The following is a 57,671-nucleotide window of genomic DNA, read 5'->3' on the forward strand; positions in this document are numbered from 1 at the left end:
CCGGGCACACCACGTTGACGCGGATATTGTCGCCGGCCAGCGCCAGCGCGAGGCTCTTGCCGAGACCCACTACGCCCCATTTCGCCGCCGAATAGATCGGGCTCATCATCGAGCCGACCAGGCCCGAGATCGACGAGGTGAAGATGATCGAGCCGCCGCCGCGCGCGCGCATGTGCGGCGCGACCTGCCCAGCGCCGAGCGCTGCGGACGTGATGTTGAGGTCGATCGCCTTGCGATAGGCATCCATGTCGAGATCCTCGACCGAGGCGGGCCCGGGCATGCCGGCATGCGCCCACAGGATGTCGGCGCCGCCCAGTGCTTCCACGGCCTGGTCGATGCTGCCGCGTGCGCCCTCGGGGGTCGAGAGGTCCGCAACGATCGGCGTCACCTTGTCCGATCCGAACTCGGCGACCAGCGCGTTGAGCGCCTCCGAGCTGATGTCGATCGCGGCAACGCGCGCACCTTCGCGCACGAAGCGGCGGACGCCCTCGCGGCCCATGCCCGATGCGGCGGCGGTGACGATGGCGAGCTTGCCCTGCAAACGCATGACTTCAGTTCCTCAATTGGCGAAGGGATCGGCAAACTTGCCGGTGGTGGAAATGACGGTGGTCTTGGTCTCGAGATAGGAATCGAGCGCCTCGATCCCGTTCTCCCGGCCCCAGCCGCTCGACTTCACCCCGCCATAGGGGGTGGACCAGCGGATATAGCGATAGGTGTTGACCCAGACGATGCCCGCCTCGATCCGGTTGGCCACCCGGTGGGCGCGGCCGACATCGCCAGTCCACAGGCCGGCAGCCAGGCCATATTGCGTGCCATTGGCGATCGCGACCGCTTCTTCCTCGCCGTCGAACGGGATAATCGCGGCGACGGGCCCGAAGATCTCCTCCTGCGCGATCCGCATTTCCGGCGCTACCCCGGCAAACACGGTCGGCGCGACGAAATAGCCGTCCCCGTCCAGCCGCGCGCCGCCGGACACCAGCTCGGCACCCTCCTCCTTGCCGATCGCGACATAGGAGAGCGTCTTGTCGAGCTGCTGCTGGTGCGCTTGCGGGCCCATATGCGTCGCCTGGTCGAGCGGATTGCCCACCCGTACCCGCGCGGCATTACGGCGGAAGCCTTCGACGACCTGCTCATAGATCGGCCGCTCGACCAGGATGCGGCTGCCTAGCGCGCAGCTCTGGCCGCACAGCGCCCATGCCGATCCGGTCGCGGCGTTGAGCGCATTCTCCACGTCGCAGTCCGCGAACAGGATATGCGGCGCCTTGCCGCCCAGCTCGAACGAGAAGCGCTTGAGCGTGTCGGCCCCGGTCTTGAGGATCGTCTTGGCAGTCGCGCCTTCGCCGGTGAACGCGATCTTGTCCACGTCCGGGTGCGAAACGAGATGGGCGCCGGCGACCGGCCCGTCGCCTGGCACGACATTGACCACGCCCGGCGGGAAGCCGGCTTCTTCGAACAGCTTCGCTAGTGCCAGCGACGAGGCCGGAGTTTGCTCGGCAGGCTTGAGGACCAGCGTGCAGCCGGCGGCGAGGGCAGGGCCCAGCTTCCAGGCAGCGGCCATCAGCGGCACGTTCCACGGGGTGATCGTGCCGACAACGCCCACCGGAAGCCGGGTGGTGAAGGCATGGACGCTGTCGTCCATCGGGATCGTACGCCCCCCCAGCTTGTCGGCCAGCGAGGCGAACCAGTGATAATATTGGGAATGCAGCCCGATATCGCCGCGCGATTCCCGGATCGCCCGGCCATTGTCCTGTGATTCGATGCGGGCGAGCGCATCGACCTGCGTCGCGTAGAGGTCGGCGAACTTGCGGATCAGCGCCGCGCGCTCCCACGGCGCCATCTTGCGCCACGGTCCTTCAAAGGCTTCGCGCGCCGCCGCGACGGCCCGGTCGATATCCTTTTGGCCGCCATAGGCGACCTTGCCCCAGGGCTTGCCGGTGGCAGGATCCAGGCTGTTGCGAACGCCCCCGTCCAGGGGGTCGACCCATTCGCCGCCGATGAACAGGCGGTCGAAGCTATATTCCATGGCGACCTCTCAAGTTTCTAATGCTGGACTAAGTTGTCCACATATGGAAATTTGAGTCAAACGAATTTGTGGAGAGTTGCCGTGCTTCCCCTGCTCGAAGGCGTACGTGTGATCGAAGTCGGCGCGGTAGTGCTTGGCCCCTATGCGGGCCAGATCCTCGCCGATCTCGGGGCCGAGGTGATCAAGGTCGAGCCGCACGAGGGCGACATCGCTCGCCACGCCCATCCGCAGGGGCCGGGGGGCGGGGCACTGTTCGTCAACAATAACCGCAATAAGCGGATGCTGGCACTCGACCTCAAAAAGCCCGAGGGGCGGGCGGCGCTGGCAAGGCTGGTTGAGAGCGCCGACGTGCTGTTCCACAATATGCGACTGGACGCTTCCGAACGACTTGGACTCGGATATGAACAGGTCACCGCGATCAACCCGAACATCGTCCATTGCGCGGCCACCGGTTTCGGGCGCGGCGGGCAATATCGCGACCGTCCCGCCTTTGACGACATCATCCAGGCGGCGAGCGGTCTGGCCGGGCTCGCGGCCCTGCAAAGCGGCACACCCGCCTTCGCGCCGACCATCGTCGCGGACAAGGTCGCTGCCTTGCACGTGGTATACGGTATAGTTTCGGCGCTGTACGCGCGCGAAAGGGGACGGCCGGGACCCTTCCGCGTGGAGGTGCCGATGTTCGAGGTGATGGTCGCCTTCCTGATGAACGAACATCTCTCCGGCGCAACCTTTGTCAACAACGGCGTACCGGGCTATCCGCGCCTGCTCTCCCCCGATCGCCGGCCCTTCCGCACTGCCGATGGCTGGATCGCGGTGCTCCCTTATACCGAGCCGCAATGGCGCCGCTTCCTCGCCGCGATCGGCCGTGCAGAGGTCTGCGAGGAGGGCTGGTTCCGCGCCCCGGCCGAGCGGCAGGCCCATATTGGGGAGCTCTACGCGATCGTAGCTGCCAGCCTCGAGGCGCGCGGCACGGATGCGTGGATCGGAGCGCTGGAGGCGATCGACATACCCTGCTCGCGCGTACCGATGCCCTTGGAATTGCTCGAAGATCCGCACCTGAAGGAGATCGGCTTCTTCGACGTGCCCGAGGGTTTCCCGGTCGCGCGGATGATCCCCCAGCCGGTCCAGTTCACCGGCATCCTCCAGAGCCCCGACACCCCGCCCCATGCCCTGGGCGAGGACAGCCGAGCGGTGCTGCTGGGCTGCGGATATGACGACGCCGAGATTGATGCGCTTGTCGCCGCGGGGGTGGTGGCGGTCTAGCCGGCTTCCTCGTTGGCGAGCGCATCGAGCCAGGCCTTTGCTTGCTTGGGCTCGCCGACCGCATCCGCCTTGACCCTGCCGCGCGCAGCCAGGAAACGCTGCTGCAGCTCGAAAACAGGCAGGCCAAGCTGCGCACGCAGGCTGTCGATCGTCTTCCCGATCTCCGCCAGATTAGCGATGACGGGTGCGAACGCCGCTCGGGTCGCGCGATCGCCATTGTGATCGAACAGGCCCCATTTCCCCGCAGCGGTGACCTGCAGTGCGGTGATCAGCTCGGCGCGATACTCAGCTTCGAGTTCCGCGCGGCGCAGGTCCATTTTCTCAAGTCGATCCGCTTTGGCCATATGCTGGCCTATCTCGCAAACGGGCGGACAGCTACCCGAAATCCCTGGCCACCTTACCCATGGCCGCGCTGGCGGTTCGGCACCCCGGATAGTTCAATCCTGCCCAAAACCAGGAGGACAGGATGCCCAGATTGCTCGCCACCAGTGCCCTCGCGCTCTGCCTGCTGGCCTGCGCGCCAGCCATGGCCCAGACCGCACCGCCGGCGCCCGGCTATGTCCTCCCCGATACCCAGACCTGGGAGCTGAAGGGCCCCGATGGCTATCCCTATCAGATCTTCGTCTCCAAGCCCGCCGGCCCGGCCCCTGAAGGCGGCTGGCCCGTCCTCCTTGTCCTTGATGGCAATGCGATGTTTGCCGGCTTCGCCGAGACCCGGCGGATGCACGAATACATGAAGGCCGATCCCGGCAAGACGATCATCGTCGGCGTGGGGTACAAGACCGACAAGGCCTATGACATCCGCCGCATCCGCGACTTCACCGGCGGCCCGCCGCCGCCGCCCTGGGACGTCTCGCTCGCCAAGGCGCCCTATGGCGGCTGGGACCCGTTCCTCGATTTCCTCACCGGCCCGCTGCGCAGCGAGCTCGACCGTCGCTACACGATCAACCGCGATCGCCAGGCGCTGTTCGGCCATTCGCTGGGCGGCCTGTTCGCGATCCACACGCTGTTCACCCGGCCGAGCGCCTTCCACGCGCTGATCGCCGCCAGCCCCTCGCTGTTCTGGCATGACCGCGAGATGCAGCAGGAGGAACGCGCCTTCGCCACCGCGCTGCAATCGGGCAAGACCCCTAAGGTCGGCCGGCTGATGGTCGTCTGGGGCGAGCGCGAGGAGACGATCCTTGAGCGCTGGGATGCCGAGGCGTTCGTCCGCCGGATGGACCCGCTATCGGCCTATGGCCTGCGCCTTCGCCACGAAGCTTATGACGACGAAGTCCACATCACCGTGCCTGCGCGCGCGGTGACCTCTACGCTGCGCTTCGCGTTCGCCTGGCCTTGAGCAGCACCCCGTAGATCGCCGCGGCGACGATCGTCGCGTCGAGCGCCGGCACGGTGGTGAGCGTCCAGCCCTTATAGGCGCCGAGCACGCCCACCACCACCGAGATCCCCCAGGTCGCGATCGCCCGCCAGTCGAACCTGGGAAGACCGAGCAGCGATTCCGCCGCGTCGGCAGTGCGGTAGCGCGTCCAGGCGTCGATCACGTAGATCGCGGCGATCGGCGGGATGATCAGACCGAGGAACAGCACGAAGGGAATGAACGCCTCGAGGATGCCCATCAGCGCCAGGATCGTGCCGATCACACCGCCCGCCACGGTGAACACCCATTGCCGCACCTTGGGAAAGGTGCTGCCGAGCGACAGGCTCGACGAATAGAGGTTGAGCGCGTTGATCGTCCAGGTCGGCAGCAGCAGCAGGAACAGCACCGGGGTACCGAAGCCATAGGCAGTCACCAGCTTCATCACGCTGGTCTCGTGCGTTGCCAGTGCCGGGATCGCGGCGGCGGTCATCATCAGCGGCGTCGCGATCGGGAAGGACAGCGCCATGCTGGCAATCGCCCCGCGCCGGGTGCGGGTGAAGCGCGACAGGTCGGGCATCGTCGCCACCGCGAGCATGTACGCGCCGATCAGCGCCGAGATCGCGATGCCGAGCGTCATCGGCTCGGGCGGATTGGGATCGGCCGCGGTGACGAAGCCGTGCGTCTGCAGCGTCATCACCACTACCGCCAGCAGGATCGCGGCCAGCACGGGTACCGCGACCAGCGCCAGCCGGTCGAGCGCACGGAAGCCGATTACGGTCGATCCCATCATCAGCACGCTGCCGAGGATGACGAAGGCAGTGAAATTGCCCGGCAGGCCATTGGCCTTTGCCGCCTCGACCATCGCCTCGCCGAAGAAGGAGGCGTTCACCCCGAACCAGCAGAAATGGATCAGCGCGATCACCGTGTTGATCAGCGCCGCCCCGCCGGTGCCGAACGAGCGGCGGACGAGGAGGTAGGTGGAGAGCCGGGTGCGGACGCTGACGATCGCGGTCATCGAGCCGCCGACGCACAGGATGAGGCCCGCGATCACCGCGGCGATCACCGCGCCGGAAAAGCCCAGCGCCAGCGCGTTATGCGAGCCGTTGAGGAAGTCCGGCAGGCCGATCGAGAAGCTGGCGACGATCAAGCCCACGCGCCATCCGGGAACGGTGATGCCCTGGGGCACCGGCGAATGGGCATAGGCGTCGTCAGCTTCGTGGCTCATCCGCGGTTCCAGCCGTTGAGGTCCTCAATGGGACGATAGGGTTCGCTAAAGCCGAAGGCACTCGGTCCGACAAAGGTCAGCGCCCGCTCGGCACGCAGCACCGCCGGCGCGGCGGCGCCGACCACCTTGACGCGCTGGCCGAATTTCAGCCGCTCGGTGACGATGCTGTCGGCGGTCTCGCGGTCCATCACGGTGATCAGGTCGGGCACCAACGCGCGGACCTCGCCATTCACCCGGGCGATCAGGTTTTCGTTCTGGAACTCCAGATCCATCCGCCCTTCGCCCCCGAACCCCTCGATCACGACATGGCCGACCGAGAAGCCGCCCTTGGTCTCGCGCTCGACATCGACGACCTTGCCGTCGAAGATCGTGCCGGCAAAGGGATAAAGCCCGCTGGCTATCAGCGCCTTGTGCAGCGCCTCGAATGGATCGTCGCCCGCCGTGCGGGCGATGCGCACTGCTGCGCCGATCGCTACCGCGGCCGAGATGCTGCCGCCGATCGCATGGCGCTTCGCCTGCGCGCCGTTCAGCGGATATTCGACCATATGGGCGTTGCCGCCGAACTCGATCGAGAGCTGCCGCGCCACGCGCTCATGCTCCAGATTGTCGTCGGTCTCGATCAGCCGCAGCTCGCCATTGGCCGAAGTGACAACGGAGGGGCAGGCGGAGAGCCCGTCGACGCTGAACACCGTCATCTGCGATTCCGGGAAGGCCCGGCCCATGCCGTCGGCATCGACTACCGGGATGCCGAGCTCGGCCGCGGCGAGCAAAGGCGCCAGGCCGTTGCCGCCACCGATCTCGATCGGCATCACCGCATCAATCGGGCGGCCGTAGATCCGCTCCAGCTCGCGCAGGCCGAGCAGGGCTTCCCGGCCATTCGGCAGTTTCTCGGCCGACACCGTAGGCGCGCCGATCCAGCCGCACGGTGCGATCAGCGCATCATCGGCCAGTGCATCGAGCGCGACCAGGTTGAACGGCCCCCGCCGCGCGATCTCGGCCTCGCCGAGCAGCTGCGAATAATAGGGGTCGCCGCCGCCGCCCGAGCCGAGGAAGGCGGCGCCGGTGGCGAGGTCGAGCAGCGCCTGGCGATCAATGCGCATGGGCGGCCAAGGCAGGGGTGCCGGCAAGGTCTGCGACGGCGCGGACACGGACCTGCGCGGCGCGGCCGGGCAGATAGCTGAGATACACTTCGTCCATCTCCACGATTTCTACGGTCTCGGGAATGCCGCCGGCTGCGATCGCCTGGTCGCGCGCTTCGGTCTGCAGCCGTTCCAGCGCAGCCTCGCGCGGCTCGCGATCGAACGACACGACCTGGTCGACCATCGCGCCGACCTGGGCGATCGCCGCACCCACGGCATTGGCGACGGCGGCGTGCGGCGGGCGCACCACCCGGGTGGCGCCGTGCAGGCTGTCGGGCACCAGGAAATTGCCGCCGCCCACGGCCAGGAGCACGACTTCGCCGCGGCTGGTCTTCATCCGGTCGACCGCTTCCTCGAGCATTGCCTGCATCCGCGCCCACACTGCGTCGCGCATGCCCTCGGAGAGCGCCGGCAGCTTGGCCGGATCGCCGAAGCGCGCGCGCCCGGCGGCGACCGCGACATCGCTGGCGGTAAGCGTGGTGCCGCCGAACAGCCGGGCCTGCTCGGTGATGCGGAAGCCCACCGAGTCCGGCCCGACGCGCAGCTCCTCCGCGTCGATCCCCTCGGCGCCATAGCGTGCCGGGTCGAGATGGATGCGCGTGCCGCCGCCCAGGCCGAGCGCCAGGATGTCCGGCATGCGGAAGTTGATCCGCACCCCGCCGATATCGACCGCGACCGAGGATTCGCGCGGAAAGCCATTGGCCAGCACGCCCAGATCGGTGGTGGTGCCGCCGACATCGAGCACGATCGCGTCGCGCACCCCGGTGAGGAACGCCGCGCCGCGCATCGAGTTTGTCGGCCCCGATCCGATCGTCAGCACCGGATAGGCCGCGGCATGCGAGGCGGAGATTAGCGTGCCATCATTCTGCGAGAGATAGAGCGGCGCATCGATGCCGATCTCGGCCAGCGCCCGCTCGAACGAAGCGACGACATGCGCCGCGAGGCTTCCCAGCGCGGCGTTGAGGATCGCGGCATTCTCGCGCTCGACAAAGCCGATCCGGCCCAGCGTATGCGACACGGTGACCCGTGCCTCCGGATGCTCTTCCGCTACCAGCGCGGCGGCACGTTCCTCCATCGACGGGTTCACCGGCGCGAATACGCTGCTGATCGCGATCGAGTCGATGCCCATCGCGCGCAGCTCGCGTGCCGCATTCCGCACCGCCGACTTGTCGAGCGGCGCGATCTCGCGCCCGTCGAACTCGAAGCCGCCGGGCAGGAGATAGGTCTTCGCGTCGATCTGTGCGGACAGTGCCTCGGGCCAGCCAGTCATCGGCGGCAGCGCTTCGCCGGCGGGGCTGGCGAGCCGCAATATGCCCACCCGGTCGAGCTTGTTGCGCTCCACCAGCGCGTTGGTGAAATGGGTGGTGCCGATCATCACCGACGCCACTGCCTCTGGGGCGACACGCCCATCGGCCAGCACCGCGCGGATCGCGGCGGCAACGCCCGATCCGACGTCGGCCGTCGTCGGCTGCTTGGTCCAGGCGACCACCTCAGCCCCGTTCATCAGCACGGCGTCGGTATTCGTTCCCCCGACATCGACCCCAATTCGCACGCTACACCAATCCTTTGGCACGCCCCATAATCCTTGCGAGCTAAGGGCCGGCAGCTTCGCCGCGCAATGCGGGAAACGGGTGCGCGGGGTCGGCGAACGGGTAATCGGGGCGCCCGGACGGGTAAGTCGCTCCCGCGCCTGCCATCTTCTTGTACCGTCTTCGGTCTAGCGAATCGGCATGGGTGGAGTAGCCGCGATAGACGAACTGATTCCGACCAAGGTCGCGCCGCCATTGTGGATGGGCGACCAGATCCGCCGCGATGCGCTGCTTGACCGGCTCGACGGCGCGCTCGGGCGGCGGCTCACGCTCATCCATGCGCCGGCGGGTTATGGCAAGACCAGCCTGCTCGCCCAGTGGCGCCGCCGTTTCGAAGGTGGCGACCGGCTCGTCGCCTGGCTCACGCTCGAGCGCGACGATGCCGATGCCAAGCGCTTGGCGCAGTACATCAGCTATGCGATCAGCGGCGAAGGCGAGGAGGAAGGCGAGCCCGCTTCCTCCGGCATGCCCGCGCGTGCGGCGCTGTCGGCGATCATCAATCGGCTGGCCCGCGATCCGCGCCAGGCGGTGCTGATCCTCGACGATCTCCACTGCGCGGAAAGTGTCGAAGTGCTCGATTTCCTCCAGTCGCTGATCCGGCTGGCGCCGCGCAACTGCCACTTCATCATCGCCTCGCGCGATTATCCTCGGCTCGGCCAGGCGATGCTCGCCGCCGAGGGGCAACTGCTCGAACTCTCCGCCGAGGACCTGAAATTCTCCAGCCCCGAGGCGGAGGAGATGCTCGCCCGCGCCGAGGGCATGCCGCTGGGCGACGACGATGTCCGCAGCCTGATCGAGCGCACCGAAGGCTGGCCGATCGCGCTCCAGCTCACCCTGTTCTCGCTCAAGCGCGGCATCGACCGGAGCAGCTTTGTTGGCGGGGCAGGGGGCTCCGGCTCGGAACTGGCCGGCTATCTCTCCGAACAGGTACTGATGTCGCTGCCCGAGGATGTGCAGGAAGTGGTGTTGCGCACGTCGCTGCTCGGCCAGGTGACCGGTGAGGCGCTCAACCTGATCTGCGATCGCCAGGATGGCGGGCTGCTGCTCGAGCGGCTGGAGCAGCAGGGCGTGCTGCTTTCCCCGCTGTCGCCAGCTCGCGATGCCTGGCGCTATCACCAGCTCTTCGCCGAATATCTCCGCCAGCGCCTCGCACGGCGCGACATCGGCCAATATCGCATGCTCCATCAGCGGCTGGCGCTGTGGTTCGATGCGCGCGGCGAGACCGCGGACGCGATCAGCCACGCGATCGAAGCGGAGGACAGCGCGCTGCTCGCCGGGGTGCTGGAGGATGCCGGCGGCTGGCGGCTGATCCCGCAGGGACAGCTCAACCTGGTCGAGCGCGGCCTTGCCCGGCTGAGTGCCGCCGAGATCGATGCCAGCCCGGCGCTGGTGCTGGCCAGGCTCTATCTCGACATGAAATGCGGCCGGATGGACGCGGCGCGCCTCGCCTATGATCGCCAGGTCGCGCGATCGGAGCAGGAGGACACTTCGCCCGATCTGTGGACCGAGATCCGCGTCGTCGGCGATATCCTGGCCGAATATGAGAACCAGCCGATGGTGCTGGAAGACCTGCTCGCCCGCGAGGCGCTGCTGCGCACTCTGCCGGCCGACGATCACCTGATCCTTGCCAATGTCAGCGAATCGCTGGCGTCCAAATATTATGAGGGCGGCTGGCTGGAGCGCGCGATGGAGCCGACGCTGGCGGCCCGCGCGCATTACCAGGCGATGGGCTCGCCCTATAGCGAGCTGTTCACCCGCTTCCACGAAGCGCGCATCCGCGAAGCGCAGGGGCGGCTGAAGGATGCGGTGACGGTGCTCGCGGTGGCGCGCGGCGAGATCGAGGCGGATTTCGGCGCGCGCTCCGATCTCGCCGCCAATTGCGCCGCGTTCGAAGCGGAGCTGCTCTACGAGCAGGACCGCGCCGGCGAGGCCAATGCGCTGCTCGAATGGGCGCTGCCGCACATGGAGCAGTCGGACGGCTGGGTGGACGTCTATGCCGCCGCCTATTTCACTGCGGCGCACAGCGCGGCCGATGAGGGTTCGCTCGATGTCGCCCGTGCGCTGCTCGCCCGTGCTCGCGGCGTCGCCCAGCGCCGTCGCCTGCGCCAGTTGGAATTGCTCGCCGAGCTGTGCGAGCTCGAACTGCTACTGCGCGACCCGGCCTCGCTCGGCGAAGCCCGCGCCTTCGCCGCCACGATCGGCCTCGATGCCCAGGCCGATGCGATGGCCGAGGAATCGCCGATCTATCGCCCGGTGGCCGTCGCCGCCGCGCTCTGCCGGGTCCGCCTCCAGCTGTTCGCCGGCGCCCACCACAGCGCGCTCGACGAGCTGGTCGTGATGGGCCGCTGGGCTCGCCAGCATGGTGCCGGCCGGCTGCTGATCGATCTCAACCTGCTCAAGGCCGAGGGCTATCGCGCCATCGGCGAAGCGGGGAAGGCGCAGGCCTGTTTCGACGAGGCCGTAGGCACCGCGATGTTCCAGGGCATCGTGCGCCCGTTCCTCAATGCGCGCGCCTTCGTCCAGCGGGCGCTGGAGGAAGCGCTCGCGGCCACGCCCGACCGGTTCCGCGCCCAGTTCCTCAAGACCCTGTCCAAGACGATGGGCAGCGCCCGCGCGCCCGCGCCGGCCCCCGACGCGCTCAACGATGCCGAAGCGGCGATCCTGCGCCATCTCAGCCAGGGCTACTCCAACAAGGAGATTGCCCGGCTGATCGGCATGTCGCCCGATACGGTGAAATATCGGCTCAAGGCGGTGTTCCGGAAGATCGGGGTCAACAAGCGGCGTGATGCGGTTCGGGTGTCGCACGAGCGCGGGCTGATCGACGGGGGCGATGTGGGCTCGGGCGCGTTCTGATCGGGCCGTTCCTCCAGACAGGGTAAAGCCTTACCCGTCTTGTGCCCGGAATTACCCTGAAAACCGCGTGACGGTTTTGCGACGCTGGCTGTTCAATGTCCCTGCAAACAAGCCGGCTGTCGTCACGGGAGGCGACATCCACGAGGCCGGCGCAAAGAGCAAAGGGTGGGCGGCCATGACACACGAACTTTCAGGGAAACTGGTAAAGCAGACGCGGCTCGCGCTGCTCTCGGCATGCGCGGTGATCGGCTGGTCCGGCGCGGCGATGGCGCAGGACAGCGATGCGGCGCCGAAGGAAGACGAAACGATCGTCGTCACCGGCGAGCGCGCGCTTTCGGGCACCAAGACGGATACGCCGGTCACGGAGATCCCGCAGTCGGTGAGCGTCATCACTGCCGAGGAGTTCCACGATCGCGCGGCGGTCAATCTCCAGGACGTCATCCGCTACAGCGCGGGCGCCTCGAGCGAGCTGAACGGCGTCGATACGCGCGGTGACTTCCTCGCGGTGCGCGGCACCGGCGCCGAGCAGTATCTCGACGGTCTCAACCGCATGCCTGGCTTTATCTATGGCGGCCGTCTCGAGATCTTCACCGTCGAGCGCGCCGAGCTGCTGCGCGGCCCGTCCTCGACGCTGTACGGCGGCGGCGGCGCCGGCGGCATCCTCAATTCGATCAGCAAACGCCCGCGCAAAAGCTTCGGCGGCGAAGTCGGCGTCACCTACGGCACCGACGACTACAAGCAGTTCCAGCTCGATGTGACCGGCCCGATCGTCGACGGCGTCTCGGCGCGCCTCGTCGGCCTCGTCCGCGATGCGGACCTGCAGCAGAAGGGCCAGAAGAACGATCGCATCGTGGTGATGCCGGCAGTCACGCTCAAGCCGGGCCCGGACACCGAAGTCACCTTCATCGGCCTGTACCAGCGCGACCATCTCGGCAGCCAGACCTATCTGCCGACCAGCAAGACGGTCGACGGCAGCGGCGCGACCAAGATCTCGGACGATTTCTACCTGGGCGAGCCGGGCTTCAACCACACGCTGGCCAGCCATTATGCGCTTTCGCTGCTGGTGACGCATCGCTTCGGCGACAACCTGACCTTCAGCAGCCGCAACCGCGCGTTCGAGCAGGATACCGACTATCAGGAGGTGTTCGGCTATACCGGCTTCGGCGGCGCCTATGCCGATGCCGGCCGCACCATCGCCAACCGCGCCTGGTATCTGAACCGCGCCAAGTACACCGGGCTCAACAGCGACAACAACCTGGTGCTGAGCTTCGCCACCGGGCCGCTGGAGCATCAGATCCTGGCGGGCTTCGACTATACCGAGTTCCGCGAGGACAAGCAGGAAGGCTTCGGTCAGGCGCCGGGGCTCAACCTCTACAATCCGGTGTACGGGGTGCCGTTCGCGTACGGCGTGGGCTGGACGACCGACACCAAGAACTCGCAGACCGGCTTCTATGTCCAGGACCAGATTCGTGCCTGGGATCGCGTCTCGCTGGTGTTCGGCGCGCGGCACGACAATGTGAAGTCGAACGTCAACGGCACTGAGCTGGCGGCCAACAAGGCCTGGACCTTCCGCGCCGGCATCATCGCCGACGTCGTGAAGGGCGTGTCGCCCTATTTCAACTATTCGGAATCGTTCCTGCCGGTGTTCGGCTCGAACTTCTTCGGCGTCGCCTATGTGCCGCGCACCGGCCGGCAGTACGAGGCGGGCATCAAGTTCCAGCCCTCGAAGCGCATGCTGTTCACGATCGCGGCCTATGACATCAAGGAACAGAATGTCCTGATCGCCGATCCGAACGAGCTGCAGAACTTCATCCAGGGCGGCTCCACCGGCTCGCGCGGGATCGAGGCGGAAGCCAATGTGAAGCTGCCCGGCGACTTGGACCTGACCGCGGCGTACAGCTACACGCGCGCGCAATATCTCAAGGTTGATGGCCGCCAGCGCGGCGACCGGCGTGAGAACCTGCCCGAGCACCAGGCCTCGGTCTGGGCCTCGAAGCGGTTCGACCTGGGCGGCGAGCTCGGCCTCAAGCTCGGCGCGGGCGTGCGCTACCAGAGCGACAAGGTCAGCTTCGACCAGCTCTACCGCATCGCGCCGGTCACCTTGGCCGATGCGATGGCTGAGCTGAGCTACGGCAAATGGTCGCTGTCGGTGAACGGCGCGAACATCTTCAACGAGCGCGTCTACACCAATTGCACCTACAGCGCCGCGGTGGCCGAGGGCTATTGCTATCTCGGCAAGGATCGCACCGTGCTCGCCACGCTGCGCCGCCGCTTCTAACCTTGCCTCATGGGGCCGGAAGGGAAGACCCTCCGGCCCCCTTATTGTTCAAGCTTGCACAGGAATTGCCCCTCATGGCCCCTCGGTTCGCTCGTCATTCCCTGTTCCTCCGCTCCGCGACCGCCGGGTTGCTCCTTGCCGCCACTGCCAACAGCGCGCCGGCGCTGCCGGCACCCGAGGCGGCGGACCTGATCCTCACCAATGGCCGGGTCTATACGGTGGAGGAGGGCAAGCCCTGGGCGCAGGCCGTGGCGATCAAGGATGGCCGCATCCTCGCCGTCGGCAGCGTCGCCGAGATCGCGAAGCGCAAGGGCGCGAAGACCCAGGTCGTCGATCTCCACGGCCGCTTCCTGATGCCCGCCTTTGGCGATGCGCATGCCCACCCGATCTTCGGCGGGATGAGCCATGCCCGCTGCTCGCTCCACGCCGGCAAGACGCTCGACGATTATCGCTGGATCATCGCCGAGTGCGTGAAGAAGAACTCGGGCACCGGCACGATCTTCGGCTCGGGCTTCAACCAGACCCTGTTCCCGCCCAACGGCATCCCCAACAAGCAGCTGCTCGACGAGATCTCGAAGGATCGCCCGCTGATCTTCGAGTCCGACGGGCACACGCTCTGGGTCAACTCCAAGGCGCTGGAGCTGGCCGGCATCACCAAGGATACGCCCGACCCCAAGAACGGGACGATCGACCGCGATCCGAAGACCGGCGAGCCGGTTGGCGGGCTCGAGGAATCGGCGATGGCGCTGGTCGACAAGCTCGTGCCCGCACCCACCGACGCAGATCTGCAGGGCGCAATCCGCTACACGGTCAGGTTCTTCAACTCGATGGGCATCACTTCGTGGCACGATGCCGCGGTCGAGTGGGACAAGGGCGGCACCAGCCGTGCGATCGACGCGTACGAGGCCGTGAAGGCCCGTGGCGAGCTCACCATGCACACCGCGATGGACCTGCGCTGGAACAATGAGCGCGGCATCGAGCAGATGGGCGACATCCTCAAGCTCTCCGCCCGCGCGAAGCAGATCGGGCTCGCCGCCAACGGCGTGAAGTTCTTCATCGACGGCGTGATCCCGCAGCGCACCGCCGCGATGCTCAAGCCCTATGAGGGCACCAGCGAGAGGGGCGCCCCCCAGATTGGCCTCGACACCCTGTCCGAAGCCGTGGCGGCGCTCGATGCCAGGGGCATGCAGTCGCATTTCCACACGATCGGCGACGCTGCCGTGCGCGAGGCGCTGGACGCCGTCGAGCGCACCCGCGGCAAGGACGGCATGACCGATACTCGCCCGATGATGTCGCACATGAACGTCATCGATCCGGCCGACCAGCCGCGCTTCGGCAAGCTCAACGTCACGGCAGTGTTCCAGCCGCTCTGGGCCTGCAACGAAGCCTATATGGACCTCACCAAGGAGCAGATCGGCCCGCTCCGCTCGACCTATATCTATCCGGCGGGGAGCGTGCTGCGCGCCGGCGGTCGGCTGGCCTATGGCGCCGACTGGTCGGTCGCCTCCGCCAACCCGTTCGAGGGGATCGAAGTCGCGCTCACCCGCGTTGGGCCCGAAGGCGACAGGCTGCCGCTTGAGCCAAACGAGGCCGTCACGCTCGCCCAGGCACTCAAGGCCTATACGCTCAACGTGGCCTATGTGAACCACCTCGAGAAGGAGACTGGCTCCATCCTGCCGGGCAAGAGTGCTGACCTGATCGTGCTCGATCAGGACCTGTTCAAAGTGCCCGCCAGGCGCATCCACGCAACCCGGGTGGTGCTGACCATGTTCCGGGGGCGGACAGTCCATGGCAGCCTTGACGGGCTAGGGCGCTAGGATCTGGTGCGACGATGAGCCGTTTTGCGCCGCGCCGTAGCGGAGACGTCGCGAGGATGGTGCGGCAAGAAGTGCTGGGCCTCGTTACGACGCATGACTGCGGAGGCTTCATCTCGACCCCTTTGCCGCTGTTCGCGGAGCTGGACGAAGCGGGGGAGGTTCGCATGCTGGTCGGGCATTTCGCAAAGGCCAATCCGCATGTTGCACGCGTGGTTACGACGCCGCGCGCCCATGTCAGCTTCTTCGGCCCGCATGCCTATATCTCGCCTTCGATGGTTTCGAAGACTGATTGGGGACCGACTTGGAACTATCGCCTGGCGCAGTTCGAAGTCGATATCATGTTGGAGCCTGGCAACGAGGATCGTGTGATCCGCACGCTTGCCACCCTATTGGAGGGAACCGAAGAGGGAGGATGGACGGTCGAACGGATGGGCCCGCGTTATGCAGACCTCGTCGCACACGTCGTTGCCTTCCGGGCCAAGGTGGTGCGATCGAGCGCGCGCTTCAAGCTCGGACAGGATGAGAGCATGACATCCTTCCAAGAGGTCCTTGCCGCACTTGGAGATACGCCTCTTTCGAGGGCGATGCGCGAACAGCGTGATTGACGACGAGGTTAATGCAATGTCGGCGCTCGCCTATAGAGGAAATCAGCAGGGCTCAGACAGTGAAGATCTCGATGGAAGCTGAAACCAGAAGTCACGCCTCGGCGGTGCCTGGCGGGCGTTCTCGGGCAGCCCTGATCATCGGAGTGGAAGATGAAGGCATCGTTTTCCTATCAAGCGCTGCTCCTGGTGCTGATGTCGACAGCCGTGCATGTCGACGTTTCGTCGGCAAAGTCTGGTAACAATGGCGATCCGCGCACCTGGAGTGTCAGCGGTGCTGAACTGATCGAAGCGCTCGAAGGAAAGTCCGATACGGGCGAATTGGGAGGCGAGGCGGATCGCATCAAATTGGCCATCAAGGCGAGCGCCTATATAGCCGGAGTGGCGGATGCTACCAGCGCGACGGCCTGGTGCGGAGCGGGATCGATCCTTCCCCATGAACTCGCCGATCGGGTCTACACCTATCTTCGCAGTGCCCCGCCAGAGCTGCTCAAGGGGAGAGCATCGACCTTAGTGATCAAGGGGCTCGCCAAAAGCTTCCCTTGTGCTGGTCAGAGATGAGCGTTTTCGAGCCGACTAGGAGAAAAGCTGTGGTGCGTTCGACTGATGATATCGTGCCGCTGGGATAACAAGACGTGGGAATTGGCTTTCGGGGCACGCGTCGAGTGATTCATATTCCGAGCCCTTCCGGTCGTCCTCGACGGCAATATCCAACGGTGCCGCGCCCGTCTTCGGGACCACGGACGCTTGAGGCTGCAGGAGTCGAGCATGTGACGCGGTTCGACGGAGTCTGGAGTCGGTGCGGCGGTATTGCCTTTGCCTAGCGCACGAGTACAATCGAGCCATTCTGATCGCGGTGACCTGCGGGACATGCGCGAGCGCCTCACAGCCGATGCGCGCGAACGGCAGGCCGTACCAGTGGCCGGTATTATACCGCTGCTCCCGCCCGCCCACCCAACCAAGGGATAGCCTAACATCGACAGGTCGGGCGCGAGCGGAAGCGCAGCGAACAGCCCCCGTCCAGATCGGCGTAAGCCGTCAGTGCGACGACGGCGAGCGGTAGGCTTTAGTGCGCGGTAGGCACTCGGGGCACTCCGGTGACGATGCCAGGCATGGTATCCTTTGAGATTCTGTTTGCGTACATCAGGTCGCCACTTGTGCAGGACTCAAGTGATTGCAGCAATCGATGCTGCTGTCGGGTGACCTCACATTTGGACACCTCGAAAAGACCAGTGGTGCTTGATGGGGCGAGTAATTCATTGAAGTGCGCCGGGATATTGCTGGCGCCTCTCCCGGATCTGGTCGACGAACCAAGCGAGCATGGGGTCTCGACGATGTCTTGGCCATTGCGCCACAATCTGGTTCGGACGTCTGGCAAAGGGCGCCGTGACAACCTTCAGAGGCATCATCGATGCATAATGTTGGAACAGCCACATGCTGCCGGTCGCCACCAGATCGCTGCCTATTATGATAGCGGGCAGTGTCGCCTGCGAACTCGCGCGGATGCAGATATGGCGGGCACGCAGCATTTCGGCGCCAGCTGCGTCAAGCGGGAAGCTTTCCGTCAGCTCGCCGCGTGCGACGATGTGCCGCGCGGCACGATACTGCGCTTCGGTCAGGTCATCGCAATCCTGGAGCATTGGATGCTTGGCCCAGATCATGCACGAGGCCTGGTCGTTCAGGATCGGCAATGACTCAAGGCGCTCGAGAGTTCGTTCGCCGGGGAGCAACAGCAAATCGGCCCCGTCATCCAGTGCGCGCTCAGGTCGCGCAACATCGAGCGGACAAATGCTGATGTTCAAACCGGGGGCAGCTGTGGAAAGATTGCCAAGGACGGGCCCGAGCAGCATCTGCTCTACTGCCTCGGATGCGGCAACAGTGAGGGTGCCGCTGGAAGTCATTGGATCGAAGGCAAGCGAGAAGTTGAGGGCGCCGTCCACCTCACGCATCACGCGCTGCACTTCGGGGCGCAACGCCAGGCCAAGGGGCGTGAGTTGCTGCTCTCCGCCCACATGAATGACCAGATCATCACCGAAATGCTCTCGAAGGCGGCGCAGTGCGTGGCTCATTGCCGACTGGCTTAGTCGCACTTCCCGACCCGCTTCGGTCAAGTTCCGCGCGCGCAGGATCGCATCCAGAGGGTAGAGCAGGTTCAAATTGAGTTTGCGTAGAGGCGCAGCGCTGGGGAAGGGAGCCGTACCGGGTTTTACTTCAGATTGCTTGGCGTCCATTCCGTGCATACCCCTGATAAACCTACCAGCTCTGCTACCTCTCGACAATCTTCCAGATACAGAACTTTGCCCGCGGCTGACGCCCGCTCACCCGGCGGCTCCATCCGTCCCCGTAAGCGCGAGCAGTGCAAAGGTGGCCAGCCAATGTTCCCCCATATAGTCACCGGAGACTTCGTTGATTGCGGCCGCAAGATGCTCGCCAGCACTTGTTTCCAGCGTCTTTCCACCACGGCTCGGTACATGGGGCGAGAGGCTACGCATTGCCCAGGCGCGGCTGAGGTTCAGGCCGTCGAGATGTGCGAGCTTCCCGTCGGAACGATCGCTGACCTGCGCGGGGATGAAAAGTGCGGCGGGCTGGCGGGCGGTGAGATCGGGCAGGAAGGCAGCGAACCAAGGGGCGAAATCCTCAGGCGGCAGCAGGACCTGCATCGCGAGTGCTTCCATGAGCGTAGGGGACAGGAAATCTTCGCCGCCGGGTTCCCAGGCCTGGGCTGCGCAGTCGCGCGCAAACCAGTCGCAGGCACGCGTCCGGAGCAGTGTGCGAAACGCTTCGTCGCCGGCGACGCGGGCGTAGCGATCGGCCAGCACCAGCGCGAACGCGGTGTTTGCGTGGAAGCCCGCGCGGACCGGATAAAGGAGCTTTGGCAGGAAATCGCGGAAGCGCTCGACAAAGGCATCCGCCAGCGGCTGTAGCGTCGCGGCATGGGTGTTGCTACCACCGACGCTCAGCTCGCTGGCCAGCATCAAGGCCCAGGCCCAGCCATAAGGGCGCTCGAAGCCGCGCGCGCTCGGGCGATCGATATAGGCCCGCTCCACCTCCACATTTTCGGAGGTAAAGCTCTGGGCAAACAATGCATCGATCGCCGCCGTCTCGGCGAGCTGCGGGAACAGCCGCCGAATCCGTGCGAGCAGCCAAAAGCCATGAACGCAGCTGTGCCAGTCGAAGCTGCCATAGAAGATCGGATGCATCGTGCGTGGGCTATAGGCGTCGCCATCCGCCTCCAGCACATGATCGGGCTTGTGGGGATATTCGCGCGTGACATGGCCCAGCGCGATGCGCCCGAAGCGGGCGGCGAGCTCCGGGGTCATCATGGATTTCCTGTAAAGGCAAAGACCAGCATTGCCGGCGCGCTTAGAGCGTCGCGGCGGCGCGGGCCGCCTGGTTGTATTGGCCTGACAGGCGGCGGAGCAGCGCCGCCGCCTGCGCCAGTGCGGTTGCCTCAGGTCCGTCCGCAGCGATCGGCTCGGTGAGCACGGCTTCGCGGATCGCGCGATACGCGGCGCAGAAATCGATCCCTGCGTCGGTCGCGCCGATCAGCTTCTCCTTGCCGGACCGGCGTGTCGCCACCAGCCCGGCCTTTTCCAGCTTGCGCACGGCATAGGTTATGAGATGCGTGTCTTCCACATCGAGGACCAATGCGATGTCCGCGAGCCGCTTGGGACGATCGCGGTGGCGGACGGTATGCAGGATCAGCACTTCCAAGGGCGCCAGCGCGATGCCAGTGGCGGCGGCGCACCGGGCGATCCAGCGATGATAGGCGGTGGCGGCGAGCGTCAGGCTGAACTCCAGCTCTGACAGCGCCGGTGCCGCGCCGTCGGCAAGATGGGCCGACGACACGATTGCATTCCCAGTTCGCTGCCCTGCCATCTCGTCTTCTCCTCACTGCTGGAAGGTTGAGCTATACAAGCGAAGTGTCAACATTTAGAAGATGATTCATCGATAAATTATCAGTGAGGATGTGCTGCGTGGGTGGATGGCGCTTCTGGATCGATCGCGGCGGTACCTTCACCGACATCGTCGCGCGGGCACCTGATGGCGCGCTGTCGACTGCCAAATTGCTGAGCGAGAATCCCGAGCGGTATGCCGATGCCGCGATCGCTGGCATTCGCCAGATCCTGGGGCTGGGAGACGACGATCCATGGCCGGCGGACGCGATCGCCGAAGTGAAGATGGGTACTACGGTCGCCACCAATGCGCTGCTGGAACGAAAGGGTGCGCGCACGCTGCTGGTCGTCGATCGCGGCTTTGCCGACCTGCTGGCGATCGGCAATCAGGCGCGCCCAGCGCTGTTCGATCTGGCGATCCGGCCGGCACTGCCCTTGCACGAGCAGGTTCTCGAGATCGGCGGGCGTATCGATCGCGCTGGCGGCCTTGTAGCGCTTCTCGATGAGGGCGCCGTGTTGGCCGCCTTGCAGGCCGCGCGCGAGGAAGGGTTCGAAGCGGTGGCCATCGCGCTCACGCATGCCTGGGCGCACCCTTCCACCGAAGACCGGGTGGCGGCACTGGCGCGCGCCGCTGGCTTCCCGCAAGTCTCCGCCAGCCATGTCGTCAGTCCGCTGATCGGGCTGGTCGCGCGCGGGCGGACCAGCGTCGTCGATGCCTATCTGTCGCCCGTGCTGCGGCGTTACGTCGATCGCGTCGCCGGAGCGCTGGGCGATACGCCGCTGCACTTCATGCAATCGAACGGCGGGCTCGCCGACGCAGCGCATTTCCAAGGCAAGGACGCGATCCTCTCGGGGCCGGCAGGCGGCGTGGTTGCGGCGGCGCGCACGGCCGAACGCGTCGGGTTCGATCGGGTGATCGGCTTCGACATGGGTGGCACCTCGACCGACGTCGCGCTCTATGCCAGCGCCTTCGAGCGGGTATTCGATGCCGAGGTGGCGGGCGTCGAGATGCGCGTGCCGATGATGGCGATCGAGACAGTGGCGGCCGGCGGCGGGTCGATCTTGCATTTTGACGGCGCCCGATACCGGGTGGGTCCGGGCAGCGCCGGGGCCAATCCGGGGCCGGCCTGTTACCGGCGCGGCGGCCCATTGACCGTGACCGATGCCAATGTGCTGGTCGGCAAGGTCCGTCCAGAGCATTTTCCCGCGGTGTTCGGCTCCGGCGGTGATCAGGCCCTGGACCGGGCGATCGTGGAGCAGCGTTTCGCCGAACTCGCGGACAGGATCGCGGCAGCGACAAAATCACCCCAGGATCCGCGGGCAGTGGCGGAAGGGTTCCTGTCGATCGCCGTCGCCAACATGGCGGCGGCGATCAAGCGAGTCGCGTTGGAGCACGGCGAGGACGTGACCAGCTTCGTACTGCAATGCTTTGGTGGCGCAGGCGGGCAGCATGCCTGCCGGGTGGCGGAACTGCTGGGAATGACGCGCGTGCTGATCCATCCGCTCGCGGGGGTGCTGTCGGCCTATGGTATGGGGCTGGCCGATCGCGCATCTCTGCGCCAGCGCTCGGTCGAGCAGGCCTTCACCCCGCAAGCAATCGCGGATCTCCCCGGCCTCGCCGACGCGCTGGGGGCGGATGCCGCGGCGGATCTGGGCGGCGATGCGGCCGTTCGGCGCACCGCGATGGTGCATCTGCGCTATGCCGGTACCGATACCGCGCTGCCGGTGCCGCTCGGTGAGGTGGCAGCGATGCGGGATGCCTTCGAGGGCGCGCATCGCGCGCGGTTCGGCTTCGTCAGCCCGGATCGTGGCATCGTGATCGAAAGCATGATGGTGGAGGCAGTGCTGCCCGGCGACCCGGTGGAGGTGCCTGCCGGCGCGACACGGGTGGGCGAGGGGCCCGTGTCGCTGGACCGGGTGTCCGTCTGGACCGGCGGTGCCGAGCACGCCGTGCCGGTATTCGATCGAGCCATGCTTTGCCCCGGCGACCGGCTGACAGGACCGGCGCTGATCCGGGAAGCGACCGCGACCACGATGGTCGAGCCGGGTTGGGCGTTGAACGTGGGCGATGGCGGCGAATTGCTGCTGGAGCACATCGGCGCGGCGCCGCGGACCGAGCCTGACCCCGCTATCGCGGATCCCGTGCAACTGGAGCTGTTCAACACGCAGTTCATGGGCATCGCCGAGCAAATGGGCGTGGTGCTGCGCAACACTTCCAGCAGCGTCAACATGAAGGAGCGGCTGGATTTCTCCTGCGCCCTGTTCGATGCGGAAGGGCGGCTGGTGGCGAATGCGCCGCATGTGCCCGTGCATTTAGGCGCGATGAGCGACAGTGTGCGCGCCGTGTTGGTGCGTCGAGGGGCGAGGCTGAAGCCGGGGGATGCGATCGCGCTTAACGATCCGTTCCATGGTGGCACCCATCTGCCGGACGTGACGGTGATCACGCCGGTGTTCGATGAGGATGGGCGCAAGCTGCGCTTCTTCGTCGCCAATCGGGGCCATCATGCCGATATCGGCGGGACGACGCCGGGGTCTACGCCGCCGGACTCCGCGCGCCTTAGCGAGGAAGGCGTGGTGATCGACGATTTCCTGCTGGTCGATGGCGGCGTCTTTCAGGAGGCTGCGTTCCGGCGCCTGCTGACCGAGGCCGAATGGCCGGCCCGCAACCCCGACGTCAATATCGCCGACATCAAGGCGCAGCTTGCCGCCAATGCAAACGGCGTTGCCGAGCTGCAGGCGCTGGCGGCGGCACGCGGCTGGCCGATGGTCCGCGCCTATATGGGGCATGTGATGGCGAATGCGGAGGAGAATATCCGCCGCGTCATCGCCGGTCTGTCCGATGGCGTGTTCGAGGATCGGCTGGACGATGGCGCGCCGCTGAAGGTGGCGGTCACGATCGACAGGGAGGCGCGCGAGGCGGTGGTCGACTTCACCGGTACTGGTCCCGCCAGCGCGGGCAATTTCAACGCGCCCCCCTCCGTGACCCGTGCCGTGGTGCTTTACGCCTTTCGCTGTCTCGCGGGGGAGGCGATCCCGCTCAATGAAGGCTGTCTCGCGCCGCTGCGCATCGTCATTCCGGAAGGCTCCTTCCTGGCGCCGCCGCCGGGCAGCGCCGTAGTCGCGGGCAATACCGAAGTGAGCCAGGCGCTGTGCAATGCGCTGCTCGGTGCACTGGGCGCGGCGGCCGCGTCGCAGGGGACCATGAACAACTTCCTGTTCGGCAATGAACGCTACCAATATTATGAGACGATCTGCGGCGGGGCTGGGGCGGGGCCCGGCTTCGACGGCGCCACGGCGGTCCAGACGCATATGACCAATACCCGCATCACCGATCCTGAAATCCTGGAGTTGCGTTATCCCGTGCGCCTCGATCACTTTGCGATTCGTCACGGGTCGGGCGGGCGGGGTGAGTGGCGCGGCGGCGATGGCGTCACGCGTGCGATCACGATGCTTGAGCCGATGACCGCGACTATCGTCGCGTCTCGCCGTTTGGTCGCGCCGTTCGGGCTGGCCGGTGGTGGCTCGGGTGCGCGGGGCGCACAGCGGGTGGAGCGTACCGAAGGCAGGGTCGAAACCCTCCCTGGTACGGCTCGCGTCGAGCTAGCCCCGGGCGACTGCTTCGTGATCGAAACGCCCGGCGGCGGCGGTTACGGCTCGCCCGATCTGGGGTTACGCGACTCCCGAGGGACAGCGTTGATCGATTCAAATGAAGGCGCGCATCGGACGGGTCACCGGCAAGATTGATCGACCATTCGGGCCGCGTGCCTATCGAGGCACCCGGACACTCCATCGATCATCGATGCGGCTCATGGAGGCATGAACACTTCGAATTTGCCTGTAACCTAACTGAAGCATAGCCTCTCATTTGACGGAAAATTCCCGCTGGCGCCTCGCGCACCAAGACTGGGAAAGCCGTCATGCAGGTGGACAGCCGCAGTTGCAGCCGTTTCGGAAGCGACCGTTTTTCGCCGCGAGGCGAGTCCGTTTTGTCACAGGGTTTCGATCTGTCAGGTGCGCGGCGATGGCAGCGCATGGGATGGCGCGCGTCCTGGGAGGGGAGTGATCATGCCTAGTATGACTGCACATGCACGCGCTTTGTTGGGAGCCGCAAGTCTTGGGGTTCTCGCGGCCGCCAATCTCGCCTTTCCATCGTCAGCCGCCGCCCAGGCCGCGCGGACCGTCGACGTCAACCTGCCCGCCATGCCTATGGCTGAGGCGCTTCAGGCGATCGCAGCGCAGACCGGCGAAACCATCAATTACGACCCCGATGCGGTCAAGGGCCTGACCTCCCGGCCGGTGCGTGGCGCCACGAATGCCGAGCGCGCGGTCAAGGCCGCGATCCACGGAAGCGGCTTAACCGTCTTCCCTGGGGCGAAAGAAGGGCTGGTCGTCGTCAACGACATCGTCGTCACCGCTCGGCGTGACGAAGCCGAGACGAGCGTGCTCGTCCGCCAGTCGACGACGTCTGATCGCAATGGTCTGGGGTTGCGCAATCAGCCGCGCAACACTCAGGTTATTAGCGCCAAGACTATTGAGGAGCAGCAGGCACTCAACATTACCGACATCCTGCGCAATGCGGGCGGAGTTTCGACGCTGGGCAACAGCCCCAATAGCGGCGCCAGCTATACGATCCGCGGCTTCTCAGCGGGCGGTCTGGTGAACGGCCTGACGACGACGTCGCAATATGGCGTCAACGCGGGCGCGGATCAGCCGGTCGCCAACATCGAGCGGGTCGAAGTCCTGAAGGGCCCCGATGCGCTGCTCGCCGGGTTCGGCAATCTGGGCGGCAACGTCAATGTGGTGACGAAGAAGCCGAGCGCCGAGGAGCGGTTGGCCGTCAGCTTCGACACAGGCTCGTTCGGGCTGGTGCGCGGGGTGATCGACGCCAACAACGCGATCACCGCTGACAACAAGCTGTCGGGTCGCGTCATCGCCAGCGCGCAGACGATGGACCATAATTACGGGGGCTATACGGGTGACAAGAACTGGCTGTTCGCGCCGACCCTGCGGTACAAGGATCGCCTGACCGATATCGTGATTGGCGCCAGCATCAACGAAGGCACGAGCGGCATCGGGGCATTTACGCTGTTCGACAACAAGACGCGGCAGATCATCGATCGCGATCCCTCACGGGCGATCTATGCGTCCAACCAGGGCATTCGGATCAATACCACGCGCTTCTATTTCGATGCGACGCGGCAGATCATGCCGGGTATCGACCTCGTCGTACGCGGTATGCACGACAAGACCGAGCTGACGACTCGGGCCGCCGGCGTCGGCTACAGCCGTGCGGGCGCCCTGGTGGCAGATACCCAGGGCGCGCAGCAGGACGGCTCATCCAATGCCATCGACAGCTTCGTGCGGATCAAGACTCACATCGGTGACGGCCTGAAGACCAGCTTCAACGTCGGCTATAATTACAGCGACGGCTCCGGCGCGCAGCGCAGCGGGCGGGACTTTAACCGGGCCACGAACCCGTCACTCGACGCCAGCACACCCTTGGTCGTCATACCGTGGACACCCTTTGGCAATGTGCAGATCCGCAACGGCGGCAAGCAGGAGGGGATCTATGGTCAGGCTCTGGTCGAGTTCTGGAAGATCAAGATCCTGGCCGGCGTTCGCAAGAACTGGTTCGAAAGCACATCGCAGACGTTTTTCGCAGGGCCATCGCCGTTAGTAGTGCAGCGTAAAGATGGTGTATCCCCAAGCGGCGGCATCATCTTCGACGCCACGGACAACCTTTCGATCTTCGCCAATTATGCGCGCGGCGAGCAGGCGACGTTCACGGTCGCAAAGGATGGCTCCATCCTGCCGAACATCATCACCACGAACAAGGAAGCGGGCGTCAAGCTCGACCTCTTCCAAAAGCGCGCAACGATCAATGCGTCCTACTTCGATATTCAGCAGGACAATATCATCGTTCGTGACCCGGCGGATCCGACCAACCTCTTCCCTGGACCGGGGCAGCGCGGGCGGGGCCTAGACCTGAACATCGCCGGACAATTGTTGCCGGGATGGACGGTGCTGGCGTCGTTGACGCGTACCAAATATGCGCTGCTGACGACCAACGCCCTTCAAACCGTCGTGGCGAACCAGCCGCGTGACACCTACAGCGTCTATTCGACCTATCGAACCAAGATTTCGGATGGCGTCAATGGCGGCGTTTCGGCTGGCCTGTACGGGCGGTCGAGCTCCTACGCCAATCTACTGGGGCAATATGTCGTGCCGGCATCGCGGCAGATTGATGCGAACGCGTTCCTGAGCGTGCACGGCTTCGACATCAATATCGGTATTCGTAACATCTTCGATCGCCGAAACTACGGATCGACATCCGTCTTTACCTACGTTCCGGTTGGAGAACCGCGGAGCGTTCGCCTCAGCATTTCCAAGCGCCTGTTCTGATCGCGTATAACTGAGCGATGATACCACCTCCAGCCAATGTCGATGAGACCCGCCGCGAGGCGGGTCTCCAGTCCAACCAGCCGGCGCGAGAACGCTGGGCGCATGCGTGGCGGACCAGCACGCGTTATTTCGTGTCGGACGACTGGAAATGGGCGTGGTTTCTGGTGGCGTGCTACTGCGCGATCGAGGTTGGCACGACCTATGCCTTCCTGCTGGCCAATCAGTGGCAGCGCAACTTCTTCGACGCGATCGAGCAGCGGCAGGGCGGCCTGTTCCTGTCGCTGGTCTTCGCTTTTTCGATGATCATCCTTCTCCAGATCGGGACATCCTTTGCGCACAATATCGTCGGCTGGACGCTGTCGATACGGTGGCGCAAATGGATGACCGAATGGTATCTGGGCCGCTGGTTCGCCCGAGATCGCTTCTACGAGATCGAGCGGTTGCGGATGATCGACAATCCGGACCAGCGCATTGCCGAGGATGTGAAGGAATTCACGTCGATGGGCACGGTCTATGGCACGTCGCCGCTCAGCATCCTGATCGCGCTCATCTTCAGCGTAATCCGTGCGGTCGCCTTCGGCGCCATATTGCTGGAGACATCGTCGCCGATCAGCATTCCCCTGTTCGGCTACCGCATCCCATTGCCTGGTGGCGACCTCATCTGGTTCGCGATCATCTACGTCCTGGTCGGCACGACGGTCATCACCTGGATCGGCAGGCCGTTCGTGCGCAGACGGATGCGCGAACAACATTATGACGCGGACTTCCGCAGCGATCTGATCCACGTCCGGCGCAACAGCGAACAGATCGCCTTTTCGGGGGCGCAAGGGACCGAGCAGGGTGGCCTGCGCGTCGCCTTCGAGAATATCCGGCGCAACTGGTATCGGCTGATGCTGGCGAATGCGGGCTTGCAGGTCGGGCAGGGCTTCTATCAGCAGGTCATGGGCATCATCCCGCTGTTCCTGACCGTGCCCAAATATTTCGCGGGCGCGATCAGCTTCGGTCAGGTCCAGGCCGCGCGCGACGCTTTTTCGCAGTTCTCGGGTACCTTGTCCTATATCGTTACCGCCTATCCCAGCATTGCCCGCCAGATCGCCAACTTCAACCGTCTAAAGGCGCTGGACGATGCGATCGATCAGGAGCGGCCACGCGGCATCGGCTTTACGCCCGGCGGCACGCCCGACGGTGTCGCCATCAGCGCGACGGGCCTGGTGCTGCGTCGCCCGAATGGCGAGCCGCTGATGGAGGTTTCGGACTGGACGATCCGTGACGGTGAGCGCTGGGTGATCGAAGGGCCGTCGGGCACGGGCAAGACCACGCTACTGCGCGCCATCGCTGGCTTATGGCCGGATGGCGCGGGGCAGGTAGCGATGACGAAGCGCGGTAGCGCGATGCTGGTACCGCAGCGACTGTACCTGCCGCTCGGCACGCTCAAGAACGCGATCTGCTTCCCCGACCGGGCGGAGGATCATGACGACGCGACCATCGCGGCGCTGCTGGAGCGGGTCCGGCTGGACGCCCATGCCGATGCCATGCACGAACTGCGCATGTGGCAAGACGAGTTGTCGCCCGGCGAGCAGCAGCGTGTCGCGCTCGCGCGAATCCTGTTGCAGCGGCCAAGCCTGTTGATCGTAGACGAGGCGACCAGCGCGCTCGACGCCGACAATGCGGCGCATTTTTACCAGGCAGTGATTGCCGCGATGCCAGACGCCACCATCGTCAGCGTCGTGCACAATGAGAAGCTGGCCGCTTATCACACGCATCGCCTGCGCCTGCACCACGGACATGCCACGATATCGATGATCGCAGAGGACGCGGCGTGAGCGAGTTGCTGACTCAGAGCGAGACGGCCATGCGCGAGGCGGCGGAGCGCGCGGTCGAACTGGCGGCCAGGCGGGGCGCCCGCGCCCGCGCTTCGGTCCAACATGAGGGCATAGCGAAGACCGCGATGCGCGGAGGCGAGATCGAAACGGCCGAGCGCAGCGGCAGTCAGGGACTGAGCCTCACCGTCTTTCATGAGGGACGGCGCGGATCGGCCTCGACGGCCGGGCTCGATCGGCCCGCGATCGAGCGCGTGGTCGAGGAAGCGATGTTGATCGCAGGGCACGTTCAGCCCGATCCCGATGCAGATCTGCCCCCCGCCGAGTGGCTAGCCTTCGCGAGCTCCGCGCCGCTGCTCTACGCCGACAGCCCCCGCAGCCCCAAGGCGATGCTGGAAGCTGCGAGCGCGATGGACCGAGTTGCAACCGGGATCGCGGCGGCGGACAGCCGGCTGCGGGCTGGGGAATCGGTAGCGGTGGCGACCGAGGGTCTTTGGGCTCTGGCGACGAGCGATGGCTTCTGCCGCAGTGCGATGCGTTCGAATGACTCGCGCTGGACGGTAATGCTGGCGCAGGATGAGGGTGGCGGCATCTCCGACTTCTGCCAATCGCAGGAGCGGCGCGTCGATGCCTTGGTCTCCGCCGAACAACTCGTGAAGATCGCCGCCGAACGTGCCCGCAGTGCTTTGGGCGCGCGCTCGATCGACAACCGTCGTTGCCCTGTGCTGTTCGAGCCGCGTGTCGCCGCCACGCTGGTTGCCGAACTTGCGGGCGCGCTGACGGGAGCGGCGCAACATCGGCGAATGAGCTTCCTGCCCGATCCGATCGGGCGGCGCGTCGCCGCGCCGCACCTCGCTCTTCACGAAGATCCGTTCGAGCCGCTGGGGCTGGCCAGCGGCGGCCTCGACAGCGAAGGGATCGCCGGATCGTCGCGCGCCGTCCTCCGGTCGGGCGTGGTCGAAGGGCTGTTCCTTTCGAGCTACACCGCGCGCAAGCTGGGCCTGGCCTCGACCGGCAATGCCGATGGCTATTACAATCTGCGGCTGACCAGCACCGCCGAAAGCGGCGACTGGGCCGCGATGCTGCGGATGCTCGGCACCGGGCTGGTCGTCACCCAGTTTCAGGGCGGCAAGACCGATCCCGCGAGCGGCAACTGGACCCAGGCGGTGCGCGGCCTCTGGGTTGAGGGCGGGGAAATTGCCCATGCCGTAACCGATGTGACGCTGGCCGGGACCATGCCCGCGATGCTGAACGGCATCCGCGCGGTTGGCCAGGATGTCGAGCGGATGGGCGCGATCCGCACCGGCTCGATCCTGGTCGATGACATGCGCGTGGGAGGCAGGGCATGAACGGCGGCGCACTCGCGATCGACCGCGCAACCGCGCGATTGCTTGGCCCGGCGGGGCTCGACGAGGCGGCGATCGCTCGCGCGCTTGGCGAACTGGCCGGCGGCGGCGCCGATCTCGCCGACCTCTATTTCGAGGCGACCAGCATGCGTGGCTGGCAGCTCGAAGGCGGGCGTGTAACGCAGGGCAGCTTTTCGATGCGGCAGGGTGTTGGTGCGCGTGCGGCCCATCGAGGCCAGGTCAGCTTCGCCCATTCCGCCGATATTCGCGAGGGTGCCTTGCTCGACACGGTCCGTGCGGTCCGGACGCTCGAGCGGCGCGGCGACGCGGCGCGCCATCCGCAGGGCATCGCGCTCGACCGCCGGGCGGCCGGCCATGATCTCTATCCTGCGATCGATCCGGTCAAGGTCGAGGATGCGACCGCCTGGATCGCCATTCTGGAGCGGATCGACGAACGCGCACGGGCACAAGACCCGCGCATCGTGCGGGTTGACGCCAATGTCCGCGCGACCGACACGACGGTTCTGGTCGCCGACGCTGGCGGATTGCTGGCCGGCGACGTGCGGCCGATGACGATCCTGTCGATGGTCGTCATCGCCGAGCATAATGGCCAGCGCGCGCGCGGTCAGGCGGGACTGGGGCGGCGCGCCGGGCTCGACGGGTTCGCTACCGCCGAGATAGACGCGATGGTCGGGACCGCGACGCGCATGGCGCTCAACAACCTCGACGCCATGCCCGCGCCGATCGGCGAAATGCCGATCGTGCTGGGACCAGGCTATCCCGGTGTGCTGTTCCACGAGGCGGTGGGACATGGCCTGGAGGGCGACCATCACCGCAAGCATCTGTCCGCCTTCGACGGCAAGGTCGGCGAGCGGATTGCAGCGCCCGGCGTCACGGTAATCGACGATGGCGGAATTCCAGGGCGGCTGGGGTCGCTGGGCATCGATGACGAAGGCACCGCGCCGGACCGCACCGTGCTGGTCGAGGACGGTATATTGACCGGGCTCATGCAGGACCGGCTCAACGCGGGGCTGATGAACGCGTGCTCGACCGGCAACGGCCGTCGCCAGTCCTACGCGCATCTGCCGATGCCACGCATGACCAACACCTTCCTCGCGAACGGCAGCGCCGATCCGGCCGACATCATCGCCTCGATCGATCGCGGCATCTATGCGACCGAATTCGACGGCGGGCAGGTCGATATCGTCACGGGCCGGTTCAACTTCACTACGATCGAGGCCTGGCTGGTCGAGAAAGGCAAGCTGGTCGCGCCGGTGCGCGGTGCCACGCTGATCGGCGTTGGGCACGAGGCGCTGCGCCATGTTTCGATGATCGGCAACGATCTGGCGCTGGACACCGGCATGGCGACCTGCGGCAAGCAGGGGCAGTCGCTGCACGTCAGCGTCGGCCAGCCCACGCTGCGCATCGATCGGATGATGGTTGGCGGGCAGGCCGGCTGAACCCCCATTGCAGACAAGGAAAATCATTATGCGTAACGCGACCGAGCAGGATTTCGATGACATCGTCCTGAAGAACGACAAGCCGGTGCTCGTCGACTTCTGGGCACCCTGGTGCGCGCCGTGCAAGGCGCTGGCTCCCACGCTCGACGAAATCGCCGCGGAATATGCCGAGGAGATGGAGATCGTGAAGGTCGATATCGAGGCAAATCCGAAGCTTGCCGAGCGGTTCGAGGTGCGCGGTATCCCGCTGTTGATGATCGTGAAGGACGGGTCGGAGACCGCACGGACCTTCGGCACGCTCTCGCGCAGTCGCCTCGACGCCTTCGTCGATGCGAATGTCGGCGGGGCAGAATGATGCGCGTTGTCACCTTCCACGGCGATCTGGCGGTCAAGGCGCAGGCGCTGGAGCGGCTGCGGCACCACATCATGGCGGGCAACTTTGTCTATTTCCCGGCGTGGGAAGATGGAAAGGCCAACGTCATCGGCGCTGTGATGGAGGCCGACGATACGCCGGGCTATGCAGAAAAGCTGGGATATCCACTCGGTCTGGCCGACACACTGCCGATGTTCGTCAACGGCTTTCGCCCGCAAGCCGAGGCCGCGCGTTTTGCGGACGCGTGGCTGGAGCGGACGCCGGTAGGAGCAGATCTGACGCAGATCGTCTCGCAACTGGTGCTGGACCTGCTCGCCAACCCCGAACTGGTCGCGATGACCAAACGTCACCCGGACGTCGAGCGGGGCCGTAGGGCGATCATGGCATTGCACCAGCGCGCGGTCGACGGCGACGAACCCGATCGAAAGACGTGGAAGGCGGCACGTCTGGCCGCTGTCGCCGCAACAGATGCCTTCGAGGAGGAGACACTCGATCGCTGGGCGGCGCAGGTTATCGAGGCAGCGGCTTGGCCCGGCGCGATGCGAACCGTCTTGCGCGACACGCTTGGCGGGCTGAGTGCCTTCGAGATGCACCTGTCGCTGTCCAGAATCGGTTGGACGAAGGAAGACGAGAGCCGCGTGTTCCATATCCGCGAACAAGCCGAAAAGGACGGCTTCAAGGCCGAGTTTTCCGGGCTCGATCGCGTGCTGGCAATCCTCGACGCCGACCATCCCGCTTTGGCGGGGCAGTTTCGCCTTCGGCTGGAGGGGGTCGAGGAGGCCACCGAGCGGTATCGGGCGACGGGCTGGAAAACGATCGAGATGATGGAACAGGCACCGCTCGCCGCCCCCGAACGCGCGGACGAGAGGGCACGAGCGTAAAATGCCGCGGGAGAACGAGCCGGATATACGGCACAGCAAGCTTCTCATCATCGGCTCCGGCCCGGCGGGTTACACCGCAGCCGTCTATGGCGCGCGGGCCGCGCTGGCGCCGATGCTGATCGAGGGACCGCAACCGGGCGGGCAGTTGACCATCACCACCGAGGTCGAGAACTGGCCGGGCGACGAAAGCGTGCTTGGTCCCGACCTGATGGTACGAATGGGCGAGCAGGTGCGCAAAGCCGGCGTCGATGTTGTCAGCGACCTGATCGTCGAAGTCGATCTGACCCGCGCACCGTTCCTCGCGATCGGCGATGGCGGCACGCACTATACTGCCGACACGATCGTCGTGGCGACAGGAGCGTCGGCGCGCTGGCTGGGACTGGAAAGCGAGACAAAATATCGCGGACGAGGCGTCTCGGCCTGCGCGACGTGCGACGGCTTCTTCTATCGCGACCGCGTCTGCGCGGTGGTCGGTGGCGGTAATACTGCGGTGGAGGAGGCGCTTTATCTCACCAATTTTGCCGAGAAGGTCTATCTTGTCCATCGCCGCGATATTCTGCGCGCCGATCGCACCAATCAGACGCGGCTCCGGGCCAATCCCAAGGTCGAGATGATCTGGAACGCCGAAGTCGCCGAGGTTTTGGGCGATAGCGGCGGCGTGACCGGCGTGGCGCTGCGCGATACGCGCGACGGCACGATGTCGCATCTCGCGGCGCACGGTCTGTTCGTCGCGATTGGCCACGATCCCGCGACCGCGCTGTTCAAGGGGCAACTGCATATGGACGACGAAGGCTATATCCTCGTCACACCGGGTTCGACCGCGACCAGCGTGCCGGGCGTGTTCGCGGCGGGCGATGTACAGGACAAGCTGTTCCGCCAGGCGGTCACCTCCGCAGGCATGGGCTGCATGGCCGCGCTGGAGGCCGAGCGATACCTGGCCGGACATAACACCCATGCCATCGCCGCCGAGGGCGCCGACACCGGCCTACTGGTTTGAGAGAAAAATCGATGACGAACCCTTTGCTTGATACCCTGGCGTTGCCGCGGTTCGATGATATCCGGCCCGACCAGATTGCGCCCGCGCTCGAACAGGCGATCGCCGATCATCGCGCGGTTGTGGCCAGGATCGTCGAGACCCGGCCGACCCGCTTTGCCGAGGCGTGGATGCCGCTGGAGCGCGCCGATACTTTGATCACGGGCATATGGTCGGCGGTCTGGCATCTTCACGGCGTCGCCGATACGCCCGAGCTGCGCGCCGCTTATGTTGCAGGCGAGGCGCGACTGGTCGAGAACCAGCTTCAGGTCCTCCAGAATGGAGGGCTGTACGAGGTCCTCGTCGCGCTGACCAGGACAGCCGAGTTCGCGGGCCTGTCTGATGCGGATCGCGCCGCCGTCGAGCATATGATCCGCGACTTCAAGCTTTCGGGTGTCGCGCTCGCGCCCGAGGACCGCGCCCGTTTCGCATCGCTCACCATGGAACTGTCGCAGCTTTCGACCGCGTTCGGAAATGCCGTGCTCGACGCGACTGACGCCTGGTTCGAGCATGTCGAGGACGAAGCGATACTCGCCGGGCTTTCGGACGCGGACAAGGGGATGTTCGCCGAGGCTGCGCGGGCGAAAAACCTATCCGGCTGGGTCGTCACGCTCCAGATGCCGAGTGTCAACGCCGTCCTGACCTTCGCCGAGGACCGGGGCCTGCGCGAGCGCGTCTATGCCGCATCGGGGACGCGAGCATCCGATCAGGGACCGCATGCCGGGCAGTTCGACAATTCCACGCGGATCCTTGAGATTCTCTCGCGGCGGCGGGAGGCAGCGCGACTGCTAAGATTTGCCGATTCGGTCGAATGGTCGCTCGCCACCAAGATGGCGAGCGACGCGGGCGAGATCATTGCCTTCCTGCGCGATCTCGCGGCGCGCGCCAAGCCCGCCGCCGAAGCGGAGATCGAAGCACTGGCCGATTACGCCGCAGAGCATCTGGGCATCATCGACCTTCAGCCTTGGGACATCACCTATGTCTCCGAGCGAATGCGTCAGGCCCGGTATGCGATCGACGAGCAGCAGGTGCGTGCCCATTTCCCGGTCGAGTGCGTCGTCGCCGGATGGCAGCGCCTGCTCGACCGGCTGTTCGGCATCCGACTGGTCGCGCGGCCCGATGTGGCCGTCTATCATCCCGACGCCCGCTATTATGACGTGACGGATGAGGAAGGCATGGTCTTCGCCGGCATCTATGTCGATCTGCACGCGCGCGCCGGCAAGCGCGGCGGCGCTTGGATGGCGCAGGCACGGCCGCGGCTGAACGACGGCAATGTCCAGCGCGTACCGGTCGCCTATCTCGTGTGCAACTTCGCGCCGATTACTGACGGCAGCCCCTCACTGCTTAGCCACAAGGAGGTCGTCACCTTCCTGCACGAGACCGGGCATTGCCTGCATCACCTATTCACCCGGGTCGACCGCCCGAACATCGCCGGCACCAACGGGTTCGAGTGGGATGCGATCGAGCTGCCCAGCCAGTTGATGGAGGATTTCGCCTGGGATCGCGACGTCCTGCGCGACATGTCGGGACATCATGAAACGGGCGTGCCGCTGCCCGATGCGGTGTTCGACACGCTCATCGCCGCACGCCACTTCCTCTCGGGCATGTTCATCGTGCGGCAGGTCGAATTGGCGCTGTTCGACATGTTGCTGCATCTGGGGACATTGGGAAGCGACCCGATCGAGGTGATCGAGGCGGTGCGCGACGAGGTAGCGGTGGTGCGTCCGCCCTCATGGCACCGCTTCCCGCACGCCTTCACCCATATATTCGCGGGCGGCTATGCCTCGGGCTATTATAGCTATCTATGGGCAGAAGTATTGGCCGCCGACGGGTTCCAGCGCTTTGTCGAGGGCGGGCTGATTGATCGCTTCACCGCCGCCAAGTTTCGCCACGAGATTCTGGCAAAAGGGGCCAGTCGTCCGGCGGCTGAAAGCTTTCGCGCGTTCCGGGGGCGCGATGCCGATCCGCAGGCAATGCTGATGCGGCACGGGCTGGTAAGCCAATGACTCACAACATGAACGACGCCGTGCGCTCATGGCGGATCGAGGCGATCCGCCGCATCGAAGCCGATTTCAACCGGTCTGCCGACACACACCTTATTCGGCTGGATTTGCCGCGCTATCCCGGGATCACGCTGTATCTCAAGGACGAGAGCAGCCACCCCACCGGAAGCCTGAAACATCGCCTGGCGCGCTCATTGTTTCTCTACGCGTTGTGCAATGGCTGGATCGGGCCTGACACTTGCATCATCGAGGCATCTTCGGGATCAACCGCGGTCAGCGAGGCTTACTTCGCACGGATGCTAGGTCTGCGTTTTATCGCGGTGGTGCCGACATCCACGGCCGCGCCAAAGCTCGATGCGATCCGGTTTCACGGAGGAGAGATCCACGCGGTCGACGATCCACGAACAGTCTATGACGTGGCGTACCGCCTCGCGCGTGAGACAAATGGCCATTACCTCGACCAGTTCACCTATGCAGAGCGCGCGACCGATTGGCGCGGCAACAACAATATCGCGGAGAGCATCTTCGCGCAGATGGCGTCGGAGGAGCTTCCGATCCCTGCCTGGATCGTTTGCGGCGCCGGTACGGGCGGGACATCGGCGACGATCGGCCGCTATATCGCTTATCAGCGTCATATGACGCAGCTGTGTGTCGCCGATCCCGTCCATTCGATCTTCCATCGACATTTCGCGGATCGCGCCGTCACGTCACTGCCTGAGGGGTGCGCCAGCCAAATCGAGGGCATTGGCCGGCCACGCGTTGAACCCAGTTTCATCCCGTCGATTGTCGACCGGATGATCGCGGTTGACGATGCCGCCAGCATTGGTGCGATGCGTGCGCTGTCCGCTCGGCTGGGCCGGCAGGTAGGTGGATCAACGGGGACGAATTTCGTCGCCTGTAGCCGGTTGATCGCCGAAATGGCCGCTGCCGGCGAGCGAGGCTCAATCGTTACGATCCTGTGCGATGGTGGAGAACGATATAGCTGCACCTATTATGACGACGGGTGGCTTGAAGCACGCGGCGTGGAATGGCAGCGACATGAGGTAGAATTGAATGCCTTGCTTGCTTGATAGAGCGATTGTTTATCGATCGGCGCCGCAATGCAATCCAGGCAAACTCCCCGGCATAACCTTTATTAGGTCAGGGAGCATCGTTCGGATGCTACTTCGGTGTCGATCCAGACAACTGGCAAAACACCTGTGATGAACTCGGTTCATGATTTGTGGCAGCGACGACGTAGTTCCAGCTGACGAATGCCATCTCGGCGACCGCTTCAAGCTCCGCCCGCTCCGCACCGTCGCGGGCGCGGATCGCCATGCCGCTTTGTATCGTCTGCACGAACCTCGCCAGCTTGGTCGTATCCGCCGTGAAGGCGAGGTCTCCATCGCCTTTTGCCTTGTCGAAACGTGCCTTGAGGACCTCGAAACCACCCGCGCGGGTGGTTCTCATGAGTTCGCCGAGCTCGGCATGCCCATCGCTGCCCACTGTGGCGAGCGTTGCCATACAGCCATGTGGCAGATCGCAATCGCCACCCGTCATGGCGATTGCGGAATCCTGAAGGAACGCCAGCGCCGCCTCTTTCGCGGTCGCTGCTTTCCGGAAACGGGTCCAGACCAGCCCTTCATAGGTCGTATAATAATATTGGAGGGCTTCGGCGTAGAGCGCATCCTTCGAGTCAAACGCGGCATATAGGCTCTTTGTCCCGATCCCCATCGCCTTGGTAAGATCCGCGATCGAGGTAGCCTCGTACCCCCTGATCCAAAATAGTCGCATCGCGGCCGCGAGGGCTTCCTGGCGATCGAATTCCCTCGGCCGACCGCGCGCGGGGCGTGTCGACGCCGAACAGGCCGGGGGTGCTGGGACGTCATTGTGCATCAACCACTGCATAAATCAATTGACGGCGCGCTGCAACAAACCTACCGATTTAATGCAGCGATCACTGTAAAAAGGAATCGATCATGGACCTGATTGGAAAACGCGCCCTGGTGAACGGCGGCTCGCGAGGCATTGGAGCCGCGATCGCAGTTGCGCCTGCCGAAAAGGGGGCCGATGTCGCCTTCACCTACAACCGCTCTGCGGAACGGGCGACGACGGTAGTCCAGTCGATCGAGGAGAAAGGTCGGCGTGGGCTTGCGATCCAGGCCGATAGCGCCGATCCGGAAGCCATCTGCCGCGCTGTCGCCGAGACGGTCGACACGCTTGGGGGGCTCGATATTCTCGTCAACAGCGCGGGCATTGGAACGGCGGGGATGACAGCAGACCTGTCTCTGACCGATTTGCAAGCCATGCTCGACGTTAATGTTCGCGCGCCAGTTCTCTTCGCACAGGCGGCGATCCCCCACCTGATGTCCGGAGGCCGTATCATCTCCATCGGCTCCTCGTTGGCCGAGCGTGTTCCGTTCCCAGGGGTAACGGCCTACGCCATGTCGAAGTCGGCGCTTCTGTCCTTCACGCGAGGTCTTTCGCGCGAACTCGGCCCTCAAGGCATTACCGTGAATCTCGTTCTGCCGGGATCGACCGACACGGACATGAACCCGGCCAATGGCGAGAATGCTGACTATCAACGGAGCCTGACGTCGCTGGGTCGATTTGGCGAGCCCCGTGAGATCGCCAGCGCTGTCTCGTTTCTCGCCGGTCCCGCTGCAAGTCTGATTACCGGCGCGACCCTCAATGTGGACGCCGGCTTCAACGCCTGAGTTCATCGGAGACGTCTCACCGCGTGCGCCCTTGATGGTCTTGGAGATCGCCGGCCGGGTGTCCGGCGATCTCTCTTCGGTTCGGAGGGGCGGGGGGCTTTCGTGATTCGATTTCAGTCCGAGGTGGCTGGTACCGCGCTCAGTGGCGGCTTCGGCGCGACTTCGCGGACACGCTGCATCCACGCGGGATATTCCTTGGTGATCTCGCTGACGTCGTTCAGCCTTGCGATTTCGTCCGCGCTCAGTCGGACCTCGGTCGCACCGACATTGTCGTCGAGCTGTGCGATCCGCTTGGCTCCAACGATTACGCTGGTGACATGGGGCTGGTGCAGCAGCCAGGCGAGCGCGATCTGCGCGACGCTGACGCCCTTGTCCGCCGCGATCGTCTCCATCGCATCGATTACCTGATAGGCGCGGTCCATGGCCACGGGCGGGAAATCGAAGGTCGTGCGCCGGCTGCCCTGTTCGGCCTGCTTGTCGCGGCCGAACTTTCCGCTGAGCAATCCACCGGCGAGCGGGCTCCACACCATCAGTCCGAGCTTCTCATCCCTGATCAGCGGCACGATTTCACGTTCGAGATCGCGGCCGGCGAGCGTGTAATAATTCTGTGTTGTCACGATCTTGGCAAGGTTCAGGCGTTCGCTGTGTCCGAGCGCGCGGGCCATCTGCCAGGCGGACCAGTTCGAGACACCAACGTAGCGGACAAGGCCCTGCCGCACGAGCGTGTCGAGCGCCGCGAGGCTCTCCTCGATCGGGGTCACGGTGTCCGCGCCATGGAGTTGGTAGAGGTCGATGTGATCGACCTGGAGGCGCTTCAGGCTTGCCTTGACGCTGTCGAGAATGTGCCCCCGCGAATTACCGTGGTCGTTCGGGCCCGGGCCGACCGGGCCGTATACCTTTGTAGCGATCACCACGTCCTCACGCCGGACGCCCAAGTTTTTCAGAGATTGGCCAACAATCTCCTCCGCCGCACCGTTCGAATAGATGTCGGCGGTGTCGATGAAGTTGACGCCATGTTCGAGCGCGCGCGCGATCAGGGCCTGTGCGTCTTCCTGCTGAACATTCCCCATGTTCGCCCAGACGCCTTGACCGCCGAAGGTCATGGTTCCAAGGCAGAGTTCGGAGACGAACAGACCGGTCTTGCCGAGTGTTTTGTACTTCATTGCGCATTCCTGTGGATTGAGAGGAAGGGCTCCGACATTTCAGTCGGGAGTTGGCCGCATGGGCAAGCCGCGCATCGACCCGTCGCCAAGACACCCCGAGGGCGAACTGCGTGTCAGTCTTGTCTCAGCGGAACGGAAACAAGCTCGTTGCAATTAGCAGGCGATTTCCCGTCACCCCAATCCGCCGTTTGCGAACACGGTTTGAGCGTCGATCCAGGCACCGTCCTGCGAGCAGAGAAGCGCGATGACGCCGGCGATGTCTTCCGGCAGGCCAAGGCGACCAAGCGGGGTCTGTTCGGGAATTCCGCGGAGCGCTGCTTCACCGTGCTGACGGAGGAGCTGCGTGTCGACGGCGCCAGGGGCCACCGCGTTGACCGAGATGTTGCGACCCGCCAGCTCCTTTGCAAGGACGTTGGAGAAGAGCATCTGGGCGCTTTTCGTGGCGGCATACGCGCCCGTAGCTGGGGGTGGCGTCTTGACGATGCTCGAGCTCAGGCTGATGATCCGGCCGCCGTCACGCGTACGCCGCGCCGCCTCGCGCAGCACGTTGAAGCTGCCTTTGACATTGGTGGCCATCATCCGATCGAAGGCCGCGTCCGACATCTGGGCAAAGGGGCCGACGTTCATGATGCCAGCGTTGTTGACCACCACGTCAACGCCTCCAAACGCCTTGTCATTGGCGTCGAAAAGAGCCTTGACCGCTGCCGGGTCGGCGACGTCGGCCTGGCGAACGATGGCGCGCCCCCCAGCCGCCTCGATGTCGGCCACGACGCGGGCGGCGAGGTCACGGTTGGTGAGGTAGTTCACAGTTACGGCAAAGCCATCGCGCGCCAGACGCTTGGCGGTGGCAGCACCGATGCCTCGCGACGAGCCGGTGACGATGGCCGCCCTGCCAGCGCCAGGCAAAGCGGTTGGGCCCGCCGTGGCTGCCTGGGCCGAAGCCGCGCTGCCCATGGCGAGAGCCGCGGGAGCGGCCGCCGCGAAGGTCATGAACGCGCGGCGTGAGGTATCAGCATCGGACACTTCGATGGTTCCTTTCACAATATACTGGTTTGTTTGCGATAGGCGCCGCCAGACCCGGCGGTTGGCTGGCTAGGGCCTGTTATCGACTGATAGGGAGGAGGCGAAGATCATCGTCTTTCCAGCGAAGCGGCGATCCGCCGGTTTGCGATCAGCAAGGCGATGCCTGTCAGAACGCTCGCGATCGGGACGACCAGCAACCCCAACCCAAGGCCATTGGGCACCTGCGCAGCCGTCGCTGCGTCGCTGACCACCCCGACGATGACGGGCCCGAGCGCCGGCCCAAGAAGGCCTGAACCGATCATCACAAGGCTGGACGCCTGCGCCTGCCTGCCATCGCCCGCCACAAGATGGGCAGCGCCGAAGGCCCACGGCAGCATGAACGAAAAGGACAGCATCCCGGGCACCAGCAGGGCGATCGACAGCCAGCCGTCCGACACGAACAGGGCCGCGCTCGTAGTCGCACTGGCGATCAGGAAGAGAATGGCTGGCGGTCCGAGCACTCTTCCGGTGCCTGCGCTCACCGCGCGGTCGAACCAGCGTCCGCCCAGAAGCGTGCCGATGATACCCATCAGGCCCTGCAGGAGACCAAAGGCCAACCCCACCTCGCTTGTACTGAAGCTATGTGTGCGGATGAGGAATGGGGCGGAGAAGGCGTAGAAGGGCGCTGCGGCGAAACCGAGGAAGATCGCGGCGATAAACATCCAGCGGAACGCCGGGGACGCCAGCAATCGCCGACTGGACTGAAGGAAGGGCTCGCCGTTGGTGGCCGTGCGTTGCAGCGTTGGGGTTGGACCGGTGGCAAGAAAGGTCAACAGGGCGATCAGTCCGCCGATGGCGCCGGCGCCGACCAGGGCGGAACGCCAGCCAAGCGTATCGCCGATGGCTCCGCCGGCAGCGAAGCCGACCATGGTGCCAAGCGGAATGCCCATCGCGAACAGCCCGATTGCAAGGCCACGACGTTCGGGTCGGATCTTGCGGGCAATCAGGGCATGGCCGGCAGGTACCGCGCCTGCTTCTCCAAACGCGACGCCGAAACGTGTAAACGCGAGCATCAAAAAGCTGGAGGCGACGCCGCCGAACGCTGTCATCCCGCTCCAAAGCAGGATGCACGAAACCAAGACGAGGCGGGGCGATCCCCGATCCGAGGCCCGGGCGAGAGGCAGGGATAGCAGCGAGTAGCAGGCCGCGAAGGCAAGGCCCGTAAGCAAACCCATCTGTGTATCGCTCAGCCCTAGATCGGATTTGATCGACTCAGCCAAAATGAATGGGAGTATTCTGTCGATCTGACAAAATGCATTGATCAGAAGTAGCGTCACGAAGATCGCGACCATGCGCCAGCCACGCACATATTCGTTTTTGGAATATCCCGATAGGGCGGATGAAGATCTTTGCAGGTCTATTGACTGCGCGGCGTATTCTGTCATTTTCGACACACTCCTCGCTTGGTCCGCAGCCTCAAGCTAGATGGAGTGTCTGATGAACAGAATGCCGGAAGCCCCAAAAAACTTGCCCAATCCTGCGGGCAATGATGTGCTGCCAATCGAGAGTCGGGTACTACACTGGCCTCGCAATGCTTCGGAGGTATGTGTGCCGCCAGCGCTGTTGAGGACGGTCAATGCCTATATCGAAGCCCAAGGCAGGGGGCAGGGGGTATTCCCTACGCCGATCGGCAGCTTCAATATCGTTCGATCCTTCAAGCAAAGAATGCGGATGCGTCAAGTCTACAAGCCGTCGCTCTGCGTCGTGCTTCAGGGGGCGAAGGAAATCATCCTGGGGGAGGACACACTTCGTTATGGCGCGGGGCAATGTCTGGCTGTCGGCATGGCGCTGCCGGCGACCGGGCACATCGTCGAGGCAAGCCCGGAGGTGCCCTATACCGGATTAATGATCGAGCTGGACGTGGCGATGATCCGCGACGTACTCGAGCAGCTAGAAGCGCCGCCGCCGCCCACTGCGAGCTCCGGGCCATGCCTGTTCGTACGGCAGGTCGACGAGCCTTTGGCCGAGTGTGTCTTGCGGCTTTTGCGAATGAGCGAGACGCCAGAGGCGATTCCGATTCTCTTTCCGTCCGTCATGCGAGAGATCTGCTACTGGCTTTTGAGCGGCCCCAATGGTGGCGAGCTTTGCAAATTGGTCGAGCCTGAATCGAACGCAGCACGGATCGCCAAAGCCCTCCACCTTCTGCACGAAAACGTCGCCCGAACGCTGCGTTTGGAGCAGCTGGCGGAGGCAGCACGCATGAGCCTTTCGTCCTTCCATCAGCACTTCAAGGCGATGACGTCGATGACGCCGCTGCAGTTCCAGAAGCAGTTGCGCCTCCTTGAGGCGCGGCGCCTGATGGTGATGGAGGATACGACTGTTGCAGAGGCCGCCTATCAGGTCGGCTATGAAAGCGCGTCCCAGTTCAGCCGCGAATATTCCCGGATGTTCGGCGTTGCGCCCAAGCGTGACGTCATGAACCAGCAACGTCTGTACAGCGAATATGTAGGGCGCAGGGGGCAGACCGGTATGTAGGGCATGGGCAGACCGGGTGATGGGCAAGCTGGATCTCTTGTCGCTGCCTTGCAGGTTGGGAGATCATGGTCGAGAGCGTAGCAGGGCTGCCGGACGGGCTAGTCGATGTGCCAGCGGCAGGGGCGTCGAATGATCAGGCAGGATCGCCTGGCGCGTTGCTGATGGTGCTTGCCTGTGCCAATGGCAGGCTTCGCGTTGGATTGCCCGTCAGCGCCAGCAGGGCGTTTGCGACGGCCGGCGCGATCGGGGGAACGCCGGGTTCCCCCATGCCGGTCGGCCGGTTCGTGGAAGCGATGATGTGCGTTTCGACCGCCGGCATCTCGTTCATGCGCAAAATCGGGTATGTGTCGAAATTGGTCTCCTGCACGATACCATCCTTGAGCGTCATGGAGCCGGACAGCGCTGCAGAAAGCCCGAAGCCGATGCCTCCTTCCATCTGCGCTGCGATCTGGTTCGGGGAAACCGCGATACCGCAGTCGGTCACGGCGACGACGCGACGAACGACCGGCTTCCCTCGGTCCAACCGAAGCTCCGCAACCTGGCCGACCAGGGTCCCGTACGTCTCATGAATTGCAAGGCCGCGCGCCCAACCCGCTTCCATCGGCTCACCCCAACCCGAGCGGCGGCATAACGTCTCGAGCACTGCCAGTCGGCGCTTATCGCCTGCCTTCTCGTAGAATGTCCGACGATAGGCGGCGGGATCGCGACCCGCGCGCCGTGCGAGTTGGTCAATGATATGCTCCATCACGAAAGAGGTATGCGAATGACCGACCGATCGCCAGAAGGATGGCGGTACCGCGAAGGAGGGGCTGAAGATCTTGCCATCCACGGTCGATGCTGTCGAGAAATAGGGCGAACCCTCGATGCCTTCCACGGCCTGACTGTTCGGGCCGACCGGAACCAGTGGTTGACAGACACTGTGGACGCGCCAGCGCCGCGGGAAACCGTCATGCCCCATCTGGACCCAAAGGCGGTGATGGGACATCGGCCGGAAGTAACCGGCCATCATCTCGTCCTCGCGTGTCCAGATCATCTTGACCGGTCGTCCGTTTGTCCGTTTCGCGATCCGCACGCATTCGACGACATAGTCTGCGCTCATGACACCGCGACGCCCGAAAGAACCGCCCGCGGGAATGACCTCGAGATCAACGCGGCCCGGGGTGGTGCGTGCGGTCAACGCTGCCTGCACCTGATCGACGATGGGCAGGTGAGCGCCGGAGGTAATTGAGACATCCCAGCCGTTTACCGCTGCGACGCAGTCGAGCGTTTCCATCGGAGCATGCGCCAGATACGGGAAGTCGAAGGCGAACTCGAAGATGTCTCCGCTGAACGGCGCTTCGGGCTTGTCGCCCTTCATGGCAAAGTCGCTCGGACTCACGTCGCCGCGCCCTGCGGCAAGGTCGTGATAGTAGCGAAAAAGGTCGGGCGTTGAGCGCTTTTCCGCCTCGCTGTCGTCCCACTCGACGCGCAACGCGTCACGGCCTTTCCGTGCCGCGAAGCTGTTCTGTGCCACCACCGCTACCCCGGTCTCGATCGCGAATACGTCGATCACGCCTTTTACCTTGCGGGCGTCGGATGGGTCGAAGCGGGCGAGCTTGCCGCCGAAGCGCGGGCTGTGCGCGACCATGGCGACCAGCAGATCGGGTCGCTGGACGTCCTGCGTATAGACCTGCGCGCCCGTGCTCTTCGGTACGCTGTCCTTGCGCCGAACCCGGTCCGTGCCGATCAGGCGATAGTCCTTCGTCTGCTTGAGCATGGGCTGCTGCGGCGGGGCCTGCCGGGATGCGTCGGCGAGCAGCTCCGCGAAGGTGGCAGAGCGGTTCGAACCCGGATGTGAAACGACACCGTCGCGAACGTCGATGAGCCGCCGCGGCACGCGCCAGAGCAGCGCAGCCGCATCGACGAACATCGAACGTGCAGCGGCCCCGGCATTTCGCATCAGATCCCAGTTAGACGAAATCGAGCGCGATCCCACCGAGCCCTGCGGTCCGTAGGTGCGAAAATTGCTGCGGGAATCGATGACCTTTACCCGGTCCCAATCGGCGTCGAGTTCCTCGGCGACGATGGCGGCCAGACCCGCATGAATGCCCTGGCCAAGTTCCTGTTGGCGGTTCACGATGGTGACAAAGCCATCCGAGGCGATGCGGATGTACGAGCCAAACGCGCTCGGTTCAGGGTCGGGGCCGCCGCCGCTCAGGATCGCGCCGCCCACCTCCATCGGGTGGGTCGCGGTGTAGCCTACCACCATCGCGCCGCCAATGAGCGAACCGCCCAGGACCATCCGACGGCGCGTCATGCGGAAGCCGCGCTTCGCCGGCTGCGTCGGATCCAGACTTTCAGGTGGGGACTTCATGCGGGACACCTCGCACCGGACTCGAGCCAAGCCTTGATAAGCGCACCGAACTCCGCTTGCGTGCCCGGTGCGGGACTGCGCTTGCCGCCAGGATGCCATGCCCAGCCGACGAGTTCGTCTTCCGTCATATGATGAAGGAGCGCGGCGCGATCCATGTGCGAGCGCGCTGGATCGAGCATCTGGCGGCAGATTTCGCCCAGCGACTTGCCCTGCCAAGCCATTTCGATCGGCGCGAGCTTCCATTTGGGATTGCCCGGGACGCCGGATGCATCGAAGTTCGCGGCGTGGTGGCAGGTCGAGCAGCGTAGCGTGGGTTCGCCCGCATCATCGGGGCCGCGCGACACCCAAGGAACATGTGGCCGCATCGCGTCCGTCTGTGTCGGACGATCATCGCGCGGGTGGCAATTCATGCAACGCGGATGCTGGATCACGCGTCCGGCTTCCGTGAACAGCGCGAGCGACCGCGTTTCGGGATCACCGATCGAGGCGAATGACGCAACAGGTCGCAGCTGCGCCACGTCGCTCCTCGGTGGTGTCGCAGCGATGGACTCGGGTTGCGGCAGGGCGCGGGGCCACAAGGCAATCGCGGCGATGAGGACAACGGCGGCGACGATGATCGCCAGAAGCGGCACGCAGCCGATCCGAAGCCGGCGTCGCCGTGGCCTTGCCGAGCGGAATCCATGTCGCCAACTCACGCTGTCTTTGCCTGGGAGGTAGACGATTGCGCCGCGTCATGGATCGCCGCCCGAATGCGGTTGTACGTTGCGCAGCGGCAGATGTTGCCACTCATTGCGCGATCGATGTCGTCGTCGGTTGGGGCGCCGTTGCTGCGGAGAAGCGCAACTGCGCTCATGATCTGGCCCGACTGGCAAAATCCACATTGCGGCACGTCGCGCTTTACCCAGGCGGCGCGCACCGCAGCCGCTTCAGGCCCTTCGACCGCTTCGATCGTGACGATCTGCGACCCAGCGGCAGTTTCCAGGGACAGTGAGCAGGAGCGCATGGGCTGGCCATCGACATGGATGGTGCACGCGCCGCATTGGGCAATGCCGCATCCATATTTGGTGCCGGTGAGGCGCAGTGTGTCGCGAAGTACCCACAGGAGCGGCGTTTGCCCGTCCTCGTCGATTCGATGTGTGCGGCCATTGACCGCGAGTTGGTAAGGCATGCCAGAGGCTCTATCCGGAGATGAACATCGCCTCAGGATAGGCCCGGCATGCTCACCTTCGAACGCCTGATCCTTCGAAAAACTTGCCTAAAGCGCCACGAAATCTCCGCCGCCACTTCCAACCCCTCGACGCGGATCGCTCCTCGCGGTCGATCGTCGCCCCTTTCCCGGAGCCACTGGCCGACCGCGCTCGCGCCAGCGCCCGATCAGGCACTCGCGATGGATAGGCTGTGGCTTAAAAACGGTACGACAGCAGGAGGCCGGCCGCGGGTTGCCAACGGCGGCCCTCTTCGGTGATCGGGCTGTCGGCGAGGTTGCCGACAAGATAGGTGGCGCCCGCTCGCGCGGTGATACCGAGCTTGGGAGAGAACCAGTAGCCGGCAGTCACCCCGGCGCCGACGTCTCTGATGCCGCCATCCGGGCGGTAAGCGGCAAGTCCGCTCGCGGCGGCTCCGGCTCGGTCGACCCCGAAATAGGTGCGGGTGTAATCCGCATTTGCGAGGGTGGTTTGCGCATCGATCGAGAGGAAGAAGTCCCGGCGGCTGACGGCGGCATAGCTGGCGCTCGCAGTGGCGAGCAGGCCGTTATGCGTGCGGGAGACGTCGTGGAGCACCGATAGCTCCATCTGAAGCACGCCCTGTCCATATTGATCGCCGCCAAAGCGATAGCCGACAAACGCACCGGCTTCGATCGCCGTGTCGATCTCGGGGAGCAGGCCGATACGACCGCCCGCGTCGTTGCGAGGCAGCCGGGCAGCGATAACCGGCCCGAATGCGATGCGGGAGTCTGAAATGACGTCGGCCCGCAAGCCGGGGCCCCGAACCTGAACATTGACGCCGCCCCAGCGAACGTCAGCCATGACGAAGGGGAGGATACGCATATCGCGTGAGCCGTCGAACTCGGGAACGGCCCCGGGGCCAATAGCGACCACGCCGTGCGGGCCGCCGTCCGATGGAGCGGACTGAGCCTGCGCTACGCCGGTGGGGATTGCGGCAACGCCACAGGAGAGGAAAATCGGAATGAGCTTCTTCATCGACAGACCTTTTCGTTTGGAGGGACGCAGGGCCACCGAAGGCGCCCGATTTGCGGGCTCTCCTTCGGTGGCCGTCGAGGCCGCCATGGGCGAGGGATAGGGGACGACCTCGAGTCGGAATCGCGAACCGAGGGCAGGTCCGCGGCTCCCAACTTGATTGTTGCTATGGCCCGCCAGCGCGCGGCGGCTAAAGCCTTCGTCGCTCACTGCTGCGCTCATGCGCGAATTTGCGAATACTCCAAGCAAGTTTCATCTTGGAGTGCTGAGCTTTATGATGGGAAATGTTGAAAAATTATCATAGTGGTAAGTAAACTACTTTGAACTTCAGAATTTTTGACGATTATGATTGGAGAATTTCAGCATTTATATTTAAATTATATTGAAGACTTGATGAATTGTGACATTATGTTTCTATCTGGCTTCGGTTGGCACCAGGAAGCTAGAAGGAATGACCAATGGTCGAAATGCCGGAATTTGGAAAAATCTTGCCTTTTCCTACGCGCGATGCGATCCGTGGCTCCGCTGAGCGCGGAACGCAGGATGGTCGCGCGGAAAGGATCGGCATGGCTTCGACCCTGTTGGGGGCGGTTAACGCCTATGCCGATGCGAATGGCGGCGGGGAGGGGTATTTCCCGATCCCGAACGCTGGATTGCATATCATTCGCGCCTTCCATGAGATGGACAATCATTATGTCTATCAGCCCTCCCTGTGCATCACCCTGCAGGGTGGGAAGGAAATCCTGATCGGAGATGAAACCCTCAGCTACGGCCCGATGCAGTGTCTCGTTGTCGGCCTGGACCTTCCGGCTTGCGGCCGGATCGTGACGGCGAGCCCCAACGAACCGTTTATCGGCATCACCGTCGAGTTCGACATCGCCATCATGCGCGAAGTTCTGGACAAGCTCGACGCGCCGGTGGTTGCGTCGACAGATCCTGTGCGCAGCATGTTCGTGGCTGATGTCGATGGTGCATTGGCGGATTGTGTTCTGAGGATGGTCAGGCTGACGGAAACCCCGCAGGCCATCCCGATCCTCTATCCGGCCCTGATGCGCGAATTCTATTACTGGCTGCTAAGCGGGCCCAATGCTTCGGACCTGTGGCGGCAGGCTGTACCGGACACGCATCTTGAGCGCATCGGCAGGGCGATCCACCTGCTTCGCCAGAATTTTTCCCAGACCCTGCGAATCGAACGTCTGGCTGAAGCGGCGAACATGAGCCCGTCGTCCTTCCATCAGCATTTCAAGGCGCTGACTGCCATGTCGCCACTTCAGTTCCAGAAACAGCTGCGACTGCTTGAAGCGAAGAGGCTGCTGACGGCGGAAGCCATCAATGTCGCCGAGGCCGCATACCAGGTCGGGTACGAGAGCCCCTCCCAGTTCAGCCGGGAATATTCGCGTACCTTCGGGATAGCCCCGAAGCGTGATGCCATGAACTCGAAGGCTGCCTTGGCATAGCAGCCTGCACGTTAGACAAGCTGTAACGCTGCTGGGTCGTCGCCTGCGTGCGGGAGTCTTTTTTGGAGATTCGGGCAAGTCTTTTAACGCTTCGGGCATGGAACCCGACGGCTTTCGTCGGCACTGTCTGACAAGATTGGCGCGGCTCTCAACACCGAGGATCGCGCGGCTTGCAGTCCGATCCGAGGAGAGGCGCCATGCTTTTGCAACTAGAGCGGGTGGAATTACCACAGCCGAGGTCAATCGAGACATCTCTGCCAGCTATGGCAAGCCCGAACTTTTCCCGTCTTGAGCGTCAGGCGCTCGTTATCGGGATCATGGATGGGCGTAAGATGCGCAGTCGATCACGGCTGCAACGGCTTTTCGTCTTTTTCGACAATTTTAAGTCCATCCCCCTCGCTAATCCGCATCTCGAGGCGCTGCGCGCCTTTGCAGAACTGTCTCGAGCGTCGCTTCCCTGCCTTGTTCCCGCCGCCACGCTGGAGGAACTCGGCTTTTCCAGAGCACAAATCGAGGCCGCGCGAGAATCCGTCGCGGCGGATGCGGCATTGGAAAGGCGGATTAAGCCTCGCGCATTGGAGGAATAGGCATGCCTCTTGGAGGTTTCGGCATGGGCTTTACGCCGGTGATGACTAGCTTCCGTCTGAACCAATATGATTTACGAAAGGCATCCTCATGACCGGCTGGACCGCGTCCGACATTCCACCGCAGCAGGGCCGAACGGCCGTTGTCACAGGCACCGGCGGCTTGGGTTTTGAAGATGCGTTGGCGCTCGCGCGCAGCGGTGGGGATGTCATCCTTGCCGGTCGAAATCCCTTGAAGGGGCCCGATGCTGTGGCAAGGATTCGCCAACTGGTGCCGCAGGCGATCATCAGCTTCGAGCAACTGGATCTCGCCAGCCTGAAATCGATCGACGATTTTGCCGAGCGCCTCAGCAGCAAGCGGCCAAGCGTCGACATGCTCATCAACAATGCGGGCGTTATGGTGCCACCAAGGCGCCAAGAGACCGAGGATGGCTTCGAACTGCAGTTCGGTACCAATTTCCTTGGGCATTTTGCACTGACGGCCCGCCTGCTGCCGCTCCTGCGCAACGCAAGCAAGGCGCGGGTCGTAACGCTATCGAGTATCGCGGCCCGCGCCGGCTCGATCAATTTCGCGGATCTTAATGCCGAACAGGGTTACAAGCCCATGCCGGTCTACAGCCAGTCGAAGCTTGCCTGTCTGATGTTCGCTCTGGAACTGGACCGGCTTAGCAAGAAGAACGGCTGGGGCGTGAGCAGCATCGCTGCGCATCCCGGCATATCACGCACCGATTTGCTGCTGAACGCGCCAGGCAAATTCAGCCTGGAGCGGACCATGCGGACGTTCCTGCCATTCCTGTTTCAGCCCGCCGCTCAAGGCGCGCTTCCCGCCCTCTTTGCAGCGACCGCGCCCGAAGCGAAAGGCGGGACCTATTATGGCCCCGACAAGATGAGTGAGGTTCGTGGTCATCCAGCGCCTGCCAAGGTGCCCGACGCCGCACTGGATGAGGCTGTGGCGGGCCGTCTTTGGCGGTCTTCCGAGGAGCTCACTGGCATTTCCTTCCCGGGGGCGATGATCGAGCGGGCCACGGTACCGGTCTGAAGCACATGTCGTCGGCTCCAGCCTCGCCGCCTGCACCCGACCCAAGTTTTTTAGAAAGGGACCGGACGATGGCCTCTCAGGAACCCGACACGCTTTCCTGGCGGACTCGCCTTTGCCTGCATCCGAAGAGTAGCGCTCGCTTCACACTTGATGGCGGTGGACCGACGATCTCGAGGGGGACCTCCGGAGGGCGGAGCCTTGACCCTGCGCCTTCTTGGGCCGGAGGGTGGCAGGACAATCTTCGCTTCGCGTGGGAATGGCTGAGGGATCCGGTGGGTACGGCCGCGGTGGCGCCATCGGGCAGGGCGCTGGCATCGTTGATTACGCGAGAGATCGATCAGACAAGCGGAAAAGTCCTGGAGCTCGGCCCTGGTACAGGGATCTTTACGGAACGCCTTGTCAGCAGGGGGGTGGATCAAAGCGACCTCACCCTTGTCGAGCAGAACCCCGGTTTCGTGCGCTTGCTGAAGCAGCGCTTTCCCCGCGCCACTATCCTCGAGATCGACGCAGCTGCGCTCGGGCTTATCCGCCAGCCGCGGGGCGATCTTTTCGGTGCCGCCGTCTGTGGATTGGGTCTGCGCAATATGCCGGTCGGCCATATCGAGGGTATCATGCGTTCGGCATTTTCGCGCATGTTGCCCGACGCGGCGCTCTATCTCTTCACCTATGGCCGCCGATGTTCCGTGCCGGCCGAGGTCTTGGAGAGGCTTGGTCTCGCCGCCGAGCACTTCGGGATCGCTCTGCTCAACCTGCCTCCGGCATCTGTGTACCGCATCGTGCGCGTGCGAAATATTCAATGATGCGCAGCTCGAACCGTGCGGGCACGGACGCAATGGGGCCACGAGCCGATCAATCGTGGAGCGTGCATTCCACGATGAGTTGGGTCGCGAATCTTGTGATCGTCGCGGTCTTGCCGACGAGGCTGGGTCTGCTCGGCGCTCCGCTCTGGTTCTTTATGGCCTATGCGGTCGTCGCCGGGTGCGTACTCGCACTCATAGATAGCGTCGGCTTTGCTCGGGACATTTGCATCCGTCCTGATGTGCTGGTGAGGATCATGATCGTAGTCGTTGGCGGTCTCGTTCCGTTCACGATCGGACACGCAATCTGGTGATCGCCAAGCGTGCCAAAAGAAGAGAGCCGAGGAATTGTCCCGGCTGCGGCGGGATTTTGACGGATAGCGTGTCGCACGATGTGGCCTTGCGAGCGAGCGCCCCGCCATGAAAAGGGGGCAGAGCATATGAGACTTGATCGGGCACTCGTAACGGGGGCCTCGGGTGGGCTGGGCGCCGCCTTGGCGGATGATCTCGCGCGGCGGGGCTATCCTCTCGTTCTCACAGCTCGAAGTCGTCCCGCCCTGGAAGACGTCGCTCGCCGCATTCGTGACGAGCAGGGCGTTGAGGTCATCGTCCAGACCAGTGATCTTTCGAAGCTAGACGGCGTAAAGGAATTGATTGCCGCGCTGGACGCCCAGGACATCCGGCCGTCCATCCTCGTCAACAATGCCGGATTTGGGCTCAACGAGCGTTTCGAGGAGCATGGGCCGGAACGGCTCGAGGCCATGCTGCACCTGAACATCCTAGCCCTTACCACACTGACCCACGTCTACGCGCAGCGGATGAAAACGCATGGGGGTGGGCACATTTTATTGGTGGCGAGCCTCGCCGCACATATGCCTGCGCCTCTGATGGCGGCTTATGGCGCATCAAAGGCCTATGTCTTGTCGCTCGGCGAAGCCCTCCATGTCGAGTTCGCACCGCAGGTCCGGGTGACGGTTCTTTCGCCCGGCTATATGGAAACCGGCTTCGATGACACTTCGGGTTTTCGGCCCAACGCAGCGACCAAACGAACCGCGCTTGCCCCTGCATCTGTCGCGCGGATCGGACTCGACGCCCTGTTCGCCGGTAAAGCGTCGGTGGTCGCCGGTCGTGCCAACAAATTCGCGGCCTTGCTGGCGCGCATTCTTCCGCGGACATTCATGGCGCGGCAGCTCTACAAGTCGGCCGGCGAGCGGTTCCGGGAAGGTTGAGGCGCGCTTGCAGTTCCGCGGTCGCGCGCCTGTCACCTCATTTGACGCGCCGCCACTCGATCCGAATCTCGGTGCCCTCCGGCCGGCGAAATCTTTCGGTCATGCGGTCGCCAGCAACGACCAACGTTAGATCCTGCCGGGTCCGGACGCTGCCCACCCAATTGGGAAATGTCGCTCCCTCGACACGGTTTCCGCTGAATTCGCCCTTCTCATCGACGGTGTAGGTGCCGAAGAACCCGATGTTGCGCGCCATGGCCGCGCGATTCTCATCATCCGTTCCTTGACCGCGAGCATCCGAGGCAAAGCGCGGGACGTTGGCGTCAGAAAGAACTTCCACGAAGTGCATGTCGGGCGTGAAGACAAGCAGACCGTTGGGTTCCTCACCATAGGCGGCGATATTCTTTCCGCCGGGATCGATCGTCGCCGACGTCATTCGCCAGGTGCCTACGACCTGGTTTCCTGCTGCGGTCTGCGCGACGGCCGGAGACGCGATGCTGAAGGTGAGAGCCCATATTGCTCGGCAAATAGACATGTTGTTTCCCTGCTGGTTCACGAGGTCCGCATTTCTATGCGCCGGCTGCGGTTCACAGATCCTGCCGGTCGGCGGATTTCGCGACCGCCTGCTGCGCCTCCAGTGCGGCCAGACGCGCCGCAAGCGCCTGCGAGATAGAGGTATAGGCCGTGCTGCCCAGCGCCAACCGGAGTGGAGGCGCGTCGCTCTGGGCGGCCGAGATCATTGCGGCAACGGTTCGTGCCGCATCGCCCTTGATCTCGAAGCTTCCGTCGCTGATCGCGTGGCGGACGGCGTCGGCAGGCGTTTCCGCATAGGCCGCCAGGGACTCTGCGCGGTCGAGGTTGGTTCCGAAATTCGTGCCCGTGGGGCCCGGCTCGGCGATGATGAAGTCGATACCGAACGGCGCCACTTCCTGGGCGACGGATTCGACAAAACCCTCGATACCCCATTTGGTCGCGTGGTAGAGGCTGAAACCCGGATAGGCGATCTGCCCGCCCTCGGAAGAAACCTGGACGATGCGTCCGCCACCTTGGCTTCGCAGCAAGGGCAGTGCGGCGCGGATCAGATGGATCGATCCCGTCAGGTTGGCGGCGATTTGCCGGTCGATCTGCGTGGTCGTGAGCTCTTCAGCCGCCCCGAACAGGCCGTAGCCGGCATTGCTGACGATGACGTCTATCCGCTTGTGTCGCTCAAAAGCGCTCTCGATCGCAAATGCAATGCTGTCCGGTTCCAACAGGTCGAGTTGGACAACATCCAAGCGGGCGGGGTGATGCTGCCTGAGCTGCGCCAGGGCATCGGGGCGGCGCGCTGTGGCGATTACCATATGACCTTCGCCAAGCAGCTGTTGGGCCATCTCCAGGCCGAGGCCCGAAGTGGCGCCGGTAATGAACCATGTCTTCGGCATATGAATCCTCCATCTGTTCGTTTTCCCGATGTAGAGGTAGATATTGGTGGTATAAGGTCTTCAAAATGAGATGACGTGGTGAAGATTGATCACGAATGGTACGTCCGAGCCTGAACGATCTGACCGCTTTCGCAGCGGTGGCCAGCCACCTGAGTTTCCGTGAGGCGGCCGATGTCATGGGCGTTTCACGCTCTGCGCTCAGCCACGCGATCATCGGTCTCGAGGGAAAGCTGGGCGTCCGGCTGTTCAACCGGACGACCCGCAGCGTCTCGCTCACCCAGGCCGGTGCAAATCTGCTCGCACGTCTCGACCCGGTTCTGCAGGCTCTCGACCAGGCACTCGACACGCTTTCGGAAGAGCGCGGCACCCCCAGCGGTACGCTGCGGATCAATGCGAACAAGAGCGGCGCCAGCATCCTGCTCGCAGACGTCGTGCCGAGATTTCTCGATCTCTACCCCGATGTAGACCTTGATCTGGTGTCGGAGGGGCGGCTCGCGGATATCGTGGAGCAGGGTTTCGATGCCGGCGTGCGATTGCTGGAGGCCGTGCCGCGAGACATGGTCGCAGTGAAGTTCGGGGGCGATGTGCGTTTCATCGCGGTGGCCGCACCCTCATATCTTAAGGGCAGCTCGACACCAAAGACACCCGACGAACTGCATACACATCGCTGTATCCGTCAACGTCTTCCGAGTGGAAAGCGCTACCGCTGGGAGTTTGCCAAGCGCGGCGCCGAGATCGCGCTCGACGTGCCGGGCACTCTCACGCTCGACGACAATGATCTGCTCGTGCAGGCAGCGGCGGCTGGGCGCGGCATCGCTTATGTCCCCGAGCATTTCGCCAAGTCATTTCTGCAGTCGGGTGAACTCGTGACCGTTCTCGATGACTGGTGCCCGCCGACACCGGGCCTGGCGCTCTACTACCCGCGTAGCCGACACCTGCCGTCGCCGCTCCGGGCGTTCATCGACTTGTTGAAGCAGTTGGAGGGCGGGCGATGACGTCGTGAAGCGGGACACGGTATCTCCCTAAGCTCGCTACGACGCGGCCTGAAGCTCTCCGATTATTGACATTCGTCAAACACATCCTCGGGTACGCGCCAATTCCCGCGGATATAGCGTGTCAGAGCCGCCTCAAGGGGAAGAACCTCCTGGCAAAACCAATCTCCAATGCTGCTTGGTAGGTCATTCCGGCGCGGGCCACCTTTCCGAGCTGCAAGGCCTTTCAAGCTAAGATTATCGCGGGACAAAACCCGTGCGGTCGATCGACGAGACTATCGCTGCCAGCCTAACGATCTGGTGATCTGGCAAGCGGTAATCGGATGCGCAGCTTGCAGAAGCGAAGCAGCAAAGTTGGATCAATGGGCTACAAGTCGGCATATGTCGTTCGTGCCGAGGGCGCGGTCGATTGGCGCGATCGGATTTGTTGTGACATGTCCGCCGGCTTATGTTTTCTCCATGCAAGGCCCAAACACCTTTTCGCCGCCGGTCGGCGTGCTGTCGACGCTTGGCATGCCGATCGAACGCCTATGCGCACATGCGGGCGTCGCCCCGTCGAACGCGTGGGTGACAAGCGATTTCTTCCGCATCTGGACGGCAGCCGAGGAGGAATTCCAAGACCCCGGCGCAGGCATTCGCTTTGGCGACGAAGGGATCGCGCGCGGTTACGGTGTGGCGGCGATCGTCGCCTTGCACGCGCCCGATTTTCGCAGCGCACTTGCTGCGCTGTCCCGTTATAAAAGCCTGACCTGCCCCGAATTTGTAGAGGTCGAGGTCAAGGGCGGCGAAGCCGCCGTTCGTTACCGCTGGCTTCAGGCGAACGGACCGGTCCCGCGCCTGCTCGTCGATATGACGATGGCCTCGTTGCGCCAGCTCGCCTGGCGAGGCACAGGCGGAAAGGTCACGCCGATACGGCTCGAACTGACGCGGCGCCCGAGCGAAGAGGAGCTTCTGCATCGCCACTTTGAGTGCCCGATCGTTTTCGGGGCCGCGAGTGAGGCAATGGTCTTCGATCGCGCCGCGCTCGACGTTCCGTTTCTCACCGCTGACGGCGGTGCCTTCGCGCATGTGCTGGGTGACCTGGAGCAGCGCATTCGCGCGGGAGAGGGCTTCCCCGCTTTTGTGGGCGAGGTGAGCGTCGCCATTGCACGGCAACTGAGCGAGGGGCGCGAGCCAAGCGTGGCGGCGGTGGCCGGACGCCTCAATCTCAGCACCCGCACACTTCAACGCCGGCTCCACGAACTCGGGACGAACTTTCAGGAGCAGCTCGCGGGCGTGAGGCGGACCACCGCAGGTCGTTTGCTCATCGCCACCGACCTCGATGCAGTGGCCATTTCCATGCTGGTCGGCTTCGTCGAGCCCAATTCATTTGTCCGAGCCTTCCGCCGCTGGGAGCGGACAACCCCAACCCGCTGGCGCGCCCAACGGGTTGACGATCATTCCATTCACGAAGAAACTCCGTCATGATTCCGAAGTGCGTTCTCGTCACCGGGGGCTCCGGTTTCGTCGCGGGGCACTGCATCCTCCAGCTTCTGGAGCAAGGCCATTTCGTCCGCTCCACTCTCCGGTCGCTGGCGAAGGAAGCGATGGTGCGCGACATCCTCCAGAATGCAGGCATGGTTCATTCCGACAGGCTGAGCTTCGTCGCGGCCGATCTTCTGCGCGACGATGGCTGGACGAAGGCAATGGCCGGCATGAATGTCGTCCTGCATGTCGCCTCGCCGGTACAGCCGGGGCAGGTGGCGAGTGAAGATGAGGTGATCATCCCCGCGCGCGAAGGCACGCTGCGCGTGCTGCGGGCGGCACGTGCAGCGGGGGTGAAGCGCGTCGTTTTGACCTCCGCATTCCACGCCGTGAGCTGGGGGCACCCCCATGACGGCCACATGTTCACCGAAGCCGACTGGACGATTCTCGATGGTCCGGGCGTCGATGCTTACGGCAAGAGCAAAACCCTCGCCGAACGTGCGGCCTGGGATTTCATTGCCACTGAGGGAGGAGGCCTCGAACTGACCACGATGCTGCCGGTCGCGGTCATGGGACCGGTGATGGGCAAGGACGTATCGGGTGCAAATCACATCGTGCAGCGCATGCTCGAGGGCGCGATGCCGGTCGTCCCCAACCTGTTCATACCCGTGGTCGATGTCCGCGACGTGGCCAGTGCGCATGTGATGGCGATGACCAACCCGGCGGCGGCCGGTGAGCGGTTTCTGCTCTCTAACGGCCGAGCACTCAGTCTGAAGGAGATCGGCGCAATCATCAGGGCCGCGCTAGGCGATGCGGCCAGGCGGGTTCCGATGCGCGCACTCCCCAACTTCTTGGTCCGCATCGCCGCCCGCTTCAATACGGAAATGCGACCTTTCGTACCCGACCTCGGCTACGCTAAGAAAACCTCGAACGACAAAGCGCAGCGCGTGCTTGGCTGGACACCACGCGAGCCTCGCGAGGCGATTATTGCTGCGGCGACTTCTCTAGCCGGAAGAACAGGCTAAGCCCGCTCCTCGAACGCATCGACTCCCGCGCCCTGCAGCGTGGCGCCGCCTTTATCGTGCAGTTCCCTGCGCCACTACCGGAGTGTCGCCCACGCCAGGATTCCTCACGATCAAGCGGGCCGATCGGACGCGCGAAAGGCGGGTCGAATACCAAGCTCTACGCTACCGCTTCCGGAAATCTCGTTCTGTCTCTCACGCCATCATTCGACGTCACCGCCGTTTCGTGGCGGTGGCGCCGCGGTTATTGCCGCTCATATATTCTCGAATGTCTTTCCGCGATGTCGCATGGCCCTCGCGCGCGCAGGCGGTGGCGGTCATGATTTGTCCGGGCGTGCAATAGCCGCATTGCAGGGTGTCGT

The 57,671-nt window shown here is 64.3% G+C and carries 48 protein-coding genes (2 of these 48 running past the window's edge); 28 read left to right on the forward strand and 20 right to left on the reverse strand.

Going from position 1 to position 57,671, the window contains the following annotated elements:
* A protein-coding gene (locus tag GGR46_RS14260) for an SDR family NAD(P)-dependent oxidoreductase (protein ID WP_183998596.1) crosses the window boundary here: on the reverse strand, positions 1-547 show its 5' portion. Its footprint begins 218 nt before the window's first position; the window shows 547 of its 765 coding nt (coding positions 1-547); the start codon lies at positions 545-547; the stop codon falls past the left edge of the window.
* A gap of 12 nt (positions 548-559) precedes the next feature.
* Positions 560-2,023: an aldehyde dehydrogenase gene (locus GGR46_RS14265; RefSeq protein WP_183998597.1), complete on the reverse strand. Its 1,464-nt coding sequence runs from the start codon at positions 2,021-2,023 to the stop codon at positions 560-562.
* An 81-nt stretch (positions 2,024-2,104) separates the two neighbouring features.
* Between GGR46_RS14265 and GGR46_RS14270 the strand changes: the two genes are divergently transcribed.
* Positions 2,105-3,286 carry a CoA transferase gene (locus GGR46_RS14270; protein ID WP_183998598.1) on the forward strand — a complete coding sequence of 394 codons (1,182 nt, stop codon included), beginning with the start codon at positions 2,105-2,107 and terminating at the stop codon, positions 3,284-3,286.
* On the opposite strand, the gene GGR46_RS14275 is transcribed toward GGR46_RS14270, so the two are convergent.
* Positions 3,283-3,630, reverse strand: a complete 348-nt coding sequence (locus GGR46_RS14275) for a hypothetical protein (RefSeq protein WP_183998599.1) — start codon at positions 3,628-3,630, stop codon at positions 3,283-3,285. The two genes, GGR46_RS14270 and GGR46_RS14275, sit on opposite strands and share 4 nt — an antisense overlap.
* A 122-nt stretch (positions 3,631-3,752) precedes the next feature.
* On the opposite strand from GGR46_RS14275, the gene GGR46_RS14280 reads away from it, so the two are divergent.
* Positions 3,753-4,625, forward strand: coding sequence for an alpha/beta hydrolase (locus GGR46_RS14280; RefSeq protein WP_183998600.1), 873 nt, complete (start codon positions 3,753-3,755; stop codon positions 4,623-4,625).
* Here GGR46_RS14280 and GGR46_RS14285 read toward each other — a convergent pair.
* The 3 genes from GGR46_RS14285 to GGR46_RS14295 are packed head-to-tail and all read right to left on the reverse strand — an operon-like array spanning position 4,594 to position 8,580.
* Complete coding sequence (locus tag GGR46_RS14285) at positions 4,594-5,868, reverse strand: purine-cytosine permease family protein (RefSeq protein ID WP_183998601.1); 1,275 nt, start codon at positions 5,866-5,868, stop codon at positions 4,594-4,596. The genes GGR46_RS14280 and GGR46_RS14285 overlap by 32 nt on opposite strands.
* Complete coding sequence (locus GGR46_RS14290) at positions 5,865-6,968, reverse strand: S-methyl thiohydantoin desulfurase family protein (protein ID WP_183998602.1); 1,104 nt, start codon at positions 6,966-6,968, stop codon at positions 5,865-5,867. The genes GGR46_RS14285 and GGR46_RS14290 overlap by 4 nt, the downstream gene beginning before the upstream one ends.
* A complete protein-coding gene (locus GGR46_RS14295) occupies positions 6,958-8,580 on the reverse strand; it encodes a hydantoinase/oxoprolinase N-terminal domain-containing protein (protein WP_343058167.1) in 1,623 nt (540 codons plus the stop codon). Before GGR46_RS14295 ends, GGR46_RS14290 begins: the two co-directional genes overlap by 11 nt.
* 157 nt (positions 8,581-8,737) lie before the next feature.
* On the opposite strand from GGR46_RS14295, the gene GGR46_RS14300 reads away from it, so the two are divergent.
* The 5 genes from GGR46_RS14300 to GGR46_RS14320 all read left to right on the forward strand — a co-directional run bounded on the left by GGR46_RS14300 (position 8,738) and on the right by GGR46_RS14320 (position 16,707).
* Entirely contained in the window at positions 8,738-11,449 is a 2,712-nt protein-coding gene (locus GGR46_RS14300; RefSeq protein ID WP_183998604.1) for a helix-turn-helix transcriptional regulator, read from the forward strand.
* 175 nt (positions 11,450-11,624) lie between these two features.
* The gene (locus GGR46_RS14305; protein WP_183998605.1) at positions 11,625-13,727 is read left to right on the forward strand and encodes a TonB-dependent siderophore receptor; all 2,103 of its coding nucleotides are present in this window, start codon (positions 11,625-11,627) and stop codon (positions 13,725-13,727) included.
* Positions 13,728-13,801: 74 nt separating this feature from the next.
* Positions 13,802-15,544 (forward strand): amidohydrolase, encoded by a 1,743-nt coding sequence (locus GGR46_RS14310; protein ID WP_183998606.1) that lies wholly within the window; start codon positions 13,802-13,804, stop codon positions 15,542-15,544.
* Between the two features lie 14 nt (positions 15,545-15,558).
* Positions 15,559-16,149 (forward strand): FMN-binding negative transcriptional regulator, encoded by a 591-nt coding sequence (locus tag GGR46_RS14315; protein WP_183998607.1) that lies wholly within the window; start codon positions 15,559-15,561, stop codon positions 16,147-16,149.
* Positions 16,150-16,299: 150 nt separating this feature from the next.
* Positions 16,300-16,707 (forward strand): Rap1a/Tai family immunity protein, encoded by a 408-nt coding sequence (locus GGR46_RS14320; protein ID WP_221262739.1) that lies wholly within the window; start codon positions 16,300-16,302, stop codon positions 16,705-16,707.
* 695 nt (positions 16,708-17,402) lie between these two features.
* Here GGR46_RS14320 and GGR46_RS14325 read toward each other — a convergent pair.
* The 3 genes from GGR46_RS14325 to GGR46_RS14335 all read right to left on the reverse strand — a co-directional run bounded on the left by GGR46_RS14325 (position 17,403) and on the right by GGR46_RS14335 (position 19,995).
* Entirely contained in the window at positions 17,403-18,377 is a 975-nt protein-coding gene (locus GGR46_RS14325) for a LysR family transcriptional regulator (protein WP_183998608.1), read from the reverse strand.
* 87 nt (positions 18,378-18,464) lie between these two features.
* Entirely contained in the window at positions 18,465-19,469 is a 1,005-nt protein-coding gene (locus tag GGR46_RS14330) for a DUF2891 domain-containing protein (RefSeq protein WP_183998609.1), read from the reverse strand.
* Between the two features lie 40 nt (positions 19,470-19,509).
* A complete protein-coding gene (locus GGR46_RS14335; protein WP_221262740.1) occupies positions 19,510-19,995 on the reverse strand; it encodes a winged helix DNA-binding protein in 486 nt (161 codons plus the stop codon).
* A gap of 119 nt (positions 19,996-20,114) precedes the next feature.
* On the opposite strand from GGR46_RS14335, the gene GGR46_RS14340 reads away from it, so the two are divergent.
* The 10 genes from GGR46_RS14340 to GGR46_RS14385 all read left to right on the forward strand — a co-directional run bounded on the left by GGR46_RS14340 (position 20,115) and on the right by GGR46_RS14385 (position 36,430).
* A complete protein-coding gene (locus GGR46_RS14340; RefSeq protein WP_183998611.1) occupies positions 20,115-23,786 on the forward strand; it encodes a hydantoinase B/oxoprolinase family protein in 3,672 nt (1,223 codons plus the stop codon).
* A gap of 330 nt (positions 23,787-24,116) precedes the next feature.
* Entirely contained in the window at positions 24,117-26,444 is a 2,328-nt protein-coding gene (locus tag GGR46_RS14345; protein WP_183998612.1) for a TonB-dependent siderophore receptor, read from the forward strand.
* A gap of 17 nt (positions 26,445-26,461) precedes the next feature.
* Positions 26,462-28,267, forward strand: coding sequence for an ABC transporter ATP-binding protein/permease (locus tag GGR46_RS14350; RefSeq protein ID WP_221262741.1), 1,806 nt, complete (start codon positions 26,462-26,464; stop codon positions 28,265-28,267).
* Entirely contained in the window at positions 28,264-29,613 is a 1,350-nt protein-coding gene (locus tag GGR46_RS14355) for a metallopeptidase TldD-related protein (RefSeq protein WP_183998613.1), read from the forward strand. The genes GGR46_RS14350 and GGR46_RS14355 overlap by 4 nt, the downstream gene beginning before the upstream one ends.
* Positions 29,610-31,070 carry a metallopeptidase TldD-related protein gene (locus tag GGR46_RS14360; protein WP_183998614.1) on the forward strand — a complete coding sequence of 487 codons (1,461 nt, stop codon included), beginning with the start codon at positions 29,610-29,612 and terminating at the stop codon, positions 31,068-31,070. The genes GGR46_RS14355 and GGR46_RS14360 overlap by 4 nt, the downstream gene beginning before the upstream one ends.
* Positions 31,071-31,098: 28 nt before the next feature.
* A complete protein-coding gene (gene trxA, locus GGR46_RS14365; protein WP_183998615.1) occupies positions 31,099-31,425 on the forward strand; it encodes a thioredoxin in 327 nt (108 codons plus the stop codon).
* Positions 31,425-32,324 carry a hypothetical protein gene (locus tag GGR46_RS14370; RefSeq protein ID WP_183998616.1) on the forward strand — a complete coding sequence of 300 codons (900 nt, stop codon included), beginning with the start codon at positions 31,425-31,427 and terminating at the stop codon, positions 32,322-32,324. The genes trxA and GGR46_RS14370 overlap by 1 nt, the downstream gene beginning before the upstream one ends.
* 1 nt (position 32,325) lies before the next feature.
* Positions 32,326-33,321, forward strand: a complete 996-nt coding sequence (trxB, locus tag GGR46_RS14375; RefSeq protein ID WP_183998617.1) for a thioredoxin-disulfide reductase — start codon at positions 32,326-32,328, stop codon at positions 33,319-33,321.
* Between the two features lie 11 nt (positions 33,322-33,332).
* A complete protein-coding gene (locus tag GGR46_RS14380) occupies positions 33,333-35,363 on the forward strand; it encodes a M3 family metallopeptidase (protein ID WP_183998618.1) in 2,031 nt (676 codons plus the stop codon).
* A gap of 8 nt (positions 35,364-35,371) precedes the next feature.
* A complete protein-coding gene (locus tag GGR46_RS14385) occupies positions 35,372-36,430 on the forward strand; it encodes a PLP-dependent cysteine synthase family protein (RefSeq protein WP_183998619.1) in 1,059 nt (352 codons plus the stop codon).
* Positions 36,431-36,521: 91 nt separating this feature from the next.
* Here GGR46_RS14385 and GGR46_RS14390 read toward each other — a convergent pair whose 3' ends face one another.
* The gene (locus GGR46_RS14390; protein WP_183998620.1) at positions 36,522-37,235 is read right to left on the reverse strand and encodes a TetR/AcrR family transcriptional regulator; all 714 of its coding nucleotides are present in this window, start codon (positions 37,233-37,235) and stop codon (positions 36,522-36,524) included.
* Positions 37,236-37,318: 83 nt separating this feature from the next.
* On the opposite strand from GGR46_RS14390, the gene GGR46_RS14395 reads away from it, so the two are divergent.
* On the forward strand, positions 37,319-38,056 hold the full coding sequence (locus GGR46_RS14395) for a 3-oxoacyl-ACP reductase family protein (RefSeq protein WP_221262742.1): 738 nt from the start codon (positions 37,319-37,321) through the stop codon (positions 38,054-38,056).
* A 113-nt stretch (positions 38,057-38,169) separates the two neighbouring features.
* On the opposite strand, the gene GGR46_RS14400 is transcribed toward GGR46_RS14395, so the two are convergent.
* The 3 genes from GGR46_RS14400 to GGR46_RS14410 form a co-directional block, all read right to left on the reverse strand.
* Complete coding sequence (locus GGR46_RS14400) at positions 38,170-39,219, reverse strand: aldo/keto reductase (RefSeq protein ID WP_183998621.1); 1,050 nt, start codon at positions 39,217-39,219, stop codon at positions 38,170-38,172.
* A gap of 171 nt (positions 39,220-39,390) precedes the next feature.
* Positions 39,391-40,242 (reverse strand): SDR family oxidoreductase, encoded by an 852-nt coding sequence (locus GGR46_RS14405; protein ID WP_183998622.1) that lies wholly within the window; start codon positions 40,240-40,242, stop codon positions 39,391-39,393.
* Positions 40,243-40,349: 107 nt separating this feature from the next.
* Positions 40,350-41,666 carry an MFS transporter gene (locus GGR46_RS14410; protein WP_183998623.1) on the reverse strand — a complete coding sequence of 439 codons (1,317 nt, stop codon included), beginning with the start codon at positions 41,664-41,666 and terminating at the stop codon, positions 40,350-40,352.
* Between the two features lie 52 nt (positions 41,667-41,718).
* Between GGR46_RS14410 and GGR46_RS14415 the strand changes: the two genes are divergently transcribed.
* Positions 41,719-42,756, forward strand: coding sequence for an AraC family transcriptional regulator (locus GGR46_RS14415; protein WP_246426087.1), 1,038 nt, complete (start codon positions 41,719-41,721; stop codon positions 42,754-42,756).
* Between the two features lie 133 nt (positions 42,757-42,889).
* Here GGR46_RS14415 and GGR46_RS14420 read toward each other — a convergent pair whose 3' ends face one another.
* The 4 genes from GGR46_RS14420 to GGR46_RS14435 all read right to left on the reverse strand — a co-directional run bounded on the left by GGR46_RS14420 (position 42,890) and on the right by GGR46_RS14435 (position 47,310).
* Positions 42,890-45,109, reverse strand: a complete 2,220-nt coding sequence (locus tag GGR46_RS14420) for a xanthine dehydrogenase family protein molybdopterin-binding subunit (protein ID WP_221262743.1) — start codon at positions 45,107-45,109, stop codon at positions 42,890-42,892.
* Positions 45,106-45,741, reverse strand: a complete 636-nt coding sequence (locus tag GGR46_RS14425) for an Isoquinoline 1-oxidoreductase subunit (protein WP_221262744.1) — start codon at positions 45,739-45,741, stop codon at positions 45,106-45,108. Before GGR46_RS14425 ends, GGR46_RS14420 begins: the two co-directional genes overlap by 4 nt.
* 59 nt (positions 45,742-45,800) lie before the next feature.
* Entirely contained in the window at positions 45,801-46,277 is a 477-nt protein-coding gene (locus GGR46_RS14430; protein WP_183998625.1) for a (2Fe-2S)-binding protein, read from the reverse strand.
* A gap of 235 nt (positions 46,278-46,512) precedes the next feature.
* Positions 46,513-47,310, reverse strand: a complete 798-nt coding sequence (locus GGR46_RS14435) for a MipA/OmpV family protein (protein ID WP_183998626.1) — start codon at positions 47,308-47,310, stop codon at positions 46,513-46,515.
* A gap of 455 nt (positions 47,311-47,765) precedes the next feature.
* Here GGR46_RS14435 and GGR46_RS14440 point away from each other — a divergent pair, with 455 nt between their 5' ends.
* The 6 genes from GGR46_RS14440 to GGR46_RS14465 all read left to right on the forward strand — a co-directional run bounded on the left by GGR46_RS14440 (position 47,766) and on the right by GGR46_RS14465 (position 52,413).
* Positions 47,766-48,764 carry an AraC family transcriptional regulator gene (locus GGR46_RS14440; protein ID WP_246426088.1) on the forward strand — a complete coding sequence of 333 codons (999 nt, stop codon included), beginning with the start codon at positions 47,766-47,768 and terminating at the stop codon, positions 48,762-48,764.
* A gap of 197 nt (positions 48,765-48,961) precedes the next feature.
* Positions 48,962-49,351 carry a hypothetical protein gene (locus GGR46_RS14445; RefSeq protein ID WP_246426089.1) on the forward strand — a complete coding sequence of 130 codons (390 nt, stop codon included), beginning with the start codon at positions 48,962-48,964 and terminating at the stop codon, positions 49,349-49,351.
* 88 nt (positions 49,352-49,439) lie between these two features.
* Entirely contained in the window at positions 49,440-50,387 is a 948-nt protein-coding gene (locus tag GGR46_RS14450; protein ID WP_183998627.1) for an SDR family oxidoreductase, read from the forward strand.
* A 272-nt stretch (positions 50,388-50,659) separates the two neighbouring features.
* Complete coding sequence (locus GGR46_RS14455) at positions 50,660-51,187, forward strand: class I SAM-dependent methyltransferase (RefSeq protein WP_343058171.1); 528 nt, start codon at positions 50,660-50,662, stop codon at positions 51,185-51,187.
* 74 nt (positions 51,188-51,261) lie between these two features.
* Complete coding sequence (locus GGR46_RS14460) at positions 51,262-51,498, forward strand: hypothetical protein (protein WP_183998629.1); 237 nt, start codon at positions 51,262-51,264, stop codon at positions 51,496-51,498.
* 126 nt (positions 51,499-51,624) lie between these two features.
* Entirely contained in the window at positions 51,625-52,413 is a 789-nt protein-coding gene (locus tag GGR46_RS14465) for an SDR family NAD(P)-dependent oxidoreductase (RefSeq protein ID WP_183998630.1), read from the forward strand.
* A 37-nt stretch (positions 52,414-52,450) separates the two neighbouring features.
* On the opposite strand, the gene GGR46_RS14470 is transcribed toward GGR46_RS14465, so the two are convergent.
* Positions 52,451-52,945 carry a lipocalin-like domain-containing protein gene (locus GGR46_RS14470; protein WP_183998860.1) on the reverse strand — a complete coding sequence of 165 codons (495 nt, stop codon included), beginning with the start codon at positions 52,943-52,945 and terminating at the stop codon, positions 52,451-52,453.
* 52 nt (positions 52,946-52,997) lie between these two features.
* The gene (locus GGR46_RS14475; protein WP_183998631.1) at positions 52,998-53,831 is read right to left on the reverse strand and encodes an SDR family oxidoreductase; all 834 of its coding nucleotides are present in this window, start codon (positions 53,829-53,831) and stop codon (positions 52,998-53,000) included.
* Between the two features lie 95 nt (positions 53,832-53,926).
* Here GGR46_RS14475 and GGR46_RS14480 point away from each other — a divergent pair, with 95 nt between their 5' ends.
* The 3 genes from GGR46_RS14480 to GGR46_RS14490 all read left to right on the forward strand — a co-directional run bounded on the left by GGR46_RS14480 (position 53,927) and on the right by GGR46_RS14490 (position 57,312).
* On the forward strand, positions 53,927-54,826 hold the full coding sequence (locus tag GGR46_RS14480; RefSeq protein ID WP_183998632.1) for a LysR family transcriptional regulator: 900 nt from the start codon (positions 53,927-53,929) through the stop codon (positions 54,824-54,826).
* 510 nt (positions 54,827-55,336) lie between these two features.
* Complete coding sequence (locus tag GGR46_RS14485) at positions 55,337-56,290, forward strand: AraC family transcriptional regulator (protein WP_183998633.1); 954 nt, start codon at positions 55,337-55,339, stop codon at positions 56,288-56,290.
* A complete protein-coding gene (locus GGR46_RS14490; protein ID WP_183998634.1) occupies positions 56,287-57,312 on the forward strand; it encodes an SDR family oxidoreductase in 1,026 nt (341 codons plus the stop codon). Before GGR46_RS14485 ends, GGR46_RS14490 begins: the two co-directional genes overlap by 4 nt.
* A 210-nt stretch (positions 57,313-57,522) precedes the next feature.
* On the opposite strand, the gene GGR46_RS14495 is transcribed toward GGR46_RS14490, so the two are convergent.
* Positions 57,523-57,671 carry the 3' end of a (2Fe-2S)-binding protein gene (locus tag GGR46_RS14495; RefSeq protein ID WP_425506561.1) on the reverse strand. The gene runs 151 nt beyond the window's last position, so 149 of the gene's 300 nt are visible here — the last part of the coding sequence; its start codon lies beyond the right edge, outside the window; its stop codon occupies positions 57,523-57,525.

This window comes from Sphingomonas kyeonggiensis (genome assembly GCF_014196745.1).
GTDB classification, from domain to species: Bacteria; Pseudomonadota; Alphaproteobacteria; order Sphingomonadales; family Sphingomonadaceae; genus Sphingomonas; species Sphingomonas kyeonggiensis.

Bases quoted from the DNA above. Each gene is read 5' to 3' on its own strand.
- trxA (WP_183998615.1), top strand. From the start codon at position 31,099: ATGCGTAACGCGACCGAGCAGGATTTCGATGACATCGTCCTGAAGAAC.
- GGR46_RS14385 (WP_183998619.1), top strand. From the start codon at position 35,372: ATGAACGACGCCGTGCGCTCATGGCGGATCGAGGCGATCCGCCGCATC.
- GGR46_RS14460 (WP_183998629.1), top strand. From the start codon at position 51,262: ATGAGTTGGGTCGCGAATCTTGTGATCGTCGCGGTCTTGCCGACGAGG.
- GGR46_RS14285 (WP_183998601.1), bottom strand. From the start codon at position 5,868: ATGAGCCACGAAGCTGACGACGCCTATGCCCATTCGCCGGTGCCCCAG.
- GGR46_RS14320 (WP_221262739.1), top strand. From the start codon at position 16,300: ATGAAGGCATCGTTTTCCTATCAAGCGCTGCTCCTGGTGCTGATGTCG.
- GGR46_RS14445 (WP_246426089.1), top strand. From the start codon at position 48,962: ATGCTTTTGCAACTAGAGCGGGTGGAATTACCACAGCCGAGGTCAATC.
- GGR46_RS14280 (WP_183998600.1), top strand. From the start codon at position 3,753: ATGCCCAGATTGCTCGCCACCAGTGCCCTCGCGCTCTGCCTGCTGGCC.
- GGR46_RS14465 (WP_183998630.1), top strand. From the start codon at position 51,625: ATGAGACTTGATCGGGCACTCGTAACGGGGGCCTCGGGTGGGCTGGGC.
- GGR46_RS14340 (WP_183998611.1), top strand. From the start codon at position 20,115: ATGTGCTGCGTGGGTGGATGGCGCTTCTGGATCGATCGCGGCGGTACC.
- GGR46_RS14305 (WP_183998605.1), top strand. From the start codon at position 11,625: ATGACACACGAACTTTCAGGGAAACTGGTAAAGCAGACGCGGCTCGCG.
- GGR46_RS14440 (WP_246426088.1), top strand. From the start codon at position 47,766: ATGGTCGAAATGCCGGAATTTGGAAAAATCTTGCCTTTTCCTACGCGC.
- GGR46_RS14485 (WP_183998633.1), top strand. From the start codon at position 55,337: ATGCCGATCGAACGCCTATGCGCACATGCGGGCGTCGCCCCGTCGAAC.
- GGR46_RS14490 (WP_183998634.1), top strand. From the start codon at position 56,287: ATGATTCCGAAGTGCGTTCTCGTCACCGGGGGCTCCGGTTTCGTCGCG.
- GGR46_RS14380 (WP_183998618.1), top strand. From the start codon at position 33,333: ATGACGAACCCTTTGCTTGATACCCTGGCGTTGCCGCGGTTCGATGAT.
- GGR46_RS14415 (WP_246426087.1), top strand. From the start codon at position 41,719: ATGAACAGAATGCCGGAAGCCCCAAAAAACTTGCCCAATCCTGCGGGC.
- GGR46_RS14420 (WP_221262743.1), bottom strand. From the start codon at position 45,109: ATGAAGTCCCCACCTGAAAGTCTGGATCCGACGCAGCCGGCGAAGCGC.
- GGR46_RS14480 (WP_183998632.1), top strand. From the start codon at position 53,927: ATGGTACGTCCGAGCCTGAACGATCTGACCGCTTTCGCAGCGGTGGCC.
- GGR46_RS14370 (WP_183998616.1), top strand. From the start codon at position 31,425: ATGCGCGTTGTCACCTTCCACGGCGATCTGGCGGTCAAGGCGCAGGCG.
- GGR46_RS14330 (WP_183998609.1), bottom strand. From the start codon at position 19,469: ATGATGACCCCGGAGCTCGCCGCCCGCTTCGGGCGCATCGCGCTGGGC.
- GGR46_RS14325 (WP_183998608.1), bottom strand. From the start codon at position 18,377: ATGGACGCCAAGCAATCTGAAGTAAAACCCGGTACGGCTCCCTTCCCC.
- GGR46_RS14265 (WP_183998597.1), bottom strand. From the start codon at position 2,023: ATGGAATATAGCTTCGACCGCCTGTTCATCGGCGGCGAATGGGTCGAC.
- trxB (WP_183998617.1), top strand. From the start codon at position 32,326: ATGCCGCGGGAGAACGAGCCGGATATACGGCACAGCAAGCTTCTCATC.
- GGR46_RS14390 (WP_183998620.1), bottom strand. From the start codon at position 37,235: ATGCACAATGACGTCCCAGCACCCCCGGCCTGTTCGGCGTCGACACGC.
- GGR46_RS14470 (WP_183998860.1), bottom strand. From the start codon at position 52,945: ATGTCTATTTGCCGAGCAATATGGGCTCTCACCTTCAGCATCGCGTCT.
- GGR46_RS14430 (WP_183998625.1), bottom strand. From the start codon at position 46,277: ATGCCTTACCAACTCGCGGTCAATGGCCGCACACATCGAATCGACGAG.
- GGR46_RS14450 (WP_183998627.1), top strand. From the start codon at position 49,440: ATGACCGGCTGGACCGCGTCCGACATTCCACCGCAGCAGGGCCGAACG.
- GGR46_RS14345 (WP_183998612.1), top strand. From the start codon at position 24,117: ATGACTGCACATGCACGCGCTTTGTTGGGAGCCGCAAGTCTTGGGGTT.
- GGR46_RS14435 (WP_183998626.1), bottom strand. From the start codon at position 47,310: ATGAAGAAGCTCATTCCGATTTTCCTCTCCTGTGGCGTTGCCGCAATC.
- GGR46_RS14300 (WP_183998604.1), top strand. From the start codon at position 8,738: ATGGGTGGAGTAGCCGCGATAGACGAACTGATTCCGACCAAGGTCGCG.
- GGR46_RS14360 (WP_183998614.1), top strand. From the start codon at position 29,610: ATGAACGGCGGCGCACTCGCGATCGACCGCGCAACCGCGCGATTGCTT.
- GGR46_RS14350 (WP_221262741.1), top strand. From the start codon at position 26,462: ATGATACCACCTCCAGCCAATGTCGATGAGACCCGCCGCGAGGCGGGT.
- GGR46_RS14275 (WP_183998599.1), bottom strand. From the start codon at position 3,630: ATGGCCAAAGCGGATCGACTTGAGAAAATGGACCTGCGCCGCGCGGAA.
- GGR46_RS14475 (WP_183998631.1), bottom strand. From the start codon at position 53,831: ATGCCGAAGACATGGTTCATTACCGGCGCCACTTCGGGCCTCGGCCTG.
- GGR46_RS14310 (WP_183998606.1), top strand. From the start codon at position 13,802: ATGGCCCCTCGGTTCGCTCGTCATTCCCTGTTCCTCCGCTCCGCGACC.
- GGR46_RS14315 (WP_183998607.1), top strand. From the start codon at position 15,559: ATGAGCCGTTTTGCGCCGCGCCGTAGCGGAGACGTCGCGAGGATGGTG.
- GGR46_RS14395 (WP_221262742.1), top strand. From the start codon at position 37,319: ATGGACCTGATTGGAAAACGCGCCCTGGTGAACGGCGGCTCGCGAGGC.
- GGR46_RS14410 (WP_183998623.1), bottom strand. From the start codon at position 41,666: ATGACAGAATACGCCGCGCAGTCAATAGACCTGCAAAGATCTTCATCC.
- GGR46_RS14290 (WP_183998602.1), bottom strand. From the start codon at position 6,968: ATGCGCATTGATCGCCAGGCGCTGCTCGACCTCGCCACCGGCGCCGCC.
- GGR46_RS14400 (WP_183998621.1), bottom strand. From the start codon at position 39,219: ATGAAGTACAAAACACTCGGCAAGACCGGTCTGTTCGTCTCCGAACTC.